We start from the raw sequence: 56941 nt of genomic DNA on the forward strand, positions 1-56941 counted from the left end.
GTCATCTGCAGCATGCCCAGCGCGCGCGAACGCACGATCGAGCCGGCCAGCAGCGGGAACGGCGTGATCACCAGCACGTCGACCGGGTCGCCGTCACCCGACAGCGTCTGCGGGATGTAGCCGTAGTTCACCGGGTAGCGCATGCCCGTGCCGATGAAGCGGTCGACGACGAGGAGGCCCAGCTCCTTGTCCGCTTCGTACTTCACCGGGTCGCTTTGCGCGGGAATCTCGATGATGACGTTGAAATCTTGCGGCAAGTCCTTGCCGGCCGGAACATGGTTGAAGCTCATGAGCGTTCTCTGTTGGTCGAAGGGAATTCGGGACAGGGCACGCCGCGGGCGACGCGCGCACCGCCGGCATGTCCGGAAAGAATGCGCCATTATAGCCAATCGACCGGTGGCGTCCGGATGACGAACGGCGCGATAATCGCGCTGATCGTCCGGCCGTCGAACAACACGCAGCATTGCACGGGAGCGGAGCGGGCCCCAGGATGCACGCTCCGATCAATCGCGAAGCATGGGCAGGCACCGGCGCAGAAGCGCCGCGCCCGCCCGCAGTGACAGGAGCAGGCATGGAAGAGGCGAAGCATTTCATCGCGGGCGAGTGGACCCTTCCCGCGCAACTGGAAACGATCCCGGTCATCGATCCGTCCGACGGCCAGCCGTTCGCGGCGATCGCGCGCGGCTCCGCCGCCGACGTCGAGCGCGCGGTGGCCGCGGCCCGCGACGCGTTCTCGGGCGCTTGGGGCGCCGCGAGCGCCGCCGAGCGCGGCCGCGTGCTGCAACGGCTGTCGGCACTCGTCATGGCCCACCTCGAGGAACTCGCCGCGCTCGAGGCGCGCGACACCGGCAAGCCGCTGCGGCAGGCGCGCGCCGACGCCGCCGCGCTCGCGCGCTACTTCGAGTTCTACGCGGGCGCCGCCGACAAGCTGCACGGCGAAACCCTCCCCTATCAGGCCGGCTACATGGTGCTGACGGTGCGCGAGCCGCACGGCGTCACCGGCCACATCGTGCCGTGGAACTACCCGATGCAGATCTTCGGGCGCAGCGTCGGCGCGGCGCTCGCGGCCGGCAACGCGTGCGTCGTCAAGCCGGCCGAGGATGCGTGCCTGTCGGTGCTGCGCGTCGCGACGCTGGCCGCCGAAGCGGGGCTGCCGGCCGGCGCGCTCAACATCGTCACCGGCTACGGCCACGAGGCGGGCGCGGCGCTCGCCCGCCATCCGGACGTCAATCACATCTCGTTTACCGGCTCGCCCGCGACCGGCAAGCTCGTCGCGCAGATGGCCGCGGAGAACCACGTGCCCGTCACGCTCGAACTCGGCGGCAAGTCGCCGCAGATCGTGTTCGCGGACGCCGATCTCGACGCCGCGCTGCCGGTGCTCGTCAACGCGATCGTGCAGAACGGCGGGCAGACCTGCTCGGCCGGCAGCCGCGTGCTGGTCGAGCGCGCGGTGTACGAGCCGCTCGTCGACCGGCTCGCGACCGCGTTCAACGCGCTGAAGGTCGGCCCGAGCCGCGCGGATCTCGACTGCGGCCCGCTGATCAACGCGAAGCAGCAGCAGCGCGTGTGGGATTTCCTGTCCGACGCGCAGCACGACGGCATCCCGATGGCCGCGCACGGCCAGGTCGTGCCGGACGCGCCCGAAACCGGCTTCTACCAGGCGCCCGCCTTGCTGCGCGACGTGCCGCCGACGCACCGGCTCGCGCAGGAAGAGGTGTTCGGCCCGGTGCTCGCCGCGATGCGCTTCGCCGACGAGGACGAGGCGGTCGCACTCGCGAACGGCACGCCATACGGGCTGGCCGCGGGCGTGTGGACGCGCGACGGCGCGCGCCAGCTGCGCCTCGCGCGGCGCATCCGCGCGGGCCAGGTGTTCGTCAACAACTACGGCGCGGGCGGCGGCGTCGAGCTGCCGTTCGGCGGCATCGGCCACTCGGGCCACGGCCGCGAGAAGGGCTTCGAGGCGCTGTACGGCTTCACGGTGCTCAAGACCATCGCGATCCGGCACGGCTGATTGCGCGGCGGCCGTACACGGCCGCCCGGCGAAACATGACGGCAACCCTCACACAAGGAGACACACCATGCGGTTGAGCGGCAAGACGGCGATCGTCACGGGCGGCGGCTCGGGCTTCGGCGAAGGCATCGCGAAGACGTACGCACGCGAGGGCGCGAACGTCGTCGTCAACGACCTGAACGGCGCGGCGGCCGAGCGCGTCGCCAGCGAGATCGCGCTCGCGGGCGGCAAGGCGATCGCGGTGGCCGGCGACGTGTCGAAAGGCGACGACTGGCGCGCGCTGCTCGCCGCCGCGCTCGACGATTTCCACGCGGTGCAGATCGTCGTCAACAACGCCGGCACCACGCACCGCAACAAGCCCGTGCTGGACGTGACCGAGGCGGAGTTCGACCGCGTCTACGCGGTCAACATGAAGAGCCTCTACTGGTGCGTGCAGACGCTCGTGCCGTACTTCCGCGCGCAAGGCGGCGGCGTGTTCGTGAACGTCGCGTCGACGGCCGGCGTGCGGCCGCGCCCGGGCCTCGTCTGGTACAACAGCACCAAGGGCGCGATGATCACCGCGAGCAAGTCGCTCGCCGCCGAGCTCGGCGCGGACCGCATCCGCGTGAACTGCATCAACCCGGTGCTCGGAGAGACCGCGCTGATGACCGAGTTCATGGGCTGCGAGGACACCCCGGAAAACCGCCAGCGCTTTCTCGCGACGATCCCGCTCGGCCGCTTCTCGACGCCGCAGGACATCGCGAACGCGGCGCTCTACCTCGCGTCGGACGAAGCGGAGTTCATCACCGGCGTGTGCCTCGAGGTCGACGGCGGGCGCTGCATCTAGAGCCAATTCACGCCAATTCACGCCAATAACGGGCCCTGAACGCACGGGGCCCGCATCACACGAACGACAGGAGACAAACATGGCAACGTCGACGCATTCGCTGCCGGGCTCGTCCGGCGCATTCGAGGAAGCGACCTACCGCAAGGTCTCGTGGCGGCTCACGCCGCTCCTGCTGCTGTGCTACGTGGTCGCGTATCTCGACCGCGTGAACGTCGGGTTCGCGAAGCTGCAGATGGCCAGCGACCTGAACCTCAGCGACACCGTGTACGGCCTCGGCGCCGGCATCTTCTTCTTCGGCTACTTCCTGTTCGAGGTGCCGAGCAACATCATCCTGCACAGGGTCGGCGCGCGGCTGTGGATCGCGCGCATCATGGCGACCTGGGGCGTGATCTCGATCCTGACGATGTTCGTCACGACGCCCACGATGTTCTACGTGATGCGCTTCCTGCTCGGCGTGGCCGAGGCGGGCTTCTTTCCCGGCGTGATCCTCTACCTGACCTACTGGTATCCCGCGCACCGGCGCGGCCGGATGACGACCTTCTTCATGACGGCCGTCGCACTGTCCGGCGTGATCGGCGGGCCGATCTCGGGCTTCATCCTGAAGGCGTTCGACGGGGTGAGCGGCTGGCACGGCTGGCAGTGGCTGTTCCTGCTCGAAGGCATCCCGTCGGTGCTGGCCGGCGTGCTGGTGTTCTTCGCGCTCGACGACCGGATCGCGAAGGCGAGCTGGCTGACCGACGAAGAAAAGGCGCTGCTCGCCCGCAACGTCGACGCGGAGGAAGCGACCAAGGAGGACCCGTCGCTCGGCGCCGTGATGTCGAGCCCGCGCGTGTGGCTGATGGCGCTGATCTACTTCTCGTTCGTGATGGGGCTCTACGGCGTCGGCTTCTGGCTGCCGACGATCATCAAGGCGACCGGCGTCACCGACGCGTTCGCGATCGGCCTGCTGTCGGCGATTCCGTACGCGGCCGCAGTGGTCGCGATGGTGCTGATCGCGCGCAGCGCCGACAAGCGCCGCGAACGGCGCTGGCACCTGGCGATCCCTGCCGCGTTCGGCGCGCTCGGGCTCGTGCTGTCGGTGCTCTGGGCGCACGAAACCGCGCTCGCGATGCTCGGCCTCACGCTCGCGACGATGGGCATCCTCACCACGCTGCCGCTGTTCTGGAGCCTGCCGACCGCCTTCCTCGGCGGCACGGCGGCCGCGGCCGGCATCGCGATGATCAACTCGATCGGCAACCTCGCGGGCTTCCTGAGCCCGTACCTGATGGGCTGGCTCAAGCAGGCGACCGGCGCGAACGACGCCGGCATGTACATGCTCGCCGGGTTCCTCGTGCTCGGCGGCCTGCTCGCGCTGTCGGTGCCGAAGCGGCTGGTCGACCGCTAACGCACGCGGCACGGCGACGCGCGGCGCCCGCAAAAAAACACCCCGGGCGCCATCCGGCGGCCGGGGTGTGTCGTCCTTGTGTCGTGCCGCCGGCGCGCCGGCCGCGAGCCGCGTCAGACCACGGTGATCGCGAGCGCGCTTTCGCGGTAGTGCTTCGCCGCCTTGTCGGTTTCGCCGAGATGCTCGAACAGGCGCGCGAGCGCACGATGCGCGCGCACCTTGAGCGCCTCGTTGTCGGCGAGCTTCAGCGCCGCCTCGAGGAACGACTGCGCCTTGCCCCACAGCTGCTGCTGCTGGCAGAGGCGGCCGAGCGCGAACAGCAGGTCGGCATCTTCCGGATGATCCTTCTTCCAGCCTTCCGCCTTCTGGATCAGCGGCAGCGCGTCGCCGCCGGCGGTATCCGGATAGCGGCGCAGCAGGCGCGCGTCCCAGTTGTGCGCGAGCGCCTCCTCGACGATGCGGCGCGCTTCCGGCCGGCGTTCGAGCGACACGAGCAGATCGGCCGCCTGATCGGCGAGGCGCGGCGACTGCCGCTCGGCGGCCGACAGCGACTGCCACACCTCGAGCAGCGCGTCCGGATCGTGACGGCGCTCGCGCAGCAGGTTCTCGGCCGCCTGCTGACGCAGCCGCACGGCCGCGGCCGGATGCAGCGCCTCGCGCTTCTCGAGCGCCTTCGCGAGCTTCAGCACCTCGGCCCAGTTCTTCAGCTGCTGCTGCGCGCGCAGCGCGACCTGCTGCGCGTGAATGCGCTTGCCGCCCGCCTGCATCTCGGCGAGCGCGGCGAGCGCGCCGTCGGCATCGCGCCCATCCGCGCGCATGTCGGCGGCGGCGAGCAGGCGCGCATCCTGCCATTCGGGCGCGCCGACCTTCGACAGCCAGTCGTCGCGGCGTGCGTATTCATGCATGCGGTGCGCGGCGGTGGCCGCGACGAGGCTCGCGGCGCCCTGGTTCGCGTCGATCGACAGCGCGTCGCGCGCGGCCTTCTCGGCGCGCGAGAAACGGCCCGCGTACAGGTTCGCGATCGCGTCGCGCAGCGATGCCTGCGCCTTCTCGTTGCGCGCGCGGGCGCGATACGCGGCGACCCGCTGCGGCATGCGCCAGATGTTGCGCACGATGCGCAGCAGCGCATACACGACGATGAACAGCACGATGATTGCGAACACGGCCAGGTTCAGCGACAGGTCGACCCGGTACGGCGGATACACGAGCAGCACCTGCCCGGTGTCGAAACGGCCGACGGTGGCCAGCGCCGCGGCGATCGCGAACAGGATCGCGAGCCAGACGATTCCTCTGAGCGTCATCGTTACCCCCGGCTCTTGAACTGCTGAACGGCGTTCAGGCTGGTGTTCAGGTTCGGCACCGCGACCGCGAGCGACGCGCCGTCGACCTGCTTCAGCAGATCCTCGACGGTCTGCGTGTCCTTCGCCGCCCGGTCGAAATACTTCGCGAGCGACGCCTGCGCGGCGTGCAGGTCGGCCTTCATCGCGGCGTCGTTGCGCGCGAGCAGCGACAGCCGCGCGGTCAGCAGGCGCAGCTTCACGTTCTCGCGCACGAAGTAGCCCTGTTCGGGCGACGCGAGCATCGCGTCCGCGTTGTCGATGCGGCGCACCTGCACGAGGCCCTTCAGCTGCTCGCCGATGCCGGCCGAGAAGCCGTGCCACCACGTCTTCCAGCGCGGCTCGCCGGCCGCGTCGGCCGTCTTCGCGGCGTCCGCCGGCGCGGGCGCCTTCGGCGCCGCGTGCGGCACGATCGCCTCGCCGGCGAGCGGCAGCGCGTCGACCTTCGCGATCGCGTCGTCGAGCTTGATCGCGAGGCCCGTGAGATCCGCGGACGGCGCGGCCTTCAGCTTCTCGATGTCCTGCGCGAGCGCCTTGCGCACCGTGACGGCCTGCGCGCTCTGCGACGCCGCGAGGCGCGCGTCGGCGTTCTGCAGCGCGATCAGCGCGAGCTGCGTGTTGCCGGTGAGCTGCAGCTGCTGGCTCGCGCTCGACAGCATCTGGTCGACTTCCTCGAGCATCCATGCGTCGCGGTTGCGCGCGAGATCCTGGTATTGCTGCTGCAGCGCCTGCTGCGCGTTCTGCGCGTCGGCGAGCTTGCCGTCGAGCTGCGCGAGCTGCGTGTCGACCTGATGCGCGCCGGCGAGCGCCTGCTCGGTCTTCAGGCGAGTCTCGGCGGCCTGCGCGTCGAGCGCCTTCTGGCGCGCGACCAGCGTGTCGTCGAGCCGGTCGACCTTGCGGTTCAGCGCATAGCCGCCGACGCCCGCCGCGCAGCCGAGCACGACGACGACGAGCCACAGGAACGCGCTGCCGCCGCGGCGCGCGGGCGGCTCGGGCGACCGGAAAGGTGGGCTGGCGGGCGCGGCGGATGCAGCGGCCGGCTGGGAAGCGACGCTCTTGGAATCGTTGGTATCTGTCATGCGTTTAATCACCGGTGCGGCTGTCGCCGGTTGGACGGCCTCGTCGGCCATCGATCGAAACGCGCGGACGATGCGCTCATCGCCCGCGCCGGTCAGCGTAATCCTATCAAAACCCAATGCCCGCGCGGTCTGCTCGATCCGCGGGTGCGGCGTCACGAGCGGCGCGTGCTTCAACGCGTCGATCTCGGCCTCGGTGAGGTGCGCGTGCGCGAGTTCGTGCAGGTTGCGCACGCCTTCCGAGCTCGTGACGAGCCACGCATGCGGTTCGCCGCCGAGCAGCGCGTGCACGCGCTCCCACGTGCCGATGCGCGGCTCCGGCACGACGCGGCGGTACGCGGCGACCAGGTGAACGTCCGCGCCGGCTTCGCGCAGCCGGTCGGCCAGCCATTCGCGGCCGCCGTCGCCGCGCACGATCAGCACGCGCCGGCCGGCGAGCGCGGCCGCGCCGCCGAACGCGGCCTCGATGCACGCGAACAGGCTTTCGGAATCGTAATGCGGCGCGCCGCCGTCGTCGGGCGCCTGCGGCGCGATCACCCGGTACGCGGGCGCGGCGATGCCGTGACGCTCGAGCGCGGCGACGCTGCCCGGGCCGACGACGCCGACCGGCAGCGCGTTCGGCCAGATCGCGCCGTACTGCGCGAGCGCGCGGTCGATCGCGTTCGGCGACACGAAGATCACCAGCGCGTAGTCGGCGAGCGCCGCGAACGCGGCGGCGAGCGGCGCGGGATCGTCGAGCGGCGCGATGTCGATCAGCGGAAAGTCGAGGACGTCGCAGCCGGCTTCGGCCAGTTGCGCCGCGAGCCCGGCGGACTGGCCGTCCGGGCGCGTGAGGACGGCGGTGAACGCGCGTGCGCCGCCCGCCATCAGGCGTCGCCCTTGCCGGCCTGCGAGCCGGCGAGCAACGCGTGGACGATGTCGAGCGCGCCCTGCGCTTCCAGCTCGTCGGAGACGGCGCGGCCGAGCGCGAGCGCATCGGCGACGGTCATCGCCGCCGCGCATGCGTCGGCCGTCAGCACGCGCTTGCCGTCGGTGGTCGACACGCGGCCCGTCAGGTACAGCTCGCCCGCGCGCCACACCGCGTGCGCGGCGAGCGGCACCTCGCAGCTGCCGCCGAGCGCGCGCGACACCATCCGCTCGGCCTCGACCGCGAGCGCGGTGTCGTGGTCGTGCAGCGGCGCGAGCCACGCGGCGACGTCGGCGCGGTGCGCGGCGATCTCGATGCCGAGCGCGCCCTGGCCGGCCGCCGGCGGGCTGTCCTCGACGTCGATGAGCGCGCGGATGCGTGCTTCGAGACCGAGGCGCTTGAGCCCGGCCGCCGCGAGGATGATCGCCGCGTAGTCGCCGCGGTCGAGCTTGCCGAGCCGCGTGTCGAGGTTGCCGCGCAGCGGCTGCACCTGCAGGTGCGGGTAGCGCGCGCGCAGCATCGCCTCGCGGCGCAGGCTCGACGTGCCGACCACGGCGCCGGCCGGCAGCGCGTCGAGCGACGCGTAGTCGTTCGACACGAACGCGTCGCGCGGGTCTTCGCGGCTCATGATCGCCGCGAGCGAGAAGCCGTCCGGCAGCGCCATCGGCACGTCCTTCAGCGAATGCACGGCGAGATCCGCGCGGCCGTCGGCGAGCGCGTTCTCCAGCTCCTTCACGAACAGGCCCTTGCCGCCGACCTTCGACAGCGTGCGATCGAGAATTTGATCGCCACGGGTCGTCATCCCGAGGATTTTCACGTCACAAGCTGGATATAATTTGCGCAGCGCATCACGCACATGTTCGGCTTGCCACATCGCCAGGCGGCTTTCGCGCGAAGCAATCGTCAGCGTCGCCGGCGGCTGTGCCTGTCGCGGCCCGGCCGATAGGGTCTCGGAATTCATTGCAGGAACATCGAAGGACGGGATTGAAGATCGAACAATGGTAGCACGCACGCCCGCGCCCGCCGGGGCGCGGAGCCGGCCCCGGCGCCGCCTGGCGCGGGCGGCGGCGCGGATGCGCGGAAGTGCCGCAGAAGTCGCAGGTTGCTGGACCGCAGTGCCCACAGTCCCTTTTCACTCGAGCTTTCCCAAGGAAACCCATCGTGAAGTCTTCCGGATCGGCGCGTACGGCGCGCCGCAATGCTGCCTTGCCCTCCTCCGATGCCCAGACGGGCTCCGTCGCCGCCGCCGCGAACGGCCGTGCGAAACCGGCAACCAAACCGAAAGACCCGATACGTCAGACCAAACGCGCGGCCGAGGCCGCCGGCGCAGCCGTCACGGCGACGAAGCCGAATGGCCGCACGCGCGAGGACAAGGACCGCCCGCTGTTCGAGGACATCCGCTTCCTCGGCCGCCTGCTCGGCGACGTCGTGCGCGAGCAGGAAGGCGACGCGGTGTTCGACGTGGTCGAGACGATCCGCCAGACCGCGGTGAAATTCCGCCGCGAGGACGACCGCGACGCCGCGCAGACGCTCGAGAAGAAGCTGCGCAAGCTGACGCCCGAGCAGACGGTGAGCGTCGTGCGCGCGTTCAGCTATTTCTCGCACCTCGCGAACATCGCCGAGGATCGCCACCACAACCGGCGCCGCCGCATCCACGCGCTCGCCGGCTCCGCGCCGCAGCCGGGCACCGTCGCGTTCGCGCTCGACCAGCTGAAGCAGGCGGGCGGCGCGTCGAAGGGCGTGCTGCAGCGCTTCTTCGACGACGCGCTGATCGTGCCCGTGCTGACCGCGCACCCGACCGAAGTGCAGCGCAAGAGCATCCTCGACGCGCAGCACGACATCGCGCGGCTGCTCGCCGAGCGCGACCAGGAGCTGACCGCGCGCGAACGCCAGCACAACGAATCGATGCTGCGCGCGCGCGTGACCGCGCTGTGGCAGACGCGGATGCTGCGCGACGCGCGCCTGACCGTCGGCGACGAGATCGAGAACGCGCTGTCGTACTACCGCGCGACGTTCCTCGACGAGCTGCCCGCGCTGTACGGCGACATCGAGGCCGCGCTGGCCGAGCACGGCCTGCCCGCCCGCGTGCCGGCGTTCTTCCAGATGGGCAGCTGGATCGGCGGCGACCGCGACGGCAACCCGAACGTCACCGCCACGACGCTCGACGAGGCGATCAACCGCCAGGCCGCGGTGATCCTCGAGCACTACCTGGAACAGGTGCACAAGCTGGGCGCCGAGCTGTCGGTGTCGAACCTGCTGGTCGGCGCGAACGACGCGGTGAAGGCGCTCGCCGCCGCGTCGCCGGACCAGTCGCCGCACCGCGTTGACGAGCCGTACCGCCGCGCGCTGATCGGCATCTACACGCGGCTCGCCGCGAGCGCGCGGGTGCGCGTGGGCGAAGGCACGGTGCCGGTGCGCAGCGCCGGGCGCGGCACGCCGCCGGTACGCGCGACGCCGTATGCCGATTCCGAGGAATTCGTGCGCGATCTCAAGGTGCTGATGGAATCGCTCGCCGAGCATCACGGCGCATCGCTCGCCGCGCCGCGCCTCGCGCCGCTCGCGCGCGCGGCCGAGGTGTTCGGTTTCCACCTGGCGAGCATCGACCTGCGGCAGAGCTCCGACATCCACGAGGCGGTGGTCGCCGAGCTGTTCGCGCGCGCCGGCGTCGAAGCCGACTACGCGGCGCTCGCCGAGGAAGACAAGCTGCGCGTGCTGCTCGCCGCGCTCGCCGATCCGCGGCCGCTGCGCTTGCCGTACTTCGAGTACTCGGCGCTCGCGCAGAGCGAGCTCGGCGTGTTCGAGAAGGCGCGCGCGGTGCGTGCGCAGTTCGGGCCGCGCGCGGTGCGCAACTACATCATCTCGCACACCGAGACGGTCAGCGACCTCGTCGAGGTGCTGCTGCTGCAGAAGGAAACCGGCCTGCTCGAAGGCGCGCTCGGCGCGAAGCACGGCGGCGCGCGCAACGGCCTGATGGTGATCCCGCTGTTCGAAACGATTCCCGACCTGCGCGATGCGTCGCGGATCATGCGCGAGTACTTCGCGCTGCCGGGCGTCGAATCGCTGGTCGCGCACCAGGGCGGCGAGCAGGAAGTGATGCTCGGCTACTCGGACAGCAACAAGGACGGCGGCTTCCTCACGTCGAACTGGGAGCTGTATCGCGCCGAACTCGCGCTCGTCGACCTGTTCCGCGAGCGCGGCATCACGCTGCGGCTGTTCCACGGCCGCGGCGGCACGGTCGGCCGCGGCGGCGGCCCGACCTACCAGGCGATCCTGTCGCAGCCGCCGGGCACCGTGAACGGCCAGATCCGCCTGACCGAACAGGGCGAGGTGATCGCGAGCAAGTTCGCGAACCCGGAAATCGGCCGGCGCAACCTCGAAACCGTCGTCGCCGCGACGCTCGAGGCGTCGCTGCTGCCGCAGTCGAACGCGCCCGCGCACCTGCCGGCGTTCGAGACGGCGATGCAGACGCTGTCCGATGCGGCCATGGCGTCGTACCGCGCGCTCGTCTACGAGACGCCCGGCTTCACCGACTACTTCTTCTCGTCGACGCCGATCAGCGAGATCGCCGAGCTGAACATCGGCAGCCGGCCCGCGTCGCGCAAGCTGCAGGATCCGAAGCACCGCCGCATCGAGGATCTGCGCGCGATTCCGTGGGGCTTCTCGTGGGGCCAGTGCCGCCTGCTGCTGACCGGCTGGTACGGCTTCGGCAGCGCGGTGGCCGCGTATCTGGACGGCGCAAAGGACGACGCCGAGCGCACCAAGCGCCTCGCGCTGCTGAAGAAGATGCACAAGACCTGGCCGTTCTTCTCGAACCTGCTGTCGAACATGGACATGGTGCTCGCGAAGACCGACCTCGCGGTCGCGTCGCGCTACGCGCAGCTCGTCGCGGACAAGAAGCTGCGCAAGCACGTGTTCGAGCGGATCGTCGCCGAGTGGGAGCGCACGTCGCAGGCGCTGGCCGAAATCACCGGCCACGGCACGCGGCTCGCGACCAACCCGCTGCTCGCGCGCTCGATCAAGAACCGCTTCCCGTATCTCGATCCGCTGAACCACCTGCAGGTCGAGCTGATCAAGCGGCACCGCGCGGGCGACACCAACGCGCGGCTGCGGCGCGGGATTCACCTCACCATCAACGGGATCGCCGCCGGCCTGCGCAACACCGGCTGACCCGCGAACCCGGTGTGACGCATGCGGCGCATGTGCCGCACCGGAAACACATCGGCCGCGACACGCATTCGTGTGTGTCGCGGCCTTTTTTCGTCTGGCGCGATGCGGGGATCGCCAGGCAGTGCGCGCGTCAGCGCCTGTCAGCGCCTGTCAGCGCCCGTCAGCGCCCGTCAGCGCCCGTCAGCGCCCGTCAGCGCCCGTCAGCGCCCGTCAGCGCCCGTCAGTGCGAGTCAGCGCGCGTCAGCGCGCGTCGATCATCAGCGCATCGTGCTCGAACGAGCCGTCCGGCTGCACCGCGTAATGGCTGCGCACCTCGTCGGGCGCGTGCGCCCACAGCGCGCGGATGCCCGTCACGCTGTCGGCCGGCGTGCGGATCCGCGCGACCCACGTGTCGAAATCGATCGGCAGGCGCCAGCGGCTCGCCACCTGCGCGTCGAAGCCCGCGCCACGGAACATCGCGAGCCATTCGTCGGCCCGGTAGTCGCGCACGTGCGACGCGTCGCGCAGCACTTCCGCCGCTTGCAGGTAGGTATCGAGCAGCGGATGGTCGTGGCCCGCGATGTCGATCATCAGCACCCGGCCGCCCGGCTTCAGCACGCGGCGCATCTCGGCGAGCGCCGCGCGCACGTCGTGCCAGTGATGCGCGCTCATCCGGCTCACGATCCAGTCGAAGGTCGCCGCCTCGAACGGCAGCCGCTCGGCCGGCCCGTGGCAGGTGCGGATGTTCGCGAAGCCGCGCTCGCGCGCCGCCGCGTCGACGGTGGCGAGCATCTGCGGCGCGAGATCGTACGCGGTGACCTCGCGCGCATGCGGCGCGACCGCGAAGCTCGCATGGCCCGCGCCGCAGCCGAGGTCGAGCACCGCGGCGCCCGGCGTCGCGCGCACCGCGTCGGCGAGCGCCTGCAGGTCGGCGCCCGTCGCGTGCACGGCGCTCGTCAGGTAGGCTGCGGCCGTCGAGCCGAATGCGTCGGCGACCTGATCGTGATGTTTCATCGCACTCTCCTTTGTCGGCCGGAGTTGGCGCTTTAGCGTCTGCTCCGGTCCCGTGCAAAGCGGTCGGCCGGAGGCGGCGCTTCAGCGCTTGCTCCGGCCACCATGCAAAGCCGGGTGGGGGGACCGTCCGCGCCGATGCGGGCGGACGCGTGAGCCGCTACAATAGGCCCGCATCTGTACCAGTACAAGTTAAGTAGTTATTCTGGTATTCGACCCACCTGCCTGACGCTTTCCGCATGAGCCTTCCACCCGCCGCCCCCACCCCGCCGCTCGACGCGTCGCCCGCCCGCGCGCTCGGCGATTTCATCCGCACGCACCGCGAGCGCCTGTCGCCGCAGGCCGTCGGCCTGCCGCCCGGCCCGCGCCGCCGCACGCCGGGGCTGCGCCGCGAGGAAGTCGCGCAACTGTGCGGGGTCAGCCCGACCTGGTACACGTGGATCGAGCAGGGCCGCCCGGTGTCCGCGTCGGCCGACGCGCTCGCGCGCATCGCGGTCGCGCTGCAGCTGTCGCGGGCCGAGCGCGCGTACCTGTTCGAGCTGGCCGCGCAGCGCGACCCGGCCGAACCCGACGTCGCCGCCGGCGACCTGCCGCCGACGCTCGCCGCGACCGTCGCCGCGATCGCGACGCCCGCGTACGTGCTCGACCGCCAATGGAACGCGCTCGCATGGAATGCGCCCGCCGCTGCGCTGTTCACGGGCTGGCTCGACGGCGATCACGACCGCAACCTGCTGCGCTTCACGTTCATGGCGCCGGCCGCGCGCGCGCTGATCGTCGACTGGGAAACGCGCGCGCGCCGGCTCGCCGCAGAATTCCGCGCCGATTCGATCCGCCACCTGAGCGATGCGCCGACCCGCGCGCTGATCGATGCGCTGACGGCCGGCAGCGACGCGTTCGCGCAGTACTGGGCGTCGCAAGACGTGTTCGAGCGTGAAGGCGGCCAGCGCGAGTTCGACCACCCGGCCGAAGGCCGGCTCGTGTACCAGCAGATCACGCTGAAGCCCGCGCACCGCGAGGACCTGAAGCTCGTCGTGCTGGTGCGCGAGTGACGCGGCTCGGGCTCAGAAGCTGATCGTCGCGGTGATCGTATCGCTGTAGTCGCCCGGCGCGGGCGTGGCCTGGGCCGGCACGCGCCCGTAGACGGTGATGGCCTGCGCGAGCCCGCTGCCGGTGCCGGTCGCCATCGACGTGCCGCCGGTGCCGTCGCCCCATGGCTGCGTATAGCCGGCGTCCCGATAGAGCTGATAGCCGACCGAGCCCCCGCCGCCGCTGCGCTGCATCGTGCGCGCGGCGACATTGCTGCTGCTGCCGCCGTTCAGCGCGATCTGGAACGCGTCGCCGTTCGTGCACTGCGCGCTGATCGAGCCGGTGGCCGTCTGCGCCGACGTCAGCACGCCCGTTGCGGGAAACGCAACATTCGTCGCATTGATCAAGCAATTGTTCACGACGGTCGCATTCGTCGAGTACGCGAACGTGCCCGCCGACGCCTGCGACGTGCACGGCACCAGCTGGATGCCGAGCAGCGCGAAGTTGTAGCTGTACGACGCCTGGTTCCCGGCGAACGTCTGCGAGTACAGCGTGCTGCTGTTGTTGACGCTCGGCACGGTCGGCTGGTTCGGCGCGATGCGGCCGTAGACGGTCAGCGTCGCGTTCGCGCTCGTGCCGAGCCCCGGCTTCGCCAGCGTGACCGACATCGGCGTCGTGCCGCTGGCGACCGCGCCCCAGACCTGCGTATAGCCGTTGTCCTGGTACAGGTCGTACTGCATCTGGTTGGCCCCGTTCGTCATCGCACGCGGGCTCGTGGCGCCGAGATTCAGGCAGACGAGCGCGGTCGTGTTCAGGCTCAGCGTATCCCACGTGCACGTCACGCCCACCGTGCTGGTGGTCGTGTACGCGGCCTGCGTGATCGGGCTGACCGAGCCGAAGCTCGTCGTCTGCGCGCTCACCGTGCAGCTGTCCGCGTACGCGGACAGCCACGGCCCGCACAGCAGCGCGGCCAGCAGCCAGCACGCCACCCGATGCAGATACCGGTACGCCCGCACGACCCGCTGCTCCGTCATGGTTTTCCCCATAGAAAAGCGTCCGTTCCGGCGGCGGCCCGCATGCCGCCCCGATCGTTGATCCAGATCAAGCCGCCCGCCCGCACAATGTTCAGACAATGCGAACCAGTCAGCATTTCTACCATTGCATGCAACCAAATGCGTAGAGTAGTCTAGTCAGACGAATGTGCGGTTCCGTCGACACGGCGGCGCATCACGCGGTTCGGGCACCGCGGGCCGGGGCGACACTCCCTGAACGGCTGGAGACCATCACAATGAACGCCATCACGCGTCACGGGCTGTCCACCGCCATCGCGGCGGCCATCGCACTCACCCCGGCGTGGCGCCCTGTCGCCGCCGCCGTCTATTCCAACGGCACCGCCACCGCGCAATTCAACGTCACGCTGACCATCCAGGCGAACTGCGCGGTCAGCGCGAACCCGCTCGCATTCGGCACCTCGGGCGTGCTGACGTCCGCGATCAACCAGCAGACCACGCTGTCCGTCACCTGCAGCAACTCGACGCCGTACAACGTCGGGCTCGACGCGGGCGGCGTCTCCGGCTCGACGGTCAGCGCGCGGCTGATGGCCGGCACGACCAGCGGCAATACGGGCACGACGCTCGGCTTCCAGCTCTTCCAGGACAGCGGCCACACGACGATCTGGGGCAACACGCAGGGCACCGACACCGTCGGCGGCACCGGCAACGGCTCCGCCCAGACGATCAACGTGTACGGGCAGGTGCAGACGCAAGCCACCCCGAAGCCGGACACCTACCAGGCCACCATCACCGCGACCGTCTACTTCTGACGCGCCGTGGCGATCCGCTCCCGTCTCGCCGCCGCGCTGTGCGCCGCGTCGGCCGCGACCGCGCCGGCCGCGACGCTGCAGATTTCGCCGGTAACGCTCGAGCTGCCGCCGTCGGTCGCGGCGGCGGGCGTCACGCTCGCCAATTCGGGCGTGCAGCCGATCTACGGCCAGGTGCGCACGTTCCGCTGGACGCAGGAAAACGGCGAGGACGTGCTGACTCCGACCGATTCGCTCGCCGCGTCGCCGCCGTTGCTGCAGATCGGCGCGAACGCCGAGCAGCTGATCCGCCTCGTGCGCACTATGCGCGCGACGCCTGCCACGGAGGAAAGCTATCGCGTGCTGATCGACGAGTTGCCTGCGCCCGGCACGCCGGCGCAGAACGGCATCGCGATCCGCGTGCGCTACTCGGTGCCCGTGTTCGTCGAGCCCGCCGCGCCGCCCGGCCCGCCGCAGCTCGACTGGCGCATCGAAGCCGATCAGCAGGGCCTGCGGCTGTCGGTCGCGAATCTCGGCGGCCGGCGCGCGCAGCTCTCCGCGGTGCAGCTCGTCGATGCGCACGGCAACGCGCACGAAGTCGCGCGCGGGCTGCTCGGCTACGCGCTGGCCGGCAGTGTGCGGCGCTGGCCGCTCAAGCTCGACGCGCGCCCGTCACCGTTCGTGAAAGTCCGCGCGACGGTGAACACGCAACCCATCGAGGCCCGGCTGACGCCGCGCTGAACCCGGCGCCAGCCCCCTCCCGCCCCGTTGCGCGCGCCGACGACGCGACATGCCAACCGAACGACGCCAGCCAGGCGCTACGCGTGGCTCGCCGCCCTCACGCTGGCACTGCGCGCGGGCGCCGCAGGCGCGCAGCCGGCGGCCGAACTGCCGCCCTCCGCCGCCCCGGAGCCCGGCGCGCTGTATCTCGAGGTGTCGCTCAACGGCGAGCCGACCCACCGGATCGCGCGCTTCCGGCAGGCCGACGGGCACCTGTTCGCGGCGTCGGCCGACCTGAACGACCTCGGCATCGCGACCGGCGACCGCGCGCAGCCGCTGTCGAACACGCCGGTCGCGCTCGATGCGCTCGCGGGCCTGCGCTACGACTACGATCCGGGCCGCCAGACGATCGACCTGCACGTGCCCGACGCGCTGCGCATTCCGCACACGTTCGACGCGCGCGGCCTCGCCGCCACGCCGCCCGCGACGTCCGGCCGGGGCATCGTGCTGAACTACGATGCGTACGCGCAGACCACCGCGCATGCGCCGCTCGCGGTGTGGACCGAGATGCGCTACTTCGATCCGGCCGGCGTGTTCAGCAACACCGGCATCGGCTACTTCCGCCGCGACGGGCAGCGCTACATGCGCTACGACACGTCGTGGGCGATGTCCGACCCGCGCACGCTCACGACGACCCAGTTCGGCGACACGATCTCGTCGTCGCTGTCGTGGACCCGCTCGCTGCGCGTCGGCGGCGTGCAGTGGCGCAGCAACTTCGGCCTGCGCCCCGATCTCGTGACTTTCCCGGTGCCGGCGCTGTCGGGCAGCGCGGTCGTGCCGTCGGCCGTCGACCTGTACGTGAACAACGTGCGCCAGTTCAGCGGCAACGTGCCGGGCGGCCCGTTCGTGATCAACAGCGTGCCGGGCATCACCGGCGCCGGCAACGCGACGGTGATCACGCGCGACGCGCTCGGCCGCACGATCGCCACGTCGATCCCGCTCTACGTCGACACGCGCCTGCTCGCGCCCGGCCTCGCCAGCTATTCGGTGGAGGCGGGCTTCCTGCGCCGCGCGTACGGCCAGGATGCGTTCGACTATGCGCGCACGCCGGCCGCGAGCGGATCGCTGCGCTACGGCGTCACCGAGCGGCTGACGGCCGAGGCGCACGCCGAAGCGACGAGCGGCGTCTACAACGCCGGCGCGGGCGTGCTCGCGCGCATCGGCGGCGGCGGCGTCGCCAACGCGTCGCTGGCCGTCAGCGCCGGGCGCTTCTCCGGCGCGCAGGCGGGCCTCGGCTACCAGTACGTGACGCCGCGCTTCTCGGTCGACGCGCAGACGCTGCGCGCGTTCGGCGGCTACGGCGACCTCGGCGCGCGCGAAGGCACGCCGGTCGCGACCGTCAGCGACCGCGTGACGGTGTCGTTCCCGTTCCTGCGCGCGCAGACGCTGTCGTTCAGCTATCTCGGCCTCAAGTACCCGGGCGCGAGCGCGTCGCGGATCGGCTCGGCGGCGTGGTCGGTCAACTTCGGGATGCGGGCGTCGATGACGGTCAGCGCCTTCCAGGATTTCCGGCAGCACGACGCGCGCGGCTTCTTCGTCAGCCTGAGCATCGGCCTCGGCGACAACACGTCGGTCGCGGCGAGCATCGGCCGGCAGAACGGCGAGTCGACGCGCGCGGTCAGCGCGTCGCGCGCGCCCGACTACGACGGCGGCTTCGGCTGGAACGTGCAGGCCGGCGAGAACGGCCCGCTGCGCTACGGCCAGGGGCAGCTGCAATACCTGGGCCGCGCGGGCCAGGTCACGCTGCTCGGGCAGTCGTTCGGCGGGCAGCGCGACGCGTCGGTCGACGTGACCGGCGCGCTCGTGCTGATGAGCGGCCAGCTGCTGGCGTCGCGCCGCATCGACGACGGCTTCGCGCTCGTGTCGACCGATGCCGGGCGCGTGCCGGTGCTGCACCAGAACCGGCCGATCGGCGAGACCGATCGCACCGGCTACCTGCTGGTGCCCGACCTGAGCGCGTACCAGCACAACCGCGTCGCGATCGACGGCACGACGCTGCCGGCCGATGCGCGCCTCGCGGATACCACGCTCGACGTCGTGCCGCAGGCCCGCTCGGGCGTGCTCGCGCGCTTTCCGGTCACGCGCTACCGCGCGGCGTCGATCGCGCTGCGCGCGCCGGACGGCGCGCCGCTGCCGCCCGGCCTCGACGTCGTGCACGTGGAAAGCGGCCAGCGCACGATTGTCGGCTACGACGGCCTGACGTTCGTCGACGGCCTCGCCGCGGACAATCATCTGGAGATTTCCGGCGGCGGGCGCCGCTGCGGCGTCGAATTCGCGTACACGCGCCCGGACGACGGCACGCTGCCGCGCATCGGCCCGCTTACCTGCGCGCTGCGCTGACGCGCGCCCGGCCGCGCGGCGGCGGATGCTAAAATCCCCGGATTCCTCGCGGCGCACGCCGCCCAACACCCCCTCGAAGAATCGCCATGACGTCCCAACTGCACAAAAAGGGCGAGGCCTGGTCGGCCCGCTTCTCGGAACCGATGTCGGAGCTGGTCAAGCGCTACACGTCGTCGGTGTTTTTCGACAAGCGTCTCGCGCTCGTCGACATCGCCGGCTCGCTCGCGCACGCGAAGATGCTCGCGGCGCAGAAGATCATCAGCGCCGACGACCTGGCCGCGATCGAACGCGGGATGGCGCAGATCCAGGGCGAGATCGAGCGCGGCGAATTCGAATGGCAGCTCGACCTCGAGGACGTCCACCTGAACATCGAGGCGCGCCTCACCGCGCTGATCGGCGACGCCGGCAAGCGCCTGCACACCGGCCGCTCGCGCAACGACCAGGTCGCGACCGACATCCGCCTGTGGCTGCGCGGCGAGATCGACCGCATCGGCGGCCTGCTGAACGACCTGCGCGGCGCGCTGATCGACCTCGCGGAACAGAACGCCGACACGATCATGCCGGGCTTCACGCACCTGCAGGTCGCGCAGCCGGTCACGTTCGGCCACCACCTGCTCGCGTACGTCGAGATGTTCTCGCGCGATGCCGAGCGCATGCGCGACTGCCGCACCCGCGTGAACCGCCTGCCGCTCGGCGCGGCCGCGCTCGCGGGCACCAGCTACCCGATCGACCGTCACGCGGTGGCGAAGACCCTCGGCTTCGACGGCATCTGCGCGAACTCGCTCGACGCGGTGTCGGATCGCGACTTCGCGATCGAATTCACGGCCGCGTCGGCACTGGTGATGACGCACGTGTCGCGCTTCTCGGAAGAGCTCGTGCTGTGGATGAGCCCGCGCGTCGGCTTCATCGACATCGCCGACCGCTTCTGCACGGGCAGCTCGATCATGCCGCAGAAGAAGAACCCGGACGTGCCGGAACTCGCGCGCGGCAAGACCGGCCGCGTGAACGGCCACCTGATGGCGCTCCTCACGCTGATGAAGGGCCAGCCGCTCGCGTACAACAAGGACAACCAGGAAGACAAGGAACCGCTGTTCGACACGGTCGACACCGTCGCCGACACGCTGCGGATCTTCGCCGAGATGGTCGCGGGCATCACCGTGAAGCCGGACGCGATGCGCGCGGCGGCGCTGCAGGGCTTCTCGACCGCGACCGACCTCGCGGACTACCTCGTGAAGCGCGGCCTGCCGTTCCGCGATGCGCACGAGGCGGTCGCGCACGCGGTGCGGATCTGCGACGATCGCGGCATCGATCTCGCCGACCTGACGCTCGACGAGATGAAGCAGGAACTGCCGAACGTCGCGCACCTGATCGGCGACGACGTGTTCGGCTACCTGACGCTCGAAGGCTCGGTCGCGAGCCGCAACCACCCGGGCGGCACCGCGCCGGACCAGGTGCGCGCCGCCGTGAAGGCCGCGCGCGCCGCGCTCGGCAAGTAAGCCTGCCACTTCGGACGGACGCCTCTGCGGCGTCCGTTTTTTGTTTGCGCGGCCGCGCCCGTTGCGTGCGCCGCGCACCCCGGACTCACGGATTTCCCATGACGTTTTCCGCTGCGATCTTCGACATGGACGGCCTGCTCATCGATTCCGAGCGGACGATCATGAACACGTGGATCGACGTCGCGCACGCGCATGGCGTCGCGCTGTCGGTCGCCGATTACCTGCAGATCGTCGGCCGCTCGTTCGCGGAAGGCCAGGTGATCCTCGCCGGCATCATCGGCGATACCGACACGTTCCAGTCGGTACGCACGCGCGTGCGCGAACAGCTCGCCGCGCCCGAGCCGCATCCGAAGTTTCCGCTGAAGCCCGGCGCGCACGCGCTGCTCAGCACGCTCGCGCAGGCCGGCATTCCGTGCGCGGTCGCGTCGTCGTCCGCGCGCGACGTGATCCGCACGCGGCTCGACGCGGTCGGCGCGCTGCCGTTCTTCCACGCGATCGCGGGCGGCGACGAAGTCGCGCGCGGCAAGCCCGACCCGGCCGTCTACCGGCTCGCGGCCGAACGGCTCGGCGTGCCGGCCGATGCGTGCGTCGCGTTCGAGGACAGCGACTTCGGCGCGCAGTCCGCGGCCGGCGCGGGCGCGTCGGTCATCACCGTGCCCGACCTGAAGGCGCCCACGCCGGAAATCGTCACGCTGAGCCTGCACGTGCTCGCGTCGCTCGACGACGCGCTCGCGCTCGTGCCGACCTGGTTCGGGCTGCCCGACGCACTGCGCCGCTGAGCCGGCGCGCGCCCCAAACGCAAACGGGCACCACGGTGCCCGTTTTTCATTGCCGTCGCAGAAGCGGCACACCATGCGCACCCTCGCGCGTCAGCGGTTGCCTGCCGTCTCCGACAAGCGCTTCATCGTCGCGATGCGCGCGCCGATCAGGTCAATCCGCCCTTCCTCGCCGACGAGCGGCGCCGTCGCGTCGCGGTAGGCGCTCCACGCGCGCTGCGCATGCACGAGCGTCGCGGCCGAGTGCGCGGGCATCTTGCGGCGCAGCTTCTGGTAGTAGCGATTCAGGTCGAACAGCGCGTGCTCGCACGCAGCGTCCTGCTCGCACGGCCGGATGCGGCGCACGGGGTCGCGCGTGTCGCTCTTCGATGCATTCGCCGGGCCGCCCGTCGCCGCGACCGCCGCACCCGCCGCGCCCGACGCGCCGCTGTCCACCGCCTTCGGCGCCGCATAGCGATCGGCCGCGGCCCGCAGCGCGAGCGCGCGCTCGCGCACCGGCTGCAGCTGCATGTCGGCGCTCGCCATCGTGTACATCGTGCCGCGCGTCGTCTCGTACACGGCCTTCAGCAGATACGCCTCGTCCTTGCGCCACGTGACCCAGCGCCGCTGGCTCTCCTGCCAGCCGCGCTTCGCGTCGCCGGGCGCGTCGTTCAGCAGGCGCTGGTACGCGTCGTCCATCACGGCCTGCCACTGCTGCTGCGCTTCGCCCATGCACTGGATCTGCCCGGCCGTCGACGAACGGTCGCGCCGCGCGAGACACTGCCGCATCGCCACGTCGTTCGGGTCGGCCGCCGCGACTTCCGCATGCGCCGCGCCCGACCAGGCCGCCCAGGCGACGAGCGCGGCCGCGGCCGCGCGCATCGTCCCGAATCGAGTCTGCTTCATCGTCAATCGCGCACGCAGTCGACGAAATACTCGACGCGCCCGTTCACCTCTTCCGCGACGAGGCCGTGGATGTCGGTGTGGAAGCCCGGGAAGCGCTCGTTGAAGTCGCGCGCGAACCGCAGGTAGTTGACGATCGTCTTGTTGAAGCGCTCGCCCGGGATCAGGAGCGGAATGCCCGGCGGGTACGGCGTGAGCAGGATGCTCGTCACGCGGCCTTCGAGCTCGTCGAGCGGCACGCGGTCGATCTTGCGGTGCGCGAGCTTCGCGAACGCGTCCGACGGCTTCATCGCGGGCTCCATGTCCGACAGGTACATCTCGGTCGTCAGGCGCGCGATGTCGTTCGCGCGATACACGTCGTGGATCTGCGTGCACAGGTCACGCAGGCCGACGCGCTCGTAGCGCGGATGCTGCGCGACGAATTCCGGCAGCACGCGCCACAGCGGCTGGTTGTTGTCGTAGTCGTCCTTGAACTGCTGCAGCTCGGTCACCATCGAGTTCCAGCGGCCCTTCGTGATGCCGATCGTGAACATGATGAAGAACGAGTACAGGCCCGTCTTCTCGACGATGATCCCGTGCTCGGCGAGGTACTTCGTGACGATCGCGGCCGGAATGCCGGTCTCGCCGAACTCGCCGTCGACGTCGAGCCCCGGCGTGATGATCGTCGCCTTGATCGGGTCGAGCATGTTGAAGCCTTCCGCGAGCGGGCCGAAGCCGTGCCAGCGGTCGTTCGGCTTCAGCATCCAGTCGTCGCGCGAGCCGATGCCTTCCTGCGCGAGGTCTTCCGGGCCCCACACGCTGAAGAACCAGTCGTCGCCGTATTCGGCGTCGACCTTGCGCATCGCGCGGCGGAAGTCGATCGCCTCGGCGATCGATTCCTCGACGAGCGCGGTGCCGCCCGGCGGCTCCATCATCGCGGCCGCGACGTCGCACGACGCGATGATCGCGTACTGCGGGCTCGTCGACGTGTGCATCAGGTACGCCTCGTTGAAGCGGTGCTTGTCGAACGTGCGATTTTCGGAATCCTGCACGACGATCTGCGACGCCTGCGAGATGCCGGCGAGCAGCTTGTGCGTCGAGTGCGTCGCGAACACGAGCGCGCCGGTGCGCGGCCGGCCGTCGCCGATCGCGTGCATGTCGCGGTAGAAGTCATGGAACGTCGCGTGCGGCAGCCATGCTTCGTCGAAGTGCAGCGTGTCGAGCAGGTCGCCGAGCAGGTCCTTGATCATCTCGACGTTGTAGACGACGCCGTCGTACGTGCTCTGCGTGATCGTCAGGATGCGCGGCTTCAGGTCCGGGTTCTGGCGCAGCGCCTCGCGCGCGAACGGGTTCGCCTCGATCTTCTTGCGGATGTTCTCCGGCTTGAATTCGTCGCGCGGGATCGGGCCGATGATGCCGAAGTGGTTGCGCGTCGGCGTGAGGAACACGGGGATCGCGCCCGTCATCGTGATCGCGTGCAGGATCGACTTGTGGCAGTTGCGGTCGACCAGCACGATGTCGCCGGGCGCGACCGTCGCGTGCCAGACGATCTTGTTCGACGTCGACGTGCCGTTGGTCACGAAGAACAGGTGGTCGGCGCTGAAGATGCGCGCCGCGTTGCGCTCGGAAGCGGCCACCGGGCCCGTGTGGTCGAGCAGCTGGCCGAGTTCGTCCACCGCGTTGCAGACGTCCGCGCGCAGCATGTTCTCGCCGAAGAACTGGTGGAACATCTGGCCGAGCGGGTTCTTCAGGAACGCGACGCCGCCCGAGTGGCCCGGGCAGTGCCACGAGTACGAGCCTTCGTCCGCGTACTTGACGAGTTCCTTGAAGAACGGCGGCGCGAGCGAGTCGAGATAGACCTTCGCCTCGCGGATGATGTGGCGCGCGACGAACTCCGGCGTGTCCTCGAACATATGGATGAAGCCGTGCAGTTCGCGCAGGATGTCGTTCGGCAGGTGGCGCGACGTGCGCGTCTCGCCGTACAGGAAGATCGGGATGTCCGCGTTGCGGCGGCGCACTTCGGTCACGAACGCGCGCAGCTCGATGATCGCGGTGGCGAGCTCGGGCAGCTCGCCGTCCGGGCCGGTTTCGCCGAGCATGAGTTCGTCGTCGTCGATCGACAGGATGAAGCACGACGCGCGGCTCGACTGCTGCGCGAACGACGTCAGATCGCCGTAGCTCGTGAGGCCGAGGACTTCGACGCCCTCCTTCTCGATCGCTTCGGCCAGCGCCCGGATGCCGGAGCCCGAGATGTTCTCGGAGCGGAAATCTTCGTCGATGATGACGACGGGAAAACGAAACTTCATGGGCGAATCTCCAAAAAGAAACGACCGCGGCGCGTCACGCGCAGCGGTCACCCGGAAACTGGTCGGTGTCGGACGGATAGTCAACCAGATCAGGTTTTCGGCAGCGTGACACCCCGTTGCCCTTGATATTTGCCGCCGCGATCCGCGTACGACACGTCGCACACCTCGTCGCTCTCGAAGAAGAGCACCTGGGCGACGCCTTCGTTCGCGTAGATCTTCGCGGGCAACGGCGTGGTGTTCGAGAATTCCAGCGTGACGTAGCCTTCCCATTCGGGTTCGAACGGCGTCACGTTGACGATGATCCCGCAGCGCGCATAGGTCGACTTGCCGAGGCAGACCGTCAGCACGGTGCGCGGAATGCGGAAATATTCGACGGTGCGGGCCAGCGCGAACGAATTCGGCGGGATGATGCACACGTCGCCCTTGAAATCGACGAACGACCCTTCGTCGAAGTTCTTCGGATCGACGATCGTCGAGTTGATGTTCGTGAAGATCTTGAATTCGTCCGCGCAGCGGATGTCGTAGCCGTAGCTCGACGTCCCGTAGCTGACGATCCTGCGGCCGTCCTCGGACGCACGAACCTGATCGGGCACGAACGGCTCGATCATCTTGTGCTCTTCGGCCATGCGCCGGATCCACTTGTCGGATTTGATGCTCATATCAGGGCGCCAGAAAACGCTGCGTGACGGTAAACGAGGGCCGCCGCTTCGGGGCGGCCGGGAAAGGCGCACATTTTACGCGATCGCGGACGCACGCATGCGGCGCCCTTCAGCGGATCACGCCGCACGCGAGCGCGGGCCCCGCGCCGTGCTGCGCAAACGCGGGGTCGCTCGGGTCGCGGTGCACCAGCGCCGCGCGGTTGATCGCCGAGCGCACGCCGTCGAGCGCGAGGTCGGGCGCGACGATGAAGCCCGCCGCGACGCCGTTCGCGTCCGCATGGATGTTGCCGAGATCGCCCGCGACCCGCACGCCCGCGCGCAGCCGGTCGGCGGCCGGCGAGAACACCTGGCCGGCGCTCGAGCCGTCGCCCGCGTTGCAGTCGCCGCGCTCGTGCACCTGCAGCGCGTGGTCGCTGTTCGGCGGCAGGCCCGTCAGGTTGTAGGTGACCTGCACGCCGTCGGGGCGCTCGACCAGCGTCACCGAGCCGCGCGCCTGCGCGCCGACCGTCGGCTGCAGTTGCGCGTCGGCGCGCTTTTCGTACGTCGACGAAAAGGAAGTACAGCCGGCCACGAGGGCCAGCGTGGCGGCGGCCAGCAGCGCGTGCCTCGCGCTGCCGGCGCGCGCGCCGCAATATCGTTCGTTCATTCGATCCTCGTGCCGGCAGGCGGCCGTCTGACACGGCGCCCTGCCGGGCGGGCAAAGGGGACCCTGCAAAAGTCGCCATGATACCGCGCCTCGCGGCGCCGTAAACAGCGTCCGGCCCCGCCCCGCAAGGGTTTTACGTATTTTGAACAACGATGCTCGGAAACTTCGACGTCATGTCGCGCGCGCGCTCGGCAATCGCCAGCGCAACGCCGCGCGCGATTTCGCGGTAACGCTGCGCGATCGCGCCGTCCGGATCGGCCGCGACCGTCGGCGCGCCGCTGTCGGCCCGCTCGCGAATCGCGATGTCGAGCGGCAGGCTGCCGAGCACGTTCACGCCGTATTCCTTCGACATCCGCTCGGCGCCGCCCGCGCCGAAGATGTGCTCCTCGTGGCCGCAGTTCGAGCAGATGTGGATGCTCATGTTCTCGACGATGCCGAGGATCGGGATGCCGACCTTCTCGAACATCTTCAGGCCCTTTTTCGCGTCGAGCAGCGCGATGTCCTGCGGCGTCGTGACGATCACCGCGCCCGTCACCGGCACGCGCTGCGCGAGCGTCAGCTGGATGTCGCCGGTGCCCGGCGGCATGTCGACGATCAGGTAGTCGAGCTCGCGCCAGTTGGTCTGGCGCAGCAGCTGCTCGAGCGCCGAGGTCGCCATCGGGCCGCGCCACACCATCGGGTTGTCTTCCTCGATCAGGAAACCGATCGAGTTCGCCTGCAGGCCGTGGCCGACGAGCGGGTTCATCGACTGGTTGTCCGGCGACTCGGGCCGCTGGCCGTGGATGCCGAGCATCGTCGGCAGCGACGGGCCGTAGATGTCCGCATCGAGGATGCCGACCGACGCGCCTTCCGCGGCGAGCGCGAGCGCGAGGTTGACGGCGGTCGTGCTCTTGCCGACGCCGCCCTTGCCCGACGCGACGGCAACGATGTTCTTGACGTTCGGCAACAATTTCACGCCGCGCTGCACGGTGTGCGCGACGATCTCCTGCGACACGTTGACGCGCGCGTCGCGCACGCCCGGCACGGCCTTCAGCGCGGCGCTCACGCGCGCGCGCACGTCGTCGTGCTGGCTCTTCGCCGGATAGCCGAGCACGACGTCCACCGACACGGCGTCGCCGTCGATCGCGACGTTGCGCACGCCTTTGCCGGCCGCGTACGGGCGGCCCGTGTTGGGGTCAGCGACTGCCGCGAGCGCGGCGTCGACGAGGGCCCGGTCAATGCTCATCGAAACTCCGTGAAAAACGTTCTTTTCGCGCTCAAACGTCAAGAATTATCAAATAACGCGGCGAAAATCGGGAAAAGTGAAAGAATCTGTTGCACGCCATTGCGCGAACGCGCGAGCCGGCGCAATCTTCGCGTGCGGCACGCCATGGGGCCAAATCGACCCCTTACCGCCTATATTGTAGAGGCTGACGCGTCGCGCTGCCCGAACAGCCACGCTGCGGGGCAGGGCATGTGGTCGCCGCGGCGACCGCCGCGCGTGCAGGATCGCCCGGCCTGATCCGGGCGGGCCTGCCTGAAAGCCGTACCTGTTGTCGTTGTCGACTCGTTCAACCAAGAGAGGAATCCCAGATGAACATGAAAATCGCAACCCGCTTGTCCGTCTTCGTATTGGCCGGTGCGGTTCTCGCCGGCTGCGCGACGTCGCCGCAAGGCACCAACACGGCCGTCGGCACGGGCGCGGGCGCCGCGCTGGGCGCCGGCATCGGTGCGCTGGCGGGCGGCGGCAAGGGCGCGGCGATCGGCGCAGGCGTCGGCGCGCTGGTCGGCGGCGTGACGGGTTACAACTGGCAGGCGATCAAGAACAAGCTGGCGCCGTCGGCAGCCCAGACCGGCACGCAGGTGACGGAGCAGCCGGACGGCTCGCTGAAGCTGAACGTGCCGAGCTCGGTCACGTTCGCGACGAACCAGTACGCGATCACGCCGGCGTTCACGCCGCTGCTGAACGACCTGGCCACGACGCTGAACCAGAACCCGCAGGTGACCGCGTCGGTCGTCGGCTACACCGACAGCACGGGCTCGGCGCAGCTCAACCAGACGCTGTCGCAGAACCGCGCGCAGAGCGTCGTGAACGCGCTCGCGCAGCGCGGCGTCAACGCTGGCCGCCTGTCGGCACAGGGCATGGGCCCGTCGAACCCGATCGCGGACAACGCGACGGAAGCCGGCCGCGCGCAGAACCGCCGCGTCGAGATCTACCTGCGCGCCGCGCAGGCGCAGTAAGCGCGCGACAGCGAAGGGAATATGCGGGCGCGCCGCTCGCACAGCCCCGCCGGACGCCTTGTCCGGCGGGGCAAGTAACAAATCGAAAAAAATTTCGAACTTCTGTCGCAAGCCGTGGTCTGTCTTTACGGTACGCGGCTGGTGTTGCCGGCGCGTCACCATTCTCCTCTTGTCGTTGTTGCTCCGGGGCCGTATCCGCCCCGGTTTTTTTTGCCCGCGAAAAACGTGCTGCATCGCAACAACCGGCACCCTGCCACGGCATGTCCATGCTGTCGGCCCCTGCCCGCCCGGCCTGCGGCGGCCACCCGCCTGCCTCGCCCGCGCCCCTGCTAGAATCGCAGTTTCCCGTGGTTTCCCGCCGTTCCTCTACAGACCCTATGTCCGCATCCGACCTCACTTCCGTGCAGGCCGCCGCGCCGCAAGGCCGCCGCCAGATCCTCGTCACGTCCGCGCTGCCGTATGCCAACGGCCAGATCCACATCGGCCACCTGGTCGAGTACATCCAGACCGACATCTGGGTGCGGGCGTTGCGAATGCACGGCCATGAGGTCTACTACATCGGCGCCGACGACACGCACGGCACGCCGGTCATGCTGCGCGCCGAGAAGGAAGGCGTCACGCCGAAGCAGCTGATCGACCGCGTCTGGACCGAGCACAAGCGCGACTTCGACAGCTTCGGCGTGTCGTTCGACAACTTCTACTCGACCGATTCCGACGAGAACCGCGTGCTGAGCGAGAGGATCTATCTCGCGCTGAAGGAAAACGGCCTAATCGCCGAGCGCGAGATCGAGCAGGCGTACGACCCGGTCAAGGAAATGTTCCTGCCGGACCGCTTCATCAAGGGCGAGTGCCCGAAGTGCCATGCGAAGGACCAGTACGGCGACAACTGCGAGGTGTGCGGCTCGACCTACCTGCCGACCGAGCTGCTGAACCCGTACTCGGTGGTGTCGGGCGCGACGCCGGTGCGCAAGACGTCGACGCACTACTTCTTCCGCCTGTCCGACCCGCGCTGCGAAACGTTCCTGCGCGACTGGGTGAGCGGCCTCGCGCAGCCGGAGGCGACCAACAAGATGCGCGAGTGGCTCGGCGACGCCGGCGAGGCGAAGCTGGCCGACTGGGACATCTCGCGCGACGCGCCGTACTTCGGCTTCGAGATCCCCGGCGCGCCCGGCAAGTATTTCTACGTGTGGCTCGACGCGCCGGTCGGCTACTACGCGAGCTTCAAGAACCTGTGCGACCGCCAGGGCATCGATTTCGACGCGTGGATCCGCCCGGGCACGGCCGCCGAGCAGTACCACTTCATCGGCAAGGACATCCTGTACTTCCACACGCTGTTCTGGCCCGCGATGCTCGAGTTCTCGGGCCACCGCACGCCGACCAACGTGTTCGCGCACGGCTTCCTGACGGTCGACGGCGCGAAGATGTCGAAGTCGCGCGGCACGTTCATCACCGCGCAGAGCTACATCGACACGGGCCTGAACCCCGAATGGCTGCGCTACTACTTCGCCGCGAAGCTGAACGCGACGATGGAAGACATCGACCTGAACCTCGACGACTTCCAGGCGCGCGTGAACAGCGATCTCGTCGGCAAGTACGTGAACATCGCGAGCCGCGCGGCGGGCTTCCTGCTCAAGCGTTTCGACGGCCGCGTGCAGGACAGCGCGATGAACCATCCGCTCGTCGCGACGCTGCGCGACGCGATTCCGCAGATCGCCGCGCACTACGAGGCGCGCGAATACTCGCGCGCGCTGCGCCAGACGATGGAGCTCGCCGACGAGGTCAACGCGTACGTCGACGGCGCGAAGCCGTGGGAGCTCGCGAAGGATCCGGCCAATGCGGTGGCGCTGCATGAAACCTGCAGCGTGAGCCTCGAGGCGTTCCGCCTGCTGTCGCTCGCGCTGAAGCCGGTGATGCCGCGTGTCGCGGAAGCGGTCGAGGCGTTCTTCGGCGTCGCGCCGCTCACGTGGGCCGACGCCGCCAAGCCGCTGTCGTCCGAGCAGCCGATCAAGGCGTACCAGCACCTGATGACGCGCGTCGACGTGAAGCAGATCGACGCGCTGCTCGCCGCGAACCGCGATTCGCTGCAGGCCGCGCAGGGCGGCGCGGCGGCGGATGCAGCCGGCAGCGCGAAGGCTGCGAAAGCTGCGAAGGCCGACGCAAAGACGAATGCAAAGCCCGCCGCAGCCGCCAACGGCGCGGACGACGACGCCGCGCCGATCTCGATCGACGATTTCGCGAAGATCGACCTGCGCATCGCGAAGATCGTCGCGTGCCAGGCGGTCGAAGGCTCGGACAAGCTGCTGCAGCTCACGCTCGACGTCGGCGAGGAGAAGACCCGCAACGTGTTCTCCGGCATCAAGTCCGCGTACCAGCCCGAGCAGCTCGTCGGCAAGCTGACGGTGATGGTCGCGAACCTCGCGCCGCGCAAGATGAAGTTCGGCCTGTCCGAAGGGATGGTGCTCGCGGCGTCGTCCGCCGACGAGAAGGCCGAGCCGGGCCTCTACATCCTCGAGCCGCACAGCGGCGCGAAGCCGGGCATGCGCGTGAAGTAAGCGGCGCGCGCGGGCGCATCGCCGCCCGCCCCGGAAAGGAAAAAAACCCCGCACGGTTCTATCCGCGCGGGGTTTTTTATTGGTGCTGCGTCGGCTCGGCAACGGCGGGCGGCACGCGCACCGCCGTCACCGGCTCCCGAACCACCGGTCGAAGCGCCGCGTGTAGTTCAGGTCGACGCCCTGGAACGTGCCGCCGTACGCGGACACCGACCAGAAGCGCGTCAGGTTGATCGTCGCCTTGAACGCGTTGGCCGCCGATTGCAGCCCCTGCTCGTAGCCGAGCACGAAGCGCTCGTTGATCGCCTTCGAGATCTGCACGACCTGCGGATCGGTCAGGCCGACGTCGCTGCGGCCGATCGAGAATTCGTCGAGGCCGATGCTCTGCGCGACGCGCTTGCCGGTCGCGCTGCCGAGCAGCGCGAGCGCGGCGGTCATCGCGTTCTGCTGGCCGACGTTGTTGCCCTGGTCGGTGCCGTGGCCGAACAGCAGCCACGACAGCTTCTCGTTGTCGGTCACGTTCGGCTCCGACACGAGCTTCACCGTCGGCGCCTGGATCGTGCCCGTCACCTGCACCCCCGCCTCGACTTCCTGGTTGCGCCGCATCGCGAGGATGTTGATCCCCGGGTTCGACACCGGGCCGTTGAACGTGAAGAAGCCGTTCTCGACCGCGAGCTTGCGGCCGAACGACGTGTAGGTCGAGCCTTCCGTCACGCGCACGTTGCCGACCGCGCGCAGCGGCACGCCGGGCGCGCTCGTCACGGTGATCGTGCCGCGCAGCCCGAGATCCGCGCCGTGGCCCTTGAAGCGGAAGTCGTTGCCGAGCCCGATGTCGATGTTCGCGCGCGGCGCGAGCGACGGCGCGGGCTTGTCCGCGGCCGGCTGCGGCTTCGCGATCGCGGTGCCGGTCTGCGTCTCGCCGCGCACCGTGCCGTCGGCGCGCACGATCACGACGTCGTCGGACAGGTGCGGCGCCGCCGCCTCCGGCAGGTCGAACAGCGCGCGATCGACGACGAACTTGCCGTCGATCGCGAGCCCGCCGCGCGGCCCTGCGTTCGCGACCGTGGCCTTGCCCGACAGCGACAGCTTGCGGTCGGGCGCCGCGAACAGCTCGAGCTTGTCGGCGACGATGCTTGCCGTGAGGTCAGGCGCCTCGTTGTCGAGCCGCACGCGGCCGATCGCGCGCAGCGTGCCGTCGCCGCCGTGGAACTCGACCTGCTGGAATTCGACGAGGTTCTCCGCGAGCCGGATGCGCACGATGCCGTCCTTCAGCTGCACGCCCTGGTCGACGAGCGTCGCGGACAGCGCGTCGCCGGTCAGCATGCCGGACACGGTCGGCTTCGCCGGCGTGCCGGCGACGGTGAGCTTCAGCGCCGCGCGCCCGCCGAGCAGGTAGCTCGGCCCGAACAGGTTGCCGGTCGCCTTCAGCGACGGGATGTCCGCGTCGATGCGGCCCGCCAGCGGGCCGTCGTCGGCCACCGCGAGCACGCCGTCGCGCGGCGCGAACGGCACCGCGACGTTCGCATCGAGCGTGCCGATCCGGCTCGCCTTGGCCTGCGCGGTCACGTTCAGCCGGTTGCCCGCGCCGAACGCGGCGCGCGCGGCGAGTTCGGTCAGGCCGAGCGACGAGATCCCGCGCGCGGTCTCGACGGTCACGTCGCCGCCGCGCCGCTTGACCTGCAGGTAACCGGTCGCGGTCGCGCCGACCGAGAAATCCCAGTCGGCATCGAGCACGACGTCGGTGCGCACCGGCGGGCGCTGGCCGGTCAGCGCCTGGCGGACCTCGAGGAAGCGCGCGACCGACGCGCCGCGCACCGCGCCCGCGGAGCGCAGCTGGCCATGGTCGTATGCGAACGACTTCAGGTCGATCGCCGCGCCTTCGAGCGTGAGCTTCGCCGCGCCGAGCACCGCGCGCCCGCCGCCCGCGGATACGGCGAGCGGCGTCTCCAGCGCGAAGGACGGCGTGCCGCGGTTCGCCAGCCGCGTGACGGTGCCGTCCCAGCGCATCCCGTCGCGGTTCTCCACCACCCCGCCGTTCGCCGCGAGCGTCGCGTCGATCACGCGCCCGCCGGCCATCCCGAGCGCCGACGCGTCGAGCGTGTGCTTCGCGCGCGTGCCGTCGAGGTGCGCGCGCAGCGTCTTCAGTTGCAGCGAGCCGAGCGCGACGTTGCTCGCGTCGGCGGTGAACATCAGCGCACCGTGCGCGCCGTCGCGGATGTCGGCGCGGCCCTGCGCGGCGCCGATCCGGTTCGCGCCGAACACGACGCCTTCGGCCTTGTAGGTTGCGGTGACGTTCGGATGCGCGAAGCTGCCGGTCAGGTCGCCCTGCGCCTGCACGAGCCCCGCGACCCCGAAGCCGAGCCGGTCGAGCTGCGGCGCATCGACGGCGAAGCGCAGCCGGTCGCCGGGCGCGCCGAAGCTGCCGTGCAGGTCGACGCGGTTGCCGGCGATCGACAGGTTCGCGTTGCTCGGCAGGATGCGCGCGCCGGCGAGCTGCACGACGCCCGCGCCGGTCAGCGGCAGGCCGTCGTACAGGCTGTCGCCGAGCTTGAAGGTCGCCTTCGTCGACACCTGCGGCGCGAACGCGCCCGATGCGGTCAGCGTGCCGTTCACGCGCGTCTCGCCACGCTTGGCCGGCGCGGCTTGCGCGGATCGCACGGCCCTCGCGCCCGGCTTACCCGGCGCGGCCGGTTTCGGCGCGGCCGGCTTAGGCGCAGCCAGCGCGGCGAGCAACAGCGGATCGAAGTTCGCGAGCGTCGCCTTCGCGTCGTAGCTCGAATGCGCGTCGTGGCGGAACACGCCGGTCAGGTCGATGCGCCCCTTGGCCGCCGTCACGCGCGCGTCCGTCACCACCGTCTGCTGCGGCGTGAGCGCGACCTTCGCGCGCGCGCCGAGCGCGAGCTTCGGATCGGCGAGATCGAACTCGACGGTCTGCGCGCCGCTCGCGAGCGTCACGCCGACCGGGCCGCCGAGCCGCATCGGGCGCAGCGCCGCGACGAACGCGTTGAGGTCGAGGTTCGCTACCTTCAGGTCGAAGCGGCCCTTGCCGCCCGCGAGCGCACCGCCGCCCGTCACGCTGCCGTCGCGGATCAGCTTCAGCGCGAGGCCGTCGATGCGCTGCGCGTGCGCGTCGAGCCGCACCGTCGCCTTCGCGTCGACGACCGGCAGCCGCTGCTCGCCGAGCGTGCCTGGCTTCGCGTTGACGATCGACACGGGGCCCGTCACCGCGAACACGTGCGGATGCGCGGGATCGGCCGGCGCGGGCGCGAGTTCGGCGCGCACCGCGAGATCGGCGGCCGGCGCGCCCGGCGCCAGCGCCTGCGGATTCACGTGATCGAACGCGAGCGATGCGCGCGTGAGCGGCACCGCGCCGAACGGCGCCGCCTCGACGTGCGCGCGCCCGTTCAGCTTCAAGCCGCTCGCGTCGACGTCGGCGATCAGCGCGTCGAGCGAACCCGACACGCGCGCCCGCGCATCGACCGGCTCGTCGGCAAGCTTGCCCGCGTAGGTTGCGTCCCCGCTCAGCGCGAACGGCCGCATCCCGTCGAGTTTCGCGCGCGCGCTCAGCGCGCCGAACGGCGTATCGACGTGTTCGAGTACCAGGTCGTGAAGGCGGCCGTCGCTGCGGCCGTTCAGCGCGAGATGGTCGAGCTGCGTCGTCGATGCGCCTTCATGGATCGCGAGGCGATCGACACGCAGGTCGTCGATCCGCAGCTGCAGCGGCAGGCGCAGATCCTGCGGCATCACCGTCGGCGTCGACGGCCCCGGCGCGATCCGCACGTCGATCGTGCCCGCGCGCAGGTAGGCGATCGTCGCGCGCAGCGGCGCGCGGGTCAACAACCAGCGGCCATCGAGGCGGTCGATGCGCACCTCGGTGCCGGCGCCGTCCGGGCTCGTCCACGCGAACGACTTCACGCGCACGCCGGTGGCCAGCGCACCGCCTTCGAGCGTGCCCGCGAGCCGCCCGCCGAGCACGCGCACCGCCGCGTCCCATGCGAGCCGCGTGCCGCGCTCGGTCGTGACCGCAGCCAGCATGAGCCCCGCCGCCAGCACGACGAGCAGCACGGCACCGGCCAGCGTCCACGCGACGCCGCGCGCGAGCCGCGACCGGCGCGGCGCGCCGTCGGGCGCCCGCTCGGGCGAGTCCGGATCGTGAGGCGGCGGCGTGTCGTGAATGTCCTTCGTCATGCGGTGTGTCGTGGCGGAAGCGGTTGGGTCAGAAGGCGACGCCGAGCGTCAGGTAAGGTCGCACGCTGTGGTTGCGCAGCCCGTAGGCGACGTCGAGGTTGATCGGCCCGACCGGGCTGCGCCAGCGCGCGCCGATGCCGACGCCCGGGTAGAACACCCGCTCGCCCCACGCGTCGGTCGCGGTGCCGATGTCGAAGAAGGTCGCGGCGCCCCAGTCGCGGTTGAACCAGTGCTGGTATTCGGCGGTGCCGGTCACGAGATACTTGGTCGGCAGCACCGAGCCGGCGACGTTGTTGCCGATGCCCTGGTAGCCGTAGCCGCGCACCGAGTTCGAGCCGCCCGCGCGGAACAGCAGCGACGCCGGCACGCTCGACGAGCTGCCACTCGTGAACACGCCGCCGAGCTCCGCGCGGAACACGACCAGGTCGCGCTTGCCGATCGGCAGGTACTGCTGGCCGCGCGCGTAGCCGCGGACGAAGGTCTGGTCGGCCAGCGCGCCCTTCACCGCGAAGCCGGCCTCCGCATGAATCAGGTTGCCCGAGCGCGGAAACAGCGGATCGTCGACGTTGCGGCGCGTCCACGCCCACTGCGGCACGAGCGCGTGGCTCATGGTCGGCCCCGCGCCGTTCTGCTTGAGCCGGTCCTGATAGAACATCAGCGAATACGCGTAGTCGATGAACTGCCCGGTGCGGGTGCGCTGCACGCCGACCCGCGCGCTGAAGATGCGCGTGTCGGACACGTCGGTGTTCGTGTACGACGCGAGCACGCTGTTGGTCCACGCGCGCTCGCCCGGCGGCATCGACAGCTGGATCTGGCCGTACTGCTGGATCTGGTCGAGGCGGCCCGACACCGTCAGCGGCCAGGCCGCGCCGAACGTGTCGAGATACGTATATGCGCCCTGCACATGCGGGCCCGTGTCGGTCGCGTAGCCGACCCCGCCGCGGATGTTGTTGTACGGATACTCGCTGACCTTCACGTGCACCGGCGTCAGCTCGGGCTTCGCGGTGTCGCTGCCGACGTCGATCGCGACGCTCGCGTAGTACGGCGTGTTCTGCAGTTGCCGCTGCAGCTCGGTGATCCGCCGGGTGTCGTAGATCTCGCCTTCGGACAGCGGATTGACGTTGGTGACGATCTTCTCCGGATAGCGGCGCGCGCCCTCGACGTCGACCTTGCCGATCGTGAAGGTCGGGCCGCTGTCGAACGTGACCGCGAGCGTCGCGCGCTGCGTGCGCGGATCGATGCGCGCCTCGGACGCGGTGATCTTCGCGCCGAGATAGCGGCGCGACTGCAGTTGCCGCAGCGCGGCGCCCTTCGCGCCGTCCCAGCCGGCCTGCGTGAACGGGTCGCCCGTTTTCATCGAGAACGCGAAGCGCGTCGCGTTCTCCTGCTGCGGGTCTTCCGACTCGACCGGCCCGTGGAACGTCAGGTCGACCGCCGACACGACGGTCTGCGGCCCCGGGTCGACCGACACCCTGACGTCGCGCTTGCCGTCGCGGGTGCGCACGTCGGTGCGCACGACCGGCGAGAAGTAGCCTTCCGTCGCGGTCAGGTCGCGCACCTGCTGCGGCGTCGCGGTGACGAGGAAGTCGAACTGGTCGTCGCTGATGTCGTCACGCTTGGCGAAGCGCGCGATGTCGAGGTGCGACTTCAGCAGCTTGCGGACCGTGCGCGGCGCGTCGATCTCGACGTCGTACTTCGCATAGGCCGGCAGCGCGGCGAGCGCCGCCAGGCAGCCGGCGAGGATGCGCGCGGCCCGCGCCGCGCCCGCGTGGCCGCGCCGGACGCCGCCGCAGGCCGCGGGCCGCCCGGCGTCATGCGCCGTGATTCGTTGCTGGTTCGCCTGCCCCGCCAAATATGACCTCGCCCTCGGAGATGGATGAATGCTTGGAAACCCCGTATTTGACCATACGGATGCCGCCGCGCCCCGATGTGCGCCGCTTCGGCGGCGGCCTGACGCTTGCGCGCAACGGCGCGCGGGCGATCCGGCGGCCCGCGCATTCGACGTGCGTTTGGCGCCGGCTGTTCCCCGCGATGCGGTAAAATCCTGCCATCCCACATTCCGGCGCCCCGCGCGCCGCCTGAAACGGAAAGCCAAGCCATGCCGTACCAGTCCGACGTCACGCAGTTCCTGAACCAGCTCAAGCAGCAGAAGCCGGCGCTCGAAGAAGAACAGCGCAAGGGCCGCTCCCTGCTGTGGGACAAGCAGCCGATCGACCTCGACGAGCGCGCCGCGCAGCAGGAATCGCGCGTGAAGCAGACGCCGTACGTCTACTACCAGAACTTCTGACGACGTGAGCGCCGCCGACGAGCCCAGCGCCGCCCGGCCTGACGCGGCCCGGCCCGACGTGGCCCGCCCGGAAGACGCGGTCGCCGCGCCCGCGGGCGCCGATTCGACGCCCGACACGGTCGACAGCGTCGCGGCGTTCGCTCGCCTGTACGGCGAGCCGCTGTTCAAGCTGCCGCAGGATCTCTACATCCCGCCCGATGCGCTCGAGATCTTCCTCGAAGCGTTCGAAGGCCCGCTCGACCTGCTGCTGTACCTGATCCGCAAGCAGAACTTCAACGTGCTCGACATCCCGATGGCGCAGGTCACCGCGCAGTATCTCGGCTATGTCGACCAGATCCGCGAGACGAACCTCGAGCTGGCCGCCGAATACCTGCTGATGGCCGCGATGCTGATCGAGATCAAGTCGCGGATGCTGCTGCCGGTCAAGAAGGCCGACACCGGCGAGGAAGCCGAGGATCCGCGCGCCGAGCTGGTGCGCCGCCTGCTCGAATACGAGCAGATGAAGCTCGCCGCGCAGCGCCTCGACAAGCTGCCGCAGCTCGGCCGCGACTTCCTGCGCGCCGAGGTCTACATCGAGCAGAGCGTCACGCCGCGCTTCCCGGACGTGAATTCGGACGACCTGCGCGCCGCGTGGGCCGACGTGCTGAAGCGCGCGAAGCTCGTGCAGCACCACAAGATCTCCCGCGAGGAGCTGTCGGTGCGCGAGCACATGAGCCTGATCCTGCGCCGGCTGCAGAACGCGCGCTTCATGGAGTTCGCCGACCTGTTCGACACGTCGCGCGGCGTGCCGGTCGTCGTCGTGAACTTCATCGCGATGCTCGAACTCGCGCGCGAGTCGCTCGTCGAGATCACCCAGGCCGAACCGTTCGCGCCGATCTACGTCCGCCTCGCTTACCTGCCCGCCTGAGCCGCCATAAGGCCCTCGAATCGGGGCCGGTTCGCCCCGGCCGGCCGTATTCCCGACAAAAGAGAACGACCGTGCGTTTATCGGTGCGTCCGGCGGCCAAATCCTCTACAATCCGCCGACGCCCGCCGCGCCGCCCGCGCGCGGGCGCCTTTGCCGCTTCGACCCCGACGCCGCGTGCCGCGGCGCCAACGCGCGCCAGCGCGAGGAACCCCGCTACCCGATCATGAAAGTCATCAGCTCGATCCAGGAACTGCGCGACCAGCTGCGCGGACAGAACCGCACCGCCTTCGTGCCGACGATGGGCAACCTGCACGAAGGGCATCTGTCGCTGATGCGCCTTGCGCGCCAGCACGGCGATCCGGTCGTGGCGAGCATCTTCGTGAACCGGCTGCAGTTCGGCCCGAACGAGGATTTCGACAAGTATCCGCGCACGATGCAGGACGACATCGAGAAGCTGCAGAAGGAGAACGTCTACGTGCTGTTCGCGCCGACCGAGCGCGACATGTACCCGGAGCCGCAGGAATACCGCGTGCAGCCGCCGGACGACCTCGGCGGGATCCTCGAGGGCGAGTTCCGGCCCGGCTTCTTCACCGGCGTGTGCACCGTCGTCACGAAGCTGATGGCGTGCGTGCAGCCCCGCGTGGCCGTGTTCGGCAAGAAGGATTACCAGCAGCTGATGATCGTGCGCCGCATGTGCCAGCAGCTCGCGCTGCCGGTCGATATCGTCGCGGCCGAGACGGTGCGCGATACCGATGGCCTCGCGCTGTCGTCGCGCAACCGCTATCTCGCGCCGGCCGAGCGCCAGGAGGCGCCCGAGCTCGCGAAGACGCTGCAGCGCGTGCGCGAAAGCGTGCTCGGCGGCGAGCACGATCTCGCGAAGCTCGAACAGCAGGCGCACGCGCACCTCGCCGGCCGCGGCTGGGCGCCGGACTATATCTCGATCCGCCGGCGCGCGAACCTGATCGCGCCCAGCGCCGCCGAACTCGACGCCGGCGAGCCGCTCGTCGTGCTCGCGGCCGCGAAGCTCGGCGCGACCCGCCTCATCGACAACCTGGAAATCTGACGGCCCCGCCCGCCAGTGCCTCTCGACGCATCAAGGAGTCACCCCATGCAGCGCCACATGCTCAAATCGAAGATCCACCGCGTGGCCGTCACGCACTGCGAACTGCACTACGAAGGTTCGTGCGCGATCGACGAGGATCTGCTCGACGCCGCGAACATCGCGGAAAACGAGCGGATCGACATCTGGAACATCAACAACGGCGAGCGCTTCTCGACCTATGCGATCAAGGGCGAGCGCGGCAGCGGCATGATCTCGCTGAACGGCTCGGCCGCGCGCCGCGCGCAGCTCGGCGACCTCGTGATCATCGCGGCGTTCGCGGTGGTCGACGAGGCCGAACTGCAGGCCGGCTGGAAGCCGAACCTCGTGTTCGTCGACGACGACAACAAGATCAAGGGCAGCCGCGACCACGTGCCGACGCAGGCCTGGTCGTAAGCCACGGCGCGATGCAACGCAAAGGGCCGGATTCCGTGCTGAACGGAATCCGGCCCTTGTCATTCGTGCCGGGCGCCCGCCGGCGCCGTCACGCGCCCTTCGACGGCTTGCGCTCCGCCCATTCGACGATCGGCCGCCACTGTTCGAGATCCTTGTCGACGCGGCTCTTCGCGACGTCCCACAGCGTGAGCCCGTGCGCGGCGAGCTGCACGTAGTTCTGCGTGTCGCGCACGTAGCCGAGCACCGGCAGCTTGAGCCCCTCGACGAAGCGGTGCAGCTGCTCCGACGAGCGCGTGCGCGCATCGACCCGCATCCCGACGATGCCGACCTCGATGTTGCCCTTGCGCACCGCCTTCTCGTTCGCGAGGTGCTCGAGAAAGTGCTGGGTCGCCAGGATATCGAACATCGACGGCTGCAGCGGCACGATCACCTTGTCGGCAAGCTGCAGCGCGACGTTGAGCCGGTTGCCGTGCAGCCCGGCCGGCGTGTCGATCACCGCGTATTCGAGCCCGCGCGGCGGCTTCGACGGCGCCTCGGGATCGAGCCCCCACGCCTCGATCGCGGGCAGCCCGGCCGGACGCAGGTCGAGCCACGCATGCGAGGACTGCTGCCGGTCGAGATCGGCCAGCGCGACCCACGCGCCCTGCGCCGCGAAGTAACCGGCAAGATTGGTGGACAGCGTGCTCTTTCCCACGCCGCCCTTCGGATTCGCCACCACGATGACCGTCATGAATTCCCCCGAAGAAGCCGCGCGACGCCGGCCGGCCCGGCGGGCGTCGCACAATTGCAGATACAGGGTGCGATGATATCGGCAAATGGGGTATCACCGGAACCGCCGGCGCCGATCCGGCCCCGCCGGTGGCCCGCGGTCCGGCGCAATCACGTGCAATGACGAGCGCTTACGTGCGCTTACGTGCGCTTATGCGCGCTGCGCCGCGGCGCCCGGCGTGCCGAGCGCAAACGCGCCGCCGCCCAGCAACGCCTGCACCGCGAGCGTCACCGCCCAGAATGCCGGATATTCCCAGCCGCCGTGCGGCGACCCGAAGCTCCAGCCGTTCGGCAGATGGGCCGCGGTCGCGCCGAGCATGAACGGCAGCAGCGCCAGCGCGACGATACGCACGCGGAAGCCCGCGATGAGCGCGATGCCGCCCGCCAGCTCGACGGCCGTCGTCAGGTACGCGAGCCACGCGGGCAGGCCGATCGATGCGAAGAACTGCGCGGTGCCGGGCAGCGTGAAAACGAACACCTTCTGCGCAACGTGCGCGAGATACAGCACGCCGAGCGCGACGCGCAGCAGCGTGGCGGCGAAATCGGGGTAGCGGTTCGGGTTCATGTCGGGGTTCCTTCGTGGATGAATGAGATGGAACGCACTCTATTCGAACCATTTTTCCCGATAAACACGCCAACTCGCTTAAATTGATTCCCAAATAGAACGAATCTGGCGAAAAAAAGGGGCATGACCGATCATGCCCCGCGATTCAAGCCTCAGTAGCCGCCCTTGCCTTGCGCGGGGCCGCTGTAGCCGGACGAGCCGCTGCCCGATCCATACGAATCGCATGCCTGCGCCCACGTCGAGGCGGTCAGCAACGCCAGGAGCAGTACAGCCCACCACCGTCGTGCCTTCATCGTCGCGCTCCTTCGGACGGACATCCGCCCTCCTTCGTTGTACGCCACGCGACGAAAAAAGCGAGGACGATCGGCCGCCGCCGGCCGAACGGCTCAGCGGAATTCGGCGTACAGCGCCGGCAGGTCGAGGTGCGCGGCGAAGGTGTCCGCGAGCCGTTCCAGCGATGCTTCGCGCAGCGCCGGGTAGTCGATCCGCTCGGCCGCGTCGAGCCCCGCCCAGGCGAGCAGCGCCGCGCACGCGTCGGGCGCGTCGAACAAGCCGTGCACGTAGGTCGCGAGGATCCGGCCGTCGTCGGACAGCGCGCCGTCCGCGTGCGCGCCGCTCGCGCCGTCGGCCGTCAGTTCGAGCGCCGGCGCCGCGAGCGCGGGCCCGCGCGTCTCGCCCATGTGGATCTCGTAGCCGCGCACGGCCGCGCCGCCCGGCAGCGCCAGCCGTCCGGTCACGTTCTTCAGCGTCTTGTGCGGCTGCAGCGTCGTGTCGAAATCGAGCAGGCCGAGCCCCGGCACGCTGCCCGGCACGCCTTCGAGGCCGAGCGGATCGTCGAGCGAGCGGCCGAGCATCTGCATGCCGCCGCAGATGCCGATCACCTTGCCGCCATAGCGCAGGTGGCGCCGGATCACCGCATCCCAGCCCGCGTCGCGCAGCCACGCGAGGTCGCGCTGCACGCTCTTCGAGCCGGGCAGGATCAGCAGGTCGGCGGCCGGCACGGGGCCGCTCTTCCAGTAGGTGAACTCCACCTGCGGATGCGCGCGCAGCGGATCGAAATCGGTGTGGTTGCTGATGCGCGGCAGCGCCGGCACGACGACCCGCAGCACGCCGCCGTCGCCGTCCGCGCCGCGCGCGGCGCCGCTGCGCGCCTGCGCGGGCAGCATGTCCTCCGCGTCGAGCGTGAGGCCGTGCAGGTACGGCAGCACGCCGAACACCGGCTTGCCGGTCTGCGCGCGCAGCCAGTCGAGGCCCGGCTCGAGCAGCTTGAAGTCGCCGCGGAAGCGGTTGATCACGAACCCGCGCACGCGCGCGCGCTCGCTGTCGGACAGGCACGCGAGCGTGCCGACCAGATGCGCGAACACGCCGCCGCGGTCGATGTCGGCGACCAGCACGACCGGGCAGTCGACGCGCTCCGCGAAGCCCATGTTCGCGATGTCGCCTTCGCGCAGGTTGATCTCGGCCGGGCTGCCCGCGCCTTCGACGATCACGGTGTCGTACCCGGCGCGCAGCCGCGCGTACGACTCGAGCACCGCGTCGAACGCGACCGGCTTGTAGTCGTGGTACGCGCGGGCGTTCAGGTTCGCGCGCGCCTGGCCGTGGATGATCACCTGCGCGCCGCGGTCGCTGGTCGGCTTCAGCAGCACGGGGTTGAAATCGGTATGCGGCGCGACGCCCGCGGCGAGCGCCTGCAGCGCCTGCGCGCGGCCGATCTCACCGCCGTCGGCCGTCACCGCGCTGTTCAGCGCCATGTTCTGCGGCTTGAACGGCGCGACGCGCGCGCCGGCGCGGCGCGCGAGGCGGCACAGGCCCGCGACGAGCGTGCTCTTGCCCGCATCGGACGTCGTGCCCTGGATCATCAGCGTGCCGCGCGGCCGCGTCTCGGGTGCATTCATCGTGTGGAAGGCGTGGCGAATCGAAGGCCGCATTATCGCCTGCGCCGTTACAATCACGCGATGATTCCGCACGACCTCACCTTCGTGCTCGGCGGCGCGCGTTCGGGCAAGAGCGCGTATGCCGAGCGGCTCGCCGCCGACTGCGGCCGCCCTGTCACCTATATCGCGACCGCGTACGCGGGCGACGCCGAATTCGCGCAGCGCATCGCGCATCACCGCGCTCGCCGGCCGGCGAGCTGGGGGTTCGCCGACGCGCCCGTCGAGCTCGCCGACACGCTCGCGCGGCTCGACGATCCGCACGCGTGCCTGCTCGTCGACTGCCTCACGTTGTGGCTCACGAACCTGCTGTGCCCGGCGCAAGGCGAACCGCTCGACGACGCGCAGTACGACGCGCGCGTCGCGGCGCTCGAAGCCGCGCTGTGCAACGCCCGCGCGAAGGTGATCGTCGTCAGCAACGAGATCGGGCTCGGCGTCGTACCGCTCGGCGCCATCACGCGCCGCTACGTCGACGAGCTCGGCCGCCTCAACCAGCGCGTCGCCGCGCTCGCGACCCGCGTGACGCTGCTGGTCGCGGGGCTGCCGGTCGCGATCAAGACGGAGCCTGCGCGATGCTGATGCTGTCATTGTCCACGGTCGCGATGCTCGCGATCGTCGCCGTGATCGTCGATCGCATGCTCGGCGAACCGTCGGCCGGGCACCCGCTCGTCGCGTTCGGGCGGCTCGCCGCGCGCGTCGAAACCGCGCTCAATACCGGCCGGCGCGGCCGCCTGGTCGGCCTCGCCGCGTGGTTCGCGGCCGTCGCGCCGCCGGTCGCGCTGGCCGCGTGGCTCGCCGCCGTGCTGCCCGCGCCGCTCGCGGCCGCGCTGCACGTCGCGCTGCTGTGGTTCGCGCTCGGCGCGAAGAGCCTCGCCGATCACCTCGCGCCGATCGCGGCCGCGCTGCTGCGGCGCGACCTGCCCGGCGCGCGCGCGCTGACCGCACGGATCGTGTCGCGCGACACGAGCGAGGCCGACGAAGGCGCGCTGTCGCGCGCGGCCGTCGAATCGGCACTCGAAAACGGCAACGACGCGATCTTCGGCGCGCTGTTCTGGTTCGTCGTCGCGGGCGGCCCCGGCGCGTTGATGTTCCGGCTCGCGAACACGCTCGACGCGATGTGGGGCTACCGCACGCCGCGCTTCCTGAAGTTCGGCTGGGCCGCCGCGCGGATCGACGACGCACTGAACTGGATTCCCGCGCGCCTCACCGCCGCCAGCTACGCGCTGCTCGGCGACACCGCGAACGCGTGGCGCTGCTGGCGCACGCAGGCGCGCCACTGGGACAGCCCGAACGCGGGCCCGGTGATGGCCGCGGGCGCGGGCAGCCTGAACGTGCAGCTCGGCGGCCCGGCCGTCTATCACGGCGAGCTCGAACAGCGGCCGGTGCTCGGCAGCGGCGCGCCCGCCAGCGCCGCGCACATCGTCGCCGCGCTGTCGCTCGTCACCCGCACGCTCGCGCTGTGGCTCGCGCTGCTCGTCGCGAGCGCCTTCCTCGTCATGGGCACCCAGCATGTCTGACCTTCCGATCGCACACGGCGGCAACCTGCACGAAGCCGCGCGCCGCCACGGCATCCCGTACGACGCGTGGCTCGACCTGTCGACGGGCATCAACCCGGTCGGCTACCCGGTGCCGCCCGTGCCCGCCGACGCATGGCGGCGGCTGCCCGACGACGGCGACGGGCTCGCCGCGTGCGCGGCCCGCTACTACGGCGCGCCGGGCCCCGCGCACGTGCTGCCGGTCGCCGGCAGCCAGGCCGCGATCCGCGCGCTGCCCGCGCTGCTGCCGCACGGCAATGCAGGCGTCGCCGCACTCGCATACGGTGAATACGCGCCCGCGTTCGCGCGTCACGGCCATCGCATCGCACCGCTCGACATCGCCGCGGACACGCTGCCCGCGACGCTGCGCCACGTCATCGTCGGGAATCCGAACAACCCGACCGCCGAGCGCGTCCCGGTCGAGCGCCTGCTCGGCTGGCACGCGCAGGTGTCGGCGCGCGGCGGCACGCTGATCGTCGACGAAGCGTTCGCCGACACCGGCGCGACCGATTCGCTCGCCGCGCACGTGGATCGCCCGGGGCTCGTCGTGCTGCGCTCGGTCGGCAAGTTCTTCGGCCTCGCCGGCATCCGCGCCGGCTTCGTGCTCGCGCATCCCGCGCAGATCGCCGCGCTGCGCGACACGCTCGGCGCGTGGACGGTCGGCGGCCCCGCGCGTCACGCGGTCGCGGCCGCGTTCGCCGATCGCGCGTGGCAGGCGTCGGCCCGCGAACGCCTCGCCGCCGACGGCGCGCGCCTCGCGGCGCTGCTGCGCGGCCACGGCTTCACGGTACACGCGACGCCGCTGTTCAGCTGGACCGACGATCCGCGTGCCGCGGCGCTGCATGCGGCGCTCGCGCGCCGGGGCATCTGGACGCGCCATTTCGCGCAACCGTCGAGCGTGCGCTTCGGCTTGCCGGCCAACGACGCCGAATGGCGACGGCTCGCGGATGCGCTCGCGCAATGCGCGGCGGAACTGGACGGGGGCGCGCGTTGACGAAGCGCCTGCTTGCCTGCCTGCTCGCCTGCCTGCTGCCGGCCGAGGCGCTGCTCGCGCTCGGCAGCGCCCCATCTGCACACGCGGAAGTGAGCGCGCGCGACGACGCCGGCAACACGGTCACGCTGCCCGCGCCCGCGCAACGCGTCGTCAGTCTCGCGCCGCATGCCACGGAGCTGATCTACGCGGCGGGCGGCGGCGCGAAGCTGGTCGGCACCGTCACGTACAGCGACTATCCGCCCGCCGCGAAGGCCGTGCCGCGCGTCGGCGACAACAAGGCGCTCGATCTCGAGCGTATCGCCGCGCTGAAGCCCGACCTGATTGTCGTGTGGCGTCACGGCAATGCCGAGCGGCAGACCGATGCGCTGCGTGCGCTGCATCTCCCGCTGTTCTTCAGCGAGCCGAAGCATCTCGACGACATTGCCACGTCGCTCGGCCGCCTCGGCACGCTGCTCGGCACGCAGCCCGCGGCCGACGCGGCGGCGGCGGCCTTCACGCGCGACGTCGCCGCGCTGCGCGCGCGCTATGCGGCGCGCCCGCCCGTCACGCTGTTCTTCCAGGTCTGGGACCGGCCGCTGACGACGCTCAACGGCACGCATCTGATCGACGACGTGTTCGCACTGTGCGGCGGCCGCAACGTGTTCGCGCAGCTCAAGCCGCTCGTGCCGACCGTGACGGACGAGGCCGTGCTCGCGGCCAACCCCGAAGCGATCGTGACGACGAGCGCGGGCGCGACGCCGTCGCGCGAGCCGCTGCCGAGCCTCGCGCGCTGGCGTGCGTGGCCGGCGCTGACCGCCGTCGCGCGCGACAACCTGTTCGCGATCGACGGCGATCTGCTGACGCGCGCGTCCCCCCGGATCGCGCAGGGCGCGGCCGCGCTATGCGCGGATCTCGATCGCGCCCGCGCACGGCGGCCGGCACGCTGACGCCCGCGGGGCGCTCATGCGTCCCAGTGCACGAGCTCCCAGCCGCCGGCCGCATCGTGCATGTGCAGCCACACGACGCCACCGAACGGCACGGGCCGCGACAGCAGTGTGTCGAGCGGCACGTGCAGCACCTGCGACGCGAACGCGCGAATCACCCCCGCATGCGTGACGGCCCATTGCGGGGCACGGGTTTCCGCGGCTGAATCGACCGCGCGCGAAACCCGCGCGGCGAAGCGCGCCACGCTTTCGCCGCCATGCGCGCACGCATGCATCAGGTCGGCCGCCCATGCGTCGAGCGCGGCGCGGTCGATGTCGTCCCAGCGCTGCCCTTCCCACGCGCCGAAATCCATTTCCTGCCAGCACGCATCGCGCCGCAGCGGCACGCCGAGCGCCTGCGCGAGCGGCGCGCCGACCGACGCGCAGCGCACGAGCGGGCTCGACCACACGCATTGCGGCAGCGGCGCGCGCAGTTCGGCGAGACGCGCGCGCATCGCCTGCGCGCCGGCCTCGGCCGATGCGGCGAGCGGCACGTCGCTGCGCCCGTAGCACACGCCCGGCTCGACGCCGACCGCCGGATGCCGGATCAGGACGACGTCCATCCGAGCACCACCAGGTAGATCGCGAGTTCGCTCAGCTGCTGCGCGAAGCCGAGGCAATCGCCGGTATAGCCGCCGATGCGCCGCACCAGATAGCGCGCGAGCCACGCGCGCAGCAGCGCCAGCGCGGCGAGCGCCGCCACGCCCGCGCGCCAGTCCGGCCAGAACAGCCACGGCAGCCCGAACGCGGCCGCGACGCACGCCGCACGGGGGCCCATCCGCTGCGCGACCGGCTTCGCCTTGCCTTCCGGCCGCACGTAGTCGAGCGACATCAGCAGGCTCACCGCCGCCGCGCGGCTCGCGGCGTGCGCGGCAATCATCGTCCACGCGGCGCGCAGCGGCGGCAGCGCGGCGAGCGCCTGCCACTTCAGGCCGAGCGCGATCACGAGCGCGGCCGCGCCGAACGTGCCGATCCGCGAATCGTGCATGATGCGCAGCACGTCGTCGCGCGTATAGCCGCCGCCGAACGCATCGCAGCTGTCGGCGAGGCCGTCCTCGTGGAATGCGCCGGTGGCGAGCAGCGTCGCGGCGATCGACAGGCCCGCCGCGATCGACGCGGGCAACGCGTGCAGCGCGGCGAGGTAGACGAGCGCGCCCCACGCGCCGACGCACGCGCCAACGAGCGGGAAATAGCGCGCGGCCTGGTCGAGATCGCCGGCCGCATAGCCGATCGCGCGCGGCACCGGCACGCGCGTGAAATAGCCGAGCGCGACGAAGAAATAACGCAGTTCGGCGCGCAGGCCGCTCGCGCGATCAGGCGTCACGATCGTCGACGCCTGCGGATTCGAAGCTCGCCATCTCGCTCATGAACGCGGCCGCCGCGCGCACGAGCGGCAGCGCGAGCGCCGCGCCCGTGCCCTCGCCGAGCCGCAGGTCGAGCGCGAGCAGCGGCTTCGCGCCGAAATGCTCGAGCATGCGCCGGTGCCCCGCCTCGTTCGACGTGTGCGAGAACACGCAGTAGTCGCGCACGGCCGGCGCGAGCCGCTCGGCGACCAGCAGCGCGGACGTCGCGATGAAGCCGTCGACGAGGATCGTCATCCGCTCGCTCGCCGCGGCGAGATACGCGCCCGTCATCATCGCGATCTCGAAGCCGCCGAACGTCGCGAGCACGTCGAGCGGCTCGGTCGCATCGGGGTGCTGCGCGAGCGCGCGTTCGAGCACTGCGCGCTTGTGTGCAAGGCCTGCATCGTCGAGGCCCGTGCCGCGGCCGACGCACCCGTCGAGCGGCACGCCGAGCAGCCGGCTCATCAGGCACGCGGCCGACGACGTGTTCGCGATCCCCATCTCGCCGAAGCCGATCACGTTGGTGCCGAGCGCCGCGTGATGACGCACGCGCGCGGCGCCGGCGGCGAGCGCGCCGAGCGCCTCGTCGCGCGTCATCGCCGGCTCGTGCGCGAAATTGCGCGTGCCGCGCGCGACCGGCAGCGCGATCATCCGGTCCGATGCGGGCAGCGGCGACGCGACGCCCGCATCGACGATCTCGAGCACGCTCTGCGCGACGCCCGAGAACGCGTTGATCGCCGCGCCGCCGGCGAGGAAGTTCGCGACCATCTGCGCGGTCACGGCCTGCGGATACGGGCTCACGCCTTCGGCCGCGATGCCGTGATCGGCGGCGAACACGATCGTCGCCGGGCGCTGCACGAGCGGGCGCTCGGTGCGCTGGATCAGGCCCAGCTGCAGCGCCAGCGCCTCGAGCTGGCCGAGGCTGCCGGGCGGCTTGGTCTTGTGGTCGATCACGTGCTGCAGGCGCGCGCGCAGCGGTGCGTCGAGCGGCGCGATGTCGGGGAGGAAGTCGGTCGGGTTCATCGGAGGTTCGCCTCGTTGGCGCGGCAGGCGCCGCGCATCGAAAGAATGGAATTCATCGTCGCGGCGGCCACGCGGGCAGCAGCGCGTCGTGGTCGTCCTGGCGGATCAGCACCAGCGGATAGCCGAACGCGTCGCTCGCGCGCTCGGGTGTCAGCACGTCGTGCACGGGCCCGGCCCACGCGTGGCCACGGCCGTCGAGCAGCAGCGCGTGCGTCGCGAAACGGCGCGCGAGATTCAGGTCGTGGCACGAAAACAGCACGGTGCGCGCCCCCCCGTCGAGCCATGCGCCCAGCGCGGTCAGGCAATCGATCTGGTGATGCAGGTCGAGATGCGCGAGGGGCTCGTCGAGCAGCAGCAGCGGTGCATCCTGGCACAAGGTGGTGGCCAGCGCGACGCGCTGCCGCTCGCCGCCGGACAGCGACAGCACGTCGCGCCCGGTGAACGCCGCGAGGCCGAAGGTCGCGAGCGCGTCGCGCGCGGCCGCGCGGTCGCCGTCGCGCTCCCAGCCCCAGCCGCCGAGATACGGGAAGCGGCTGAGCAGCACCGTGTCGAACACGGTTGCGCTGAACGCGTCGTGCAACTGCTGCGGCATCAGCGCGCGACGTCGCGCGAGCTGCTCGGGCGCCCAGTCGGCGAGCGGCCGGCCGTCGGCCTCCACGTGGCCGCCCGCCGGCGCGTGCAGGCCCGCGAGGGTCGCGAGCAGCGTCGTCTTGCCGGCGCCGTTCGGCCCCGCCACGCACCAGAGCTCGCCGGGCCGGAACGCCTGCGTGAAGCCGTCCAGCAGCGTGCGCGCGCCGGCCCGCAGCGTCAGGCCGACGGCCGCGTAGGCGATGCCGCCGGCATCGAGGGATCGGGTTGCGGTCATCGCATCGGTCTCCTCAGCAACATCCAGAGGAACACCGGCACGCCGATCAGCGCGGTCATCACGCCGACCGGCAATTGTGCGGGCGCGATCACGGTGCGCGCGAGCAGGTCGGCCGCCATCACGCCGCCGCCGCCCGCGAGCATCGCGGCGGGCAGCAGCATGCGCTGGTCGTTGCCGAACGCGAGACGCAGCGCGTGCGGGACGACGAGGCCGACGAAGCCGATCGTGCCGGCCGTCGTCACCGCCGCGGCCGCGGCCAGCGACGCGACCAGGTAGATCCGCATGCGCAGCCGCGCGACCGGCACGCCGAGCGCGAGCGCGGTCGCATCGCCGCGCAGCAGCACGTTCAGCTGCGGCGCGGCCGGCAGCGCGACGCATGCGGCCAACGCGAGCGCGCCCCACGCGAACCACGGCGCCGTGACGCCGTTCAGGTCGCCGGTCAGCCAGAAGATGATGCCGCGCAGCCGCGCGTCGGGCGCGAGCGACAGCAGCAGCGTGACGAGCGCGCCCCACCCGGCCGCGATCACGACGCCGGTGAGCAGCAGCCGCGGCGACGCGTCGCGCGGGTCGCCGCGCCACAGCTCGCGGCGCGCGAGGCCGAGCACGAGGCCGACCGACACGAGCGCGCCGGCGAATGCCGACGCATCGACGAGCCACCACGCGCCGCCCGCGATCATCGCCACCAGCGCGAAGCCGGCCGCGCCGCCCGACACGCCGAGCACGTACGGCTCGGCGAGCGGATTGCGCAGCAGCACCTGCAGCAGCGCGCCCGCGAGCGCGAGCAGCGCGCCGCAGCCGAAGCCCGCGAGCGCGCGCGGCAGGCGCAGCGTGCGGACGATGTCGGCGAACAGCGCGGCGTCGCCGCCCGCATGCGGGGCCAGCGACGCGAGCGCCTGCCACGGCGAGATCGGCACGCTGCCGATCGTCAGCGACGCGACGAACAGCGCGGCGACCGCGGCCGCGAGCGCGGCCCAGATCGCGGCGGCGCGCGCGGCGCTCATGCGGCGGCCCGCATCGCGCCCGCCGGCTTGCCGCCCGGCCGCTTACTGCTGCTGCCAGCCGAGCGTGACGTAGGCGCCGCGCCGCGGCGTGTTGTATGCGTAGGCAAGCTCGTAGTCCTTGTCGAAGAGGTTGTCGATGCGCGCGCTGACGTACCACGCCTTCGTGATGTTGTAGCGCGCGGACAGGTTGACGAGCCCGTAGCCGCCGAGCCGCCCGCCGCCCGAATCGTTGCGCGCGCCGCTGACGAGCCACTCGCCGCCGACGCGCAACGGGCCGAACGCATGGCTCGCCGACGCCGACGCGAACCGCCGCGCGCGGCGGTCCAGGTCCTGATTCTGCGTTTCGTTGACCGGATTCTGCAAGGTGCCGGCCACCCGCACGTCGGTTGCGCCGACGTGCCCCTGCCACGATGCCTCGAGCCCCTGCACCTTCGCGCGGCCGACGTTGCGCGCGACATAGAAGCCGCTGCGCGCGTCGGGCTGGTAGTCGATCAGGTTCGCGTAGCGGGTCTGGAACGCGGTGACGCGCACGACGCCCACTTCGTCGGACGCGTACTGCACCGCGGCCTCGACCGAGTGGCTGCGCTCGGGCTGGATCGACGCGTTGCCCGCGTTCGGGTAGTAGAGGTCGTTGAAGGTCGGCGCGCGAAACGCGCTCGAATAGCTCGCGGTAACCTTCCACCGATCGGTGAGCTCGAGACCGTAGCCGAGATAGTAGGAATTCGCGCCGCCGAAATCCGAATACTGGTCGCGCCGCACGCTCGCCTGGAACTGCTGGCGGCCGACGCGCCCCGTATAGCCGAGCCAGCCGGAGTTCACGTGGCGCTGCGGCGCGGAATACACGTTCGACATGAACTGCTGGTCGAGACGCTCATAGCCGGCCTGGATCGTGTGATCCTGCGCGATCCGGAAATCGTTCTGCCACGTGTACTGGCGGTTGTCGGTATTGAAGTGGTCGGTGTACGCGCCGTTCAGCTGCGTCTGGCTGCGATCGTTGCCCGCGGCGACACTGACGTGCGTCGTCCACCAGTCGAACAGCTTGCCGTTCGCGAACGCGCGCGCCTGCTGCACGCGCGAATAGAGATTGTTCAGGTCGGCCGGCGCGCCGAATGCATTGTCGTAGCTGTTGTTGCCGTTCGCCTGGAAGTAGCTGACGCCCGCGTCCCAGCGCGCATCGAAGCGATGGCGCAGCGATGCGGTCACGCTCTCGTTGAGGTAGCCGTTCGCGTTCGGGTTCGCACTCGGCCGCTTCGCCGGGTCGAGCGCGGAGAAGCCGTTGTCCTTTTCGCGCGCGACCGCCACGCTGAAGGTCGTCCTGCCGTCGCCGTCGAGCCGGCCCGACACGCCGGCCTGCTGCGTCTGCGTGCCGTAGCTGCCGAGGCCCACCGCGAAATTGAAGCGCGGCGGATGGTTGCCGCCGTCCTTCGTGAACACCTGCACGACGCCGCCGATCGCGCCCGAGCCGTACAGCGACGACACGTTGCCGTTCACGATCTCGACGCGCTGGATCTGGTCGAGCGGCAACTGGCTGAGCTGCGCGTTGCCGAGGCTCGCGGAGTCGACCCGCACGCCGTCGATCAGCACGAGCGACTGGTTCGACTGCGCGGCGCGCAGGAACAGCGACGCGTTCGCGCCCGGGCCGCCGTTGCGCACGATCTGCGCCCCCGGCGCGAACGCGAGCAGGGTCGGCAGATCGGCGCCGGGGTGCGCGGCGATGTCCTGCGCGTCGAACACGGTCGTTTGCGGAATCGCGTCGGCGAGCGCCTGCGGCGCGCGCTGCGCGGTCACCACCATCGGCGCGAGCAGCGGCGCGTCGGCGTGCCGCCCGGCGGCGGGTGCGGCGGAGTTGGAAGACGGGGTGTCGGCGGGGGCCGTCTGCGCGGCGGCCGCGAGCGGCAGCCCGCATAGCGCGCCGAGCGCGGTGCGGGCGATTGGGGTCAGCATCGAAGAAGTCCTGTGAACCGCAGCGCAGCCTGCTTCCCCGCGGGCCGCGCGTCACGGAGCCCGCGTGCGGGCTCCCCGCCTCGGCCGGTATCCGGGCTGGCGGCGTTCCGGCTCGCCTTCCCGCGCGAACAGCACGCGCAGTGGCCTGCGCCCGCGTGCATGTGGCACACGCCGAGCGCACCCGAGCCGGCCTGCATCGTCCGATGCGGCCGCTTACCGTTGCGGGGGCAGCGCAGGTTGGCGGCGCGCTGCGGCGCCACGCCCTGCTTCCCGTTTAACCGCGCGTCGCACGCGCGAGCACCGAGGCGGCGCCAGTTTAGGAGCGGGCCGCGCGAGCGTCAAGAAAGCATCCGGCCGCACGCAAAACCGGCTCGCGATGCGCGCATTCGAGGCAAGAAGCGGGGGTGTTACGACTGGAAACGTTACAGATGTCGGAATGCGCGTTATTCCGCGCTAAAATGCTGGGTCTTTAGAGGACGCAGCAGATGCTCAACGAACTCGAAACCCTATCTCAAAATATTGGCCGACTGATCGCGCTGAATCAGCGCTATCACTCGGAACGACTCGCGCTCGAGGAGCAGGTCGCGCAATTGCGCGCGGAAACGGACACGGTGCGCAGCGAGCTCGCGCAACTGCGCGAGGAACGCAATGCGCTCGCGGAGGAACGCGACACGCTGTCGGCAAAGATCGACGACGCGCAGGTGAAGCTGAACGCGATTCTCGAGAAGCTGCCGCGCACGAAGAGCGTGGCGGAGGCCGACAACCAGCTCGACCTGCTGGATACGCAGGCGCGCACCGATCGCGACGACGCAGCCAGCCACGGAGAACATGCATGAGCACCAAGCAGATCGAAGTCTCGATTCTCGGCCAGGCCTATCGGCTTGCCTGTTCGGCCGAGACCGAAGCGGCGCTGCTGGAGGCGGTCGCGCGTGTCGACGCGGAAATGACGAAGATCCGTTCGAACAGCTCGGTGCGCGGCACCGACCGCATCGCGGTGATGGCGGCGCTGTCGCTCGCGTCGGAACTGCTGCGGCTGCAAACGAGCGTGCGTCACGGTGAAGCATTTCCGGCGGAAGAAATCCGGCGTACAATGCACCAGATGAACGAACAACTCGGTGCAGTGCTCGCACAGCACGAGACGCAGTAACCTCGAATCGAAGCGTCGATTTTCCTTGATCTCGACGGTCAACGGTGGTCAAATTGGCGCGTAGATTCACAGTTCAATCAGCTTCCCTGCCTGGTTCGCCAAGGTCATATATTCCTTGAACCAATGCCATGTGCACGGTTGCGGAAATTTGTAGCACGGGCGCGCGCGTCACTCTGTCTGATGTACCCGAAGTGCTGCTAACTGCGACCAATTCTGAACCCTAGGTTCAGGATGCCGGCCTAGCGGCTAAGGCGGGGGCCTATCCAACGGCATCGGGCAATTCCCGGTGCCGTTTCCTTTTGTAGCCGCCGCTGTTTGCAGCAGCCTCTTTCTGCGTCGATTACGATCCATGCAATTCTGGCTGATGAAGTCCGAACCGGACGAAGCGAGCATCGACGATCTCGCGAATGCGCCGCAGCGCACGCTGCCGTGGACGGGCGTGCGCAACTATCAGGCGCGCAATTTCATGCGCGACACGATGAAGATCGGCGACGGCGTGCTGTTCTATCACTCGAGCTGCCCCGAGCCTGGCATCGTGGGCCTCGCCGAAGTGTCGTCGACACCCTACCCCGACCCCACGCAGTTCGATCCGAAGAGTCCCTATTACGACCCGAAGTCGACGCGGGAAGCGCCGCGCTGGCTGCTCGTCGATGTGCGCTTCGTGAAGAAGGCGGCGCTCGTGCCGCTCGGCGCGCTGCGCGAATACGACGAACTCGCGGACATGCGCGTGCTCGCGAAAGGCAACCGGCTGTCGATCACGCCCGTCACGCGCGCCGAATGGCGCTTCATCACCGAACGGCTGATGAAGTGAGCGCAAGCGGACGAACGTCAAATTTGGTCAGCGCAGCGCGGCCCGCCCGGAACTCGCGGCGCCCTCGCACGGCCTAAGCAACCGCTGCCGGCCGATCGGGCCGGCTGTCGTTTTTTTTCGTCGCGCGGTCCGCCCGCGTCGCGCACGCGTGATCCGCGTGCGCGCCCTCGCACAAGGAGTCCAACAATGACCAAGAAATCCGCACTCGCGCTGTCGCTCGTTCTCGCTGCCGCCGTGCCCGTCGCGCTGACGCTCGCGTCGCCGGCCGCGCGCGCACAGGCCGTCAACCCGCACTTTCCGGAGCCGTCGGGCGTGCTGTCGCTGTCGTCGCAGGCGAGCGCCGAGGTGCCGCAGGACATCATCCACATCACGCTGTTCTACGAACAGCAGGCGAAGGACCCGGGCAGCCTGACGTCCGCGCTGAACCAGCGCGCCGATGCGGCGCTCGCCCAGGCGAAGGGCGTGTCGGGCGTCACCGCGCACACGGGCGCGTTCTCCGTCTATCCGAGCACCGACCGCGACGGCAAGATCTCCGCGTGGCGCGGCCGCACGGAGATCGTGCTCGAATCGCGCGATTTCGCCGCGGCATCGAAGCTCGCGGGCCAGCTGTCGAACCTGATGCAGATCGCGAACGTCGAGTTCTCGCTGTCGCCGGAAGCGCAGCGCGCGGCCGAGCAGAAGCTCACGACCGAAGCGATCAAGTCGTTCCGCGTGCGCGCCGACGAGGCCGCGAAGGCGTTCGGCTACAACAGCTATGCGATTCGCGACGTGAACGTCGGCGGCGGCCGCAACGTGCAGCCGTATCCGCGCATGATGGCGATGGCCGCCCCCGCGATGGACAGCGCGAAGATGAGCGCACCGATCGCGGTCGAAGGCGGCAAGGCGACCGTGTCGGTCACGGTCAACGGCTCGGTGCAGATGAAGTAACGCGCGCCGCAGCGCGAATGCAAGAACGCCGGCCCGAAGGCCGGCGTTTTTCGTTGATGCACGCGTCAATCGCGGGCCCGCATCACGCGGCCGCAGCGCGGCGGCGATAAGCCCAAGCCATCATCAGGACGCCCGCGAGGATCATCGGCAGCGACAGCCACTGCCCCATCGACAGGTTGAGCGCGAGCAGGCCGAGGAAGTCATCCGGTTCGCGCGCGAACTCCACCGTGAAGCGCGCGAGGCCATAGCCGATCAGGAACAGCGCGGACACCGCGCCCATCGGCCGCGACTTGCGCGCGAACAGGAACAGCACGAAGAACAGCACGACGCCTTCGAGCGCGATTTCATAGAGCTGCGAAGGATGGCGCGGCAGCATCTGGTACTGCATGAACACGTCGGTCAGGTGCCACTTCTCGACCAGCTCGGGATGCTTCGGCAGCCATGCCGCGTCGTCGCGCATCGCGCCCGGGAACAGCATCGCCCACGGCGAATTCGGATCGGTCACGCGGCCCCACAGCTCGCCGTTGATGAAGTTGCCGAGCCGGCCCGCCGCGAGCCCCGTCGGCACCATCGGCGCGACGAAGTCGGTGACCTCCAGCCAGTGGCGCTTGCGCTGCCATGCGAACAGCGCCATCGCGAGCGTCACGCCGAGAAAGCCGCCGTGGAACGACATGCCGCCTTCCCACACCTTGAAGATGTCGAGCGGATGCGCGAGGTAATAGCTTGCCTTGTAGAACAGCACGTAGCCGAGGCGGCCGCCGAGCACCGTGCCGAGCACGCCGTAGAACATCATGTCGTCGATGTCCTTCACGGTCCAGCCCTGCGCGGCCACATGCGGCAGCTTCAAGCGGATCCGGCCGACGACGATCGCCGCGATGAACGCGACGAGATACATGAGCCCGTACCAGCGCACGGCCAGCGGCCCGAGATGGATCGCAACGGGGTCGAAATTCGGGTGAATGATCATGGGTTAGCGGTGAAGTTTTCGAATGCGGTGCGACGGCATGCAAACGTGCCGCGCCGCGCGTTGGACGGCGCCGGTGCGCCATCGTTCGCGTCATGCGTGCGTATTTGCCTGCGCACGCACGATGTCGATGAAGCCGGCCAGCACCGGACTGACGTCGCCGGTGCGCCACACGAGGCCCGTCTCGACGACGGGCGCCCCGCCGGCGAGCGGCCGATAGACCACGCCGGTGCGCCGCAGGTTACGCAGCGATTGCGGCACCAGTGCGACGCCCATGCCGGCCGACACGAGGCTGACGATCGTCTGCATCTGGATCGCCTCCTGGCCGATGCGCGGGGTCTCCCCCGCCGCACCGTAGCAGCCCGTAATGATGTCATAAAAGCCGGGCGCCAAACGGCGCGGGAAGATCACGAGCGGCAGCGCGGCGACGTCGGCGAAGCGCACCGGCACATCGTCGGACGCGTCCGGCGATCCCGTCGCGGGCATCGCCAGCACGAGCGGCTCGCGCACCACCGGCAGGTACGACAGCTCGGCCGCGTGGCGCGGCGGCACCGGCGGAATGATCAGCCCGGCATCGATGCGGCCCGCGACGAGCTCCTCGATCTGCACGTCGCTCGTCGCTTCCGCGAGCTGCAGGCGCACCCTCGGGTAGCGCGCGCCGAACGCGTGCAGCAGCGACGGCAGCAGCCCGTAATCGGCGGTCGACACGAACGCGAGCGCGAGCGAGCCGGTCTCGCCGCGCGCGAGGCTGCGCGCGAGCGGCGGCAGCGCGTCGGCCGCCTCGAGCAGCTTGCGCACGTCCGGCAGCAGCGCGGCGCCGACCGCCGTCAGCGCGACCGAGCGCTTGGTGCGGGCGAACAGCACGACGCCGAGCGCGTCCTCGAGCGCGCGGATCGCCTGCGACAGCGGCGGCTGCGTCATCGACAGGCGCGTCGCCGCGCGGCCGAAATGCCGCTCCTCGGCGACCGTGACGAAATAGCGCCATTGGCGCAGGTCGGGGGTCGGGTCAGTCATATGAAAATCGACCTAATAGGCGATGAATAATATATTGGACACCCCAAAAGGGAAACTGCATCCTTGCCTCATCCGGACCGGTGCGCCGCGCGCGGCCGTATCGGCCGACGTCCCC

49 protein-coding genes, 1 other RNA gene and 1 riboswitch (1 of these 51 cut by a window edge) are annotated in these 56941 nt (G+C 70.4%); of the genes, 25 read left to right on the forward strand and 25 right to left on the reverse strand.

Going from position 1 to position 56941, the window contains the following annotated elements; genetic code table 11:
* Positions 1-290: the 5' portion of an inorganic diphosphatase gene (ppa, locus tag HWY45_RS05250; protein ID WP_010091037.1), read on the reverse strand. It extends 238 nt beyond the left edge of the window; the window shows 290 of its 528 coding nt (coding positions 1-290); the start codon lies at positions 288-290; the stop codon falls past the left edge of the window.
* Positions 291-571: 281 nt separating this feature from the next.
* Here ppa and HWY45_RS05255 point away from each other — a divergent pair, with 281 nt between their 5' ends.
* From HWY45_RS05255 to HWY45_RS05265, 3 genes are all read left to right on the forward strand, one after another.
* A complete protein-coding gene (locus HWY45_RS05255; protein ID WP_059810743.1) occupies positions 572-2011 on the forward strand; it encodes an aldehyde dehydrogenase family protein in 1440 nt (479 codons plus the stop codon).
* A gap of 67 nt (positions 2012-2078) precedes the next feature.
* Positions 2079-2837 (forward strand): SDR family oxidoreductase, encoded by a 759-nt coding sequence (locus HWY45_RS05260; RefSeq protein ID WP_059564469.1) that lies wholly within the window; start codon positions 2079-2081, stop codon positions 2835-2837.
* 79 nt (positions 2838-2916) lie between these two features.
* Positions 2917-4221 (forward strand): MFS transporter, encoded by a 1305-nt coding sequence (locus tag HWY45_RS05265; protein ID WP_059810742.1) that lies wholly within the window; start codon positions 2917-2919, stop codon positions 4219-4221.
* Between the two features lie 113 nt (positions 4222-4334).
* Here HWY45_RS05265 and HWY45_RS05270 read toward each other — a convergent pair whose 3' ends face one another.
* From HWY45_RS05270 to hemC, 3 genes are read right to left on the reverse strand one after another with little or no spacing between them, the layout of a single operon-like run.
* Positions 4335-5522: a heme biosynthesis protein HemY gene (locus HWY45_RS05270; RefSeq protein ID WP_059564467.1), complete on the reverse strand. Its 1188-nt coding sequence runs from the start codon at positions 5520-5522 to the stop codon at positions 4335-4337.
* A gap of 2 nt (positions 5523-5524) precedes the next feature.
* Positions 5525-7501, reverse strand: a complete 1977-nt coding sequence (gene hemDX / locus HWY45_RS05275; protein WP_059883971.1) for a fused uroporphyrinogen-III synthase HemD/membrane protein HemX — start codon at positions 7499-7501, stop codon at positions 5525-5527.
* Positions 7501-8502: a hydroxymethylbilane synthase gene (gene hemC, locus HWY45_RS05280; RefSeq protein WP_059883972.1), complete on the reverse strand. Its 1002-nt coding sequence runs from the start codon at positions 8500-8502 to the stop codon at positions 7501-7503. Before hemC ends, hemDX begins: the two co-directional genes overlap by 1 nt.
* 200 nt (positions 8503-8702) lie before the next feature.
* Between hemC and ppc the strand changes: the two genes are divergently transcribed.
* On the forward strand, positions 8703-11708 hold the full coding sequence (ppc, locus tag HWY45_RS05285; RefSeq protein ID WP_059883973.1) for a phosphoenolpyruvate carboxylase: 3006 nt from the start codon (positions 8703-8705) through the stop codon (positions 11706-11708).
* Positions 11709-11948: 240 nt separating this feature from the next.
* On the opposite strand, the gene HWY45_RS05290 is transcribed toward ppc, so the two are convergent.
* Positions 11949-12701 (reverse strand): class I SAM-dependent methyltransferase, encoded by a 753-nt coding sequence (locus tag HWY45_RS05290; protein ID WP_059883974.1) that lies wholly within the window; start codon positions 12699-12701, stop codon positions 11949-11951.
* A 236-nt stretch (positions 12702-12937) separates the two neighbouring features.
* On the opposite strand from HWY45_RS05290, the gene HWY45_RS05295 reads away from it, so the two are divergent.
* Positions 12938-13747, forward strand: coding sequence for a helix-turn-helix transcriptional regulator (locus HWY45_RS05295; protein WP_017333861.1), 810 nt, complete (start codon positions 12938-12940; stop codon positions 13745-13747).
* A gap of 12 nt (positions 13748-13759) precedes the next feature.
* On the opposite strand, the gene HWY45_RS05300 is transcribed toward HWY45_RS05295, so the two are convergent.
* Positions 13760-14758: a Csu type fimbrial protein gene (locus HWY45_RS05300; protein WP_059883975.1), complete on the reverse strand. Its 999-nt coding sequence runs from the start codon at positions 14756-14758 to the stop codon at positions 13760-13762.
* A 254-nt stretch (positions 14759-15012) separates the two neighbouring features.
* Here HWY45_RS05300 and HWY45_RS05305 point away from each other — a divergent pair, with 254 nt between their 5' ends.
* The 5 genes from HWY45_RS05305 to HWY45_RS05325 all read left to right on the forward strand — a co-directional run bounded on the left by HWY45_RS05305 (position 15013) and on the right by HWY45_RS05325 (position 20917).
* Entirely contained in the window at positions 15013-15546 is a 534-nt protein-coding gene (locus tag HWY45_RS05305) for a Csu type fimbrial protein (protein WP_059883976.1), read from the forward strand.
* Between the two features lie 6 nt (positions 15547-15552).
* On the forward strand, positions 15553-16263 hold the full coding sequence (locus HWY45_RS05310; protein WP_059883977.1) for a fimbrial biogenesis chaperone: 711 nt from the start codon (positions 15553-15555) through the stop codon (positions 16261-16263).
* A gap of 27 nt (positions 16264-16290) precedes the next feature.
* Entirely contained in the window at positions 16291-18642 is a 2352-nt protein-coding gene (locus HWY45_RS05315; protein ID WP_059810734.1) for a fimbria/pilus outer membrane usher protein, read from the forward strand.
* Between the two features lie 86 nt (positions 18643-18728).
* Positions 18729-20138, forward strand: coding sequence for an argininosuccinate lyase (gene argH, locus HWY45_RS05320; protein WP_059564458.1), 1410 nt, complete (start codon positions 18729-18731; stop codon positions 20136-20138).
* 98 nt (positions 20139-20236) lie between these two features.
* Positions 20237-20917, forward strand: a complete 681-nt coding sequence (locus tag HWY45_RS05325) for an HAD family hydrolase (protein WP_059564457.1) — start codon at positions 20237-20239, stop codon at positions 20915-20917.
* Between the two features lie 90 nt (positions 20918-21007).
* Here HWY45_RS05325 and HWY45_RS05330 read toward each other — a convergent pair whose 3' ends face one another.
* From HWY45_RS05330 to apbC, 5 genes are all read right to left on the reverse strand, one after another.
* Positions 21008-21775, reverse strand: coding sequence for a lysozyme inhibitor LprI family protein (locus HWY45_RS05330; protein WP_059884025.1), 768 nt, complete (start codon positions 21773-21775; stop codon positions 21008-21010).
* Between the two features lie 26 nt (positions 21776-21801).
* Positions 21802-24081, reverse strand: a complete 2280-nt coding sequence (locus HWY45_RS05335; RefSeq protein ID WP_059564456.1) for an arginine/lysine/ornithine decarboxylase — start codon at positions 24079-24081, stop codon at positions 21802-21804.
* Positions 24082-24170: 89 nt separating this feature from the next.
* Positions 24171-24740, reverse strand: coding sequence for a dCTP deaminase (gene dcd / locus HWY45_RS05340; RefSeq protein ID WP_006398615.1), 570 nt, complete (start codon positions 24738-24740; stop codon positions 24171-24173).
* A 109-nt stretch (positions 24741-24849) separates the two neighbouring features.
* Positions 24850-25386 (reverse strand): superoxide dismutase family protein, encoded by a 537-nt coding sequence (locus HWY45_RS05345; RefSeq protein ID WP_059564455.1) that lies wholly within the window; start codon positions 25384-25386, stop codon positions 24850-24852.
* 133 nt (positions 25387-25519) lie between these two features.
* Positions 25520-26611, reverse strand: a complete 1092-nt coding sequence (gene apbC, locus HWY45_RS05350; protein WP_059810733.1) for an iron-sulfur cluster carrier protein ApbC — start codon at positions 26609-26611, stop codon at positions 25520-25522.
* Positions 26612-26958: 347 nt separating this feature from the next.
* Here apbC and HWY45_RS05355 point away from each other — a divergent pair, with 347 nt between their 5' ends.
* Together HWY45_RS05355 and metG are read left to right on the forward strand one after the other, a co-directional pair.
* Positions 26959-27606 (forward strand): YiaD family glycine zipper/OmpA-like lipoprotein, encoded by a 648-nt coding sequence (locus tag HWY45_RS05355; RefSeq protein WP_017333872.1) that lies wholly within the window; start codon positions 26959-26961, stop codon positions 27604-27606.
* Between the two features lie 377 nt (positions 27607-27983).
* Complete coding sequence (gene metG / locus HWY45_RS05360; protein ID WP_059883978.1) at positions 27984-30158, forward strand: methionine--tRNA ligase; 2175 nt, start codon at positions 27984-27986, stop codon at positions 30156-30158.
* 126 nt (positions 30159-30284) lie between these two features.
* Here the strand turns inward: metG and HWY45_RS05365 are convergent, their stop codons facing one another.
* Together HWY45_RS05365 and HWY45_RS05370 are read right to left on the reverse strand one after the other, a co-directional pair.
* Positions 30285-34343 carry a translocation/assembly module TamB domain-containing protein gene (locus HWY45_RS05365; RefSeq protein WP_059883979.1) on the reverse strand — a complete coding sequence of 1353 codons (4059 nt, stop codon included), beginning with the start codon at positions 34341-34343 and terminating at the stop codon, positions 30285-30287.
* 28 nt (positions 34344-34371) lie between these two features.
* Positions 34372-36195, reverse strand: coding sequence for an autotransporter assembly complex protein TamA (locus HWY45_RS05370; RefSeq protein WP_059883980.1), 1824 nt, complete (start codon positions 36193-36195; stop codon positions 34372-34374).
* A 246-nt stretch (positions 36196-36441) separates the two neighbouring features.
* Between HWY45_RS05370 and HWY45_RS05375 the strand changes: the two genes are divergently transcribed.
* The 4 genes from HWY45_RS05375 to panD all read left to right on the forward strand — a co-directional run bounded on the left by HWY45_RS05375 (position 36442) and on the right by panD (position 39032).
* Positions 36442-36630, forward strand: a complete 189-nt coding sequence (locus HWY45_RS05375; RefSeq protein WP_059564450.1) for a DUF3460 family protein — start codon at positions 36442-36444, stop codon at positions 36628-36630.
* Positions 36631-36634: 4 nt separating this feature from the next.
* Positions 36635-37537, forward strand: a complete 903-nt coding sequence (locus HWY45_RS05380) for a segregation and condensation protein A (RefSeq protein ID WP_059883981.1) — start codon at positions 36635-36637, stop codon at positions 37535-37537.
* A 223-nt stretch (positions 37538-37760) separates the two neighbouring features.
* Positions 37761-38600 carry a pantoate--beta-alanine ligase gene (panC, locus tag HWY45_RS05385; protein ID WP_059564448.1) on the forward strand — a complete coding sequence of 280 codons (840 nt, stop codon included), beginning with the start codon at positions 37761-37763 and terminating at the stop codon, positions 38598-38600.
* A gap of 45 nt (positions 38601-38645) precedes the next feature.
* Positions 38646-39032 (forward strand): aspartate 1-decarboxylase, encoded by a 387-nt coding sequence (gene panD, locus HWY45_RS05390; RefSeq protein ID WP_059564447.1) that lies wholly within the window; start codon positions 38646-38648, stop codon positions 39030-39032.
* An 88-nt stretch (positions 39033-39120) separates the two neighbouring features.
* Here the strand turns inward: panD and HWY45_RS05395 are convergent, their stop codons facing one another.
* The 4 genes from HWY45_RS05395 to HWY45_RS05410 form a co-directional block, all read right to left on the reverse strand.
* Positions 39121-39762, reverse strand: coding sequence for a ParA family protein (locus HWY45_RS05395; RefSeq protein ID WP_059564446.1), 642 nt, complete (start codon positions 39760-39762; stop codon positions 39121-39123).
* Between the two features lie 189 nt (positions 39763-39951).
* On the reverse strand, positions 39952-40365 hold the full coding sequence (locus HWY45_RS05400) for a DoxX family protein (protein ID WP_059883982.1): 414 nt from the start codon (positions 40363-40365) through the stop codon (positions 39952-39954).
* 152 nt (positions 40366-40517) lie between these two features.
* Entirely contained in the window at positions 40518-40658 is a 141-nt protein-coding gene (locus tag HWY45_RS05405; RefSeq protein WP_164721383.1) for a hypothetical protein, read from the reverse strand.
* Between the two features lie 93 nt (positions 40659-40751).
* Entirely contained in the window at positions 40752-42260 is a 1509-nt protein-coding gene (locus HWY45_RS05410) for a cobyric acid synthase (protein ID WP_059883983.1), read from the reverse strand.
* Between the two features lie 60 nt (positions 42261-42320).
* On the opposite strand from HWY45_RS05410, the gene cobU reads away from it, so the two are divergent.
* The 4 genes from cobU to HWY45_RS05430 are packed head-to-tail and all read left to right on the forward strand — an operon-like array spanning position 42321 to position 45751.
* The gene (cobU, locus tag HWY45_RS05415) at positions 42321-42875 is read left to right on the forward strand and encodes a bifunctional adenosylcobinamide kinase/adenosylcobinamide-phosphate guanylyltransferase (RefSeq protein ID WP_059884026.1); all 555 of its coding nucleotides are present in this window, start codon (positions 42321-42323) and stop codon (positions 42873-42875) included.
* Entirely contained in the window at positions 42869-43813 is a 945-nt protein-coding gene (gene cbiB / locus HWY45_RS05420) for an adenosylcobinamide-phosphate synthase CbiB (protein ID WP_059883984.1), read from the forward strand. The genes cobU and cbiB overlap by 7 nt, the downstream gene beginning before the upstream one ends.
* Entirely contained in the window at positions 43806-44825 is a 1020-nt protein-coding gene (cobD, locus tag HWY45_RS05425) for a threonine-phosphate decarboxylase CobD (RefSeq protein ID WP_059883985.1), read from the forward strand. The genes cbiB and cobD overlap by 8 nt, the downstream gene beginning before the upstream one ends.
* Positions 44792-45751, forward strand: coding sequence for a cobalamin-binding protein (locus HWY45_RS05430; RefSeq protein WP_230946967.1), 960 nt, complete (start codon positions 44792-44794; stop codon positions 45749-45751). Before cobD ends, HWY45_RS05430 begins: the two co-directional genes overlap by 34 nt.
* 14 nt (positions 45752-45765) lie before the next feature.
* Here HWY45_RS05430 and cobC read toward each other — a convergent pair whose 3' ends face one another.
* Genes cobC through HWY45_RS05460 form a run of 6 tightly spaced genes read right to left on the reverse strand, consistent with a single transcriptional unit; the run spans position 45766 to position 51963 of the window.
* Positions 45766-46350 carry an alpha-ribazole phosphatase gene (gene cobC / locus HWY45_RS05435; RefSeq protein WP_059883987.1) on the reverse strand — a complete coding sequence of 195 codons (585 nt, stop codon included), beginning with the start codon at positions 46348-46350 and terminating at the stop codon, positions 45766-45768.
* Positions 46335-47111 (reverse strand): adenosylcobinamide-GDP ribazoletransferase, encoded by a 777-nt coding sequence (locus HWY45_RS05440; RefSeq protein WP_059883988.1) that lies wholly within the window; start codon positions 47109-47111, stop codon positions 46335-46337. The genes cobC and HWY45_RS05440 overlap by 16 nt, the downstream gene beginning before the upstream one ends.
* A complete protein-coding gene (gene cobT / locus HWY45_RS05445) occupies positions 47101-48153 on the reverse strand; it encodes a nicotinate-nucleotide--dimethylbenzimidazole phosphoribosyltransferase (protein WP_059883989.1) in 1053 nt (350 codons plus the stop codon). The genes HWY45_RS05440 and cobT overlap by 11 nt, the downstream gene beginning before the upstream one ends.
* A gap of 52 nt (positions 48154-48205) precedes the next feature.
* The gene (locus HWY45_RS05450) at positions 48206-49018 is read right to left on the reverse strand and encodes an ABC transporter ATP-binding protein (protein ID WP_059883990.1); all 813 of its coding nucleotides are present in this window, start codon (positions 49016-49018) and stop codon (positions 48206-48208) included.
* Positions 49015-50019 carry a FecCD family ABC transporter permease gene (locus tag HWY45_RS05455; protein ID WP_059564436.1) on the reverse strand — a complete coding sequence of 335 codons (1005 nt, stop codon included), beginning with the start codon at positions 50017-50019 and terminating at the stop codon, positions 49015-49017. The genes HWY45_RS05450 and HWY45_RS05455 overlap by 4 nt, the downstream gene beginning before the upstream one ends.
* 42 nt (positions 50020-50061) lie before the next feature.
* Complete coding sequence (locus HWY45_RS05460; RefSeq protein ID WP_059883991.1) at positions 50062-51963, reverse strand: TonB-dependent receptor plug domain-containing protein; 1902 nt, start codon at positions 51961-51963, stop codon at positions 50062-50064.
* A 65-nt stretch (positions 51964-52028) separates the two neighbouring features.
* Positions 52029-52283, reverse strand: a riboswitch (cobalamin riboswitch).
* Positions 52284-52448: 165 nt separating this feature from the next.
* Between HWY45_RS05460 and HWY45_RS05465 the strand changes: the two genes are divergently transcribed.
* From HWY45_RS05465 to HWY45_RS05485, 5 genes are all read left to right on the forward strand, one after another.
* Entirely contained in the window at positions 52449-52799 is a 351-nt protein-coding gene (locus HWY45_RS05465) for a hypothetical protein (protein ID WP_059564434.1), read from the forward strand.
* Positions 52796-53110, forward strand: a complete 315-nt coding sequence (locus HWY45_RS05470; RefSeq protein WP_059564433.1) for a cell division protein ZapA — start codon at positions 52796-52798, stop codon at positions 53108-53110. Before HWY45_RS05465 ends, HWY45_RS05470 begins: the two co-directional genes overlap by 4 nt.
* Positions 53111-53190: 80 nt before the next feature.
* Positions 53191-53372: non-coding RNA, 6S RNA (gene ssrS, locus HWY45_RS05475), on the forward strand.
* 87 nt (positions 53373-53459) lie between these two features.
* Positions 53460-53921 (forward strand): EVE domain-containing protein, encoded by a 462-nt coding sequence (locus HWY45_RS05480; protein WP_059883992.1) that lies wholly within the window; start codon positions 53460-53462, stop codon positions 53919-53921.
* A 186-nt stretch (positions 53922-54107) separates the two neighbouring features.
* The gene (locus HWY45_RS05485; RefSeq protein WP_059810718.1) at positions 54108-54848 is read left to right on the forward strand and encodes an SIMPL domain-containing protein; all 741 of its coding nucleotides are present in this window, start codon (positions 54108-54110) and stop codon (positions 54846-54848) included.
* Positions 54849-54930: 82 nt separating this feature from the next.
* On the opposite strand, the gene lgt is transcribed toward HWY45_RS05485, so the two are convergent.
* Positions 54931-55815: a prolipoprotein diacylglyceryl transferase gene (gene lgt / locus HWY45_RS05490; RefSeq protein WP_059883993.1), complete on the reverse strand. Its 885-nt coding sequence runs from the start codon at positions 55813-55815 to the stop codon at positions 54931-54933.
* A 90-nt stretch (positions 55816-55905) separates the two neighbouring features.
* Positions 55906-56826 (reverse strand): LysR family transcriptional regulator, encoded by a 921-nt coding sequence (locus tag HWY45_RS05495; protein ID WP_059883994.1) that lies wholly within the window; start codon positions 56824-56826, stop codon positions 55906-55908.
* Between the last annotated feature and the right edge of the window lie 115 nt (positions 56827-56941).

Source organism: Burkholderia stagnalis, assembly GCF_902830275.1.
Classification (GTDB): Bacteria; Pseudomonadota; Gammaproteobacteria; order Burkholderiales; family Burkholderiaceae; genus Burkholderia; species Burkholderia stagnalis.

Coding starts and splice junctions, on each gene's coding strand:
- HWY45_RS05335 (WP_059564456.1), bottom strand. CDS start 24,081: ATGAAGTTTCGTTTTCCCGTCGTCATCATCGACGAAGATTTCCGCTCC.
- HWY45_RS05430 (WP_230946967.1), top strand. CDS start 44,792: ATGCGCGGCGGAACTGGACGGGGGCGCGCGTTGACGAAGCGCCTGCTT.
- HWY45_RS05255 (WP_059810743.1), top strand. CDS start 572: ATGGAAGAGGCGAAGCATTTCATCGCGGGCGAGTGGACCCTTCCCGCG.
- HWY45_RS05365 (WP_059883979.1), bottom strand. CDS start 34,343: ATGACGAAGGACATTCACGACACGCCGCCGCCTCACGATCCGGACTCG.
- HWY45_RS05450 (WP_059883990.1), bottom strand. CDS start 49,018: ATGACCGCAACCCGATCCCTCGATGCCGGCGGCATCGCCTACGCGGCC.
- HWY45_RS05395 (WP_059564446.1), bottom strand. CDS start 39,762: ATGACGGTCATCGTGGTGGCGAATCCGAAGGGCGGCGTGGGAAAGAGC.
- HWY45_RS05470 (WP_059564433.1), top strand. CDS start 52,796: ATGAGCACCAAGCAGATCGAAGTCTCGATTCTCGGCCAGGCCTATCGG.
- cobT (WP_059883989.1), bottom strand. CDS start 48,153: ATGAACCCGACCGACTTCCTCCCCGACATCGCGCCGCTCGACGCACCG.
- HWY45_RS05355 (WP_017333872.1), top strand. CDS start 26,959: ATGAACATGAAAATCGCAACCCGCTTGTCCGTCTTCGTATTGGCCGGT.
- HWY45_RS05480 (WP_059883992.1), top strand. CDS start 53,460: ATGCAATTCTGGCTGATGAAGTCCGAACCGGACGAAGCGAGCATCGAC.
- metG (WP_059883978.1), top strand. CDS start 27,984: ATGTCCGCATCCGACCTCACTTCCGTGCAGGCCGCCGCGCCGCAAGGC.
- HWY45_RS05295 (WP_017333861.1), top strand. CDS start 12,938: ATGAGCCTTCCACCCGCCGCCCCCACCCCGCCGCTCGACGCGTCGCCC.
- cobU (WP_059884026.1), top strand. CDS start 42,321: ATGATTCCGCACGACCTCACCTTCGTGCTCGGCGGCGCGCGTTCGGGC.
- hemDX (WP_059883971.1), bottom strand. CDS start 7,501: ATGGCGGGCGGCGCACGCGCGTTCACCGCCGTCCTCACGCGCCCGGAC.
- HWY45_RS05465 (WP_059564434.1), top strand. CDS start 52,449: ATGCTCAACGAACTCGAAACCCTATCTCAAAATATTGGCCGACTGATC.
- HWY45_RS05495 (WP_059883994.1), bottom strand. CDS start 56,826: ATGACTGACCCGACCCCCGACCTGCGCCAATGGCGCTATTTCGTCACG.
- HWY45_RS05375 (WP_059564450.1), top strand. CDS start 36,442: ATGCCGTACCAGTCCGACGTCACGCAGTTCCTGAACCAGCTCAAGCAG.
- HWY45_RS05455 (WP_059564436.1), bottom strand. CDS start 50,019: ATGAGCGCCGCGCGCGCCGCCGCGATCTGGGCCGCGCTCGCGGCCGCG.
- HWY45_RS05305 (WP_059883976.1), top strand. CDS start 15,013: ATGAACGCCATCACGCGTCACGGGCTGTCCACCGCCATCGCGGCGGCC.
- dcd (WP_006398615.1), bottom strand. CDS start 24,740: ATGAGCATCAAATCCGACAAGTGGATCCGGCGCATGGCCGAAGAGCAC.
- HWY45_RS05400 (WP_059883982.1), bottom strand. CDS start 40,365: ATGAACCCGAACCGCTACCCCGATTTCGCCGCCACGCTGCTGCGCGTC.
- cbiB (WP_059883984.1), top strand. CDS start 42,869: ATGCTGATGCTGTCATTGTCCACGGTCGCGATGCTCGCGATCGTCGCC.
- panD (WP_059564447.1), top strand. CDS start 38,646: ATGCAGCGCCACATGCTCAAATCGAAGATCCACCGCGTGGCCGTCACG.
- HWY45_RS05265 (WP_059810742.1), top strand. CDS start 2,917: ATGGCAACGTCGACGCATTCGCTGCCGGGCTCGTCCGGCGCATTCGAG.
- apbC (WP_059810733.1), bottom strand. CDS start 26,611: ATGAGCATTGACCGGGCCCTCGTCGACGCCGCGCTCGCGGCAGTCGCT.
- argH (WP_059564458.1), top strand. CDS start 18,729: ATGACGTCCCAACTGCACAAAAAGGGCGAGGCCTGGTCGGCCCGCTTC.
- HWY45_RS05410 (WP_059883983.1), bottom strand. CDS start 42,260: ATGAATGCACCCGAGACGCGGCCGCGCGGCACGCTGATGATCCAGGGC.
- HWY45_RS05485 (WP_059810718.1), top strand. CDS start 54,108: ATGACCAAGAAATCCGCACTCGCGCTGTCGCTCGTTCTCGCTGCCGCC.
- lgt (WP_059883993.1), bottom strand. CDS start 55,815: ATGATCATTCACCCGAATTTCGACCCCGTTGCGATCCATCTCGGGCCG.
- HWY45_RS05290 (WP_059883974.1), bottom strand. CDS start 12,701: ATGAAACATCACGATCAGGTCGCCGACGCATTCGGCTCGACGGCCGCA.
- HWY45_RS05460 (WP_059883991.1), bottom strand. CDS start 51,963: ATGCTGACCCCAATCGCCCGCACCGCGCTCGGCGCGCTATGCGGGCTG.
- cobD (WP_059883985.1), top strand. CDS start 43,806: ATGTCTGACCTTCCGATCGCACACGGCGGCAACCTGCACGAAGCCGCG.
- HWY45_RS05270 (WP_059564467.1), bottom strand. CDS start 5,522: ATGACGCTCAGAGGAATCGTCTGGCTCGCGATCCTGTTCGCGATCGCC.
- HWY45_RS05405 (WP_164721383.1), bottom strand. CDS start 40,658: ATGAAGGCACGACGGTGGTGGGCTGTACTGCTCCTGGCGTTGCTGACC.
- HWY45_RS05345 (WP_059564455.1), bottom strand. CDS start 25,386: ATGAACGAACGATATTGCGGCGCGCGCGCCGGCAGCGCGAGGCACGCG.
- HWY45_RS05330 (WP_059884025.1), bottom strand. CDS start 21,775: ATGCGCGCGGCCGCGGCCGCGCTCGTCGCCTGGGCGGCCTGGTCGGGC.
- panC (WP_059564448.1), top strand. CDS start 37,761: ATGAAAGTCATCAGCTCGATCCAGGAACTGCGCGACCAGCTGCGCGGA.
- HWY45_RS05325 (WP_059564457.1), top strand. CDS start 20,237: ATGACGTTTTCCGCTGCGATCTTCGACATGGACGGCCTGCTCATCGAT.
- hemC (WP_059883972.1), bottom strand. CDS start 8,502: ATGAATTCCGAGACCCTATCGGCCGGGCCGCGACAGGCACAGCCGCCG.
- cobC (WP_059883987.1), bottom strand. CDS start 46,350: ATGGACGTCGTCCTGATCCGGCATCCGGCGGTCGGCGTCGAGCCGGGC.
- HWY45_RS05300 (WP_059883975.1), bottom strand. CDS start 14,758: ATGACGGAGCAGCGGGTCGTGCGGGCGTACCGGTATCTGCATCGGGTG.
- HWY45_RS05260 (WP_059564469.1), top strand. CDS start 2,079: ATGCGGTTGAGCGGCAAGACGGCGATCGTCACGGGCGGCGGCTCGGGC.